Source organism: Pseudomonas entomophila (assembly GCF_029478665.1).
GTDB classification, from domain to species: Bacteria; Pseudomonadota; Gammaproteobacteria; order Pseudomonadales; family Pseudomonadaceae; genus Aquipseudomonas; species Aquipseudomonas entomophila_F.
Map to the genome: position 1 here is coordinate 1 of NZ_JARPQB010000058.1, position 57,671 is coordinate 57,671.

Consider the following 57,671-nt stretch of genomic DNA (forward strand, 5'->3'; position numbering starts at 1 on the left):
CGGTGGCTGGCACCCGCTTCGCGGGTGATCGCGGCTGAAGCCGCTCCTACAGGGGACGGCGGCGTGGCCTTCGCCAGCAAGGCTGGCTCCTACGGGGGCGGCGGCGCCTTTGGCAGGCTTCAGTTACCTGAATATTTCACGGCCGCCGCCGTACGGGTCGGCACGTTGAGGGTCTTGAGCAGCGACGACACATGGATGCGCACGGTAAACGGCGAGATATCCAGCTCGCGGGCGATTTCCTTGTTGGTCTTGCCCTGGGCGATCAGGCGCAGCACGTCCTGCTGGCGGTGGGTCAGCTGTTCCAGCTCGCTGTCGGCCCCCTCCTGGTGCAGCAGGCCCGACGGCGCATACCTGACCACCACTTCGCCCTCACGCACGGCAAGCAGGGCGGCGCCGATCTCCTCGGGGGTGAGGCTCTTGCCGATGAAGCCGTCGGCTCCGGCGGCCATGACGGCGTTGATGACCTCGGGGTCGTCGACCATGGAGAGCACCACCAGCGCGGTGCGCGGCAGCTGCTGGCGCAACTCGGCGAGGCGGGCGATGCAGGTCAGGCCGGGAAAGCGCAGGTCGAGGATCAGGGTGTCGGGCGCTTCGCCCTGGGCGATGAGCCGGAGCACGTCCTGGAGGGTGCCGGCCTGCTCGACTTCGGCTTCGGGCAACAGGCGCCGCACGGTGCTGGCCATGGCGTCCCTGAACAGCGGATGATCATCCGCCACGATGATGCGGCAACTCACGTCGTGAAACTCCCTGTCTTGCGACACATGTTAACTTAGCAGGGTTGGACCGCCGTTTCCCCAGGCTGTTCGCCAAGATGCCGACTGGCGCACAAGGACGTTTCCCATGAAGTTCGAGAAGAACAACGAACTGGACCAGGCCAACCTGCGCATCATCGTCGCCTCGTGCGCGATCAGCTACGTGGCCCTGCTGGGCTTCCTGCCGGGCCGCTCGCTCGCCACCTACCTGCCGGTGCTGCTCTACTACGCCGCCTTCGTGGTGGTCTCGGTCGCTATGCGCCAGGCCATCAAGCGCTGGCCCGGGCACTATCCGGCGCGGCGCATCTTCGGCATGCTGGGCGACTACACCGGCACCTGTTTCGGCCTGGTGGTCGGCGGCGAGACCGCGCTGCCGCTGTACGCGGTGATGGTCTGGATCAACCTGGGCAACGGCATGCGCTTCGGCTCGCGCTACCTGGCCATCGCCACGGTGCTGGCCCTGGGCGCGCTGGTGGCGGTGTGGTGGTTCACGCCCTACTGGCAGCAGCAGCCGTTCCTGCTACCAATGCTGCTGACCACCAGCACGCTGATCCCGTTCTACGCCCACCTGCTGCTGGAGCGCACGCGCAAGGCCACGGCCCTGGCCGAGGCCGCCACCCGCGAGAAATCCCGCTTCCTGGCCCAGGCCAGCCATGACCTGCGCCAGCCGATCCACTCCATCGGCCTGTTCACGGCCTGCCTGCGCGAGGCGCGCCTGGGCGACGAGGAGCGGCGCCTGGTGGACAGCATCGACCGCTCGCTGCTCAACGTCTCGCAACTGTTCCGCTCGATCCTCGACCTCTACACCCTGGACAACGGCCGAGTGCAACCGAAGTTCGAGACCTTCGCGGTGGATGGCTTCTTGCGCGAGCTGCTGCGCCAGAACGCCGAGGCGGCGCGCTGGGCGGGGGTGGAGATGCGCCAGGTGGCCAGCCGGCACTGGACCCGCGCCGACCCCGGGATGCTGGCGACCATGGTGCAGAACGTGCTGTCCAACAGCTTCAAGTACGCCGCCGGCCGGCCGTTGCTGGTGGGGGTGCGGCCCTGTGGCGAGGGGCTGGCCATCGTCATCTGCGACCAGGGCCGGGGGATCGCCGAGGAGCACCAGGGCAAGGTGTTCGAGGAGTTCTACCGGGTGCGCGAGGACCGCGACAAGGACGTCGAGGGCGTGGGCCTGGGGCTGTCCATCGTCCAGCGCCTGGGCCGCCTGATGGGGATGGCGGTGAGCTTGCGCTCACGGCCCGGCCATGGCACCACGGTGCGCCTCAGTGGTTTGCCCAGGGCTGTGGCGCAAATGCCGAAGCCGGCCATCGACCCGGCCTTGCAGGTGGGGCTGCTCACCGGCTTGCGCGTGTGCCTGGTGGAGGATGACCACAATGTCCTGCAGGCCACCTGCGCGCTGTTGCAGCGTTGGGGCTGCGAGGTGCAGGCCCACGATTCGGCCGAGGGCCTGGCCAGCGACTGTGACGTGATCGTCGCCGACTACGACCTGGGGCCGAAGGCCACCGGCATCGACTGCATCGATTACCTGCGCGCCCAGCGCGGTTGGGCGGTGCCGGCGCTGATCATGACCGGGCATGATATCGACCGGTTGCAGGCGGCGCTGCAGGCACGGGGGATCGCGGTGCTGGCCAAGCCGGTGCGCCCGGCCGAGCTGCGCGCGGCGCTGCGCGGGTTGCGAGGTGTGACGCCCGAGCTTAGCCGCGACGGCGCAGCAGCGCGATGAAGAACAGCCCGCCGATGGCCGCCGTGGCGATGCCGATCGGCAGGTCCTGAGGGGCGATCAAAGTGCGCGCGCCCATGTCGACCCAGACCATGAACAGCGCCCCCAGCAACGCGCAGGTCGGCAGCAGCCGGCGATGCTCGGCGCCGACCAGGCGCCGGGCCATGTGCGGCAGCATCAACCCGACGAAACCGATGGCGCCGGACAGCGACACCAGCACCCCGGTGAGCAGCGCCGTGCCGACGAACACCTGGGCGCGCACGCGGCGGGTGTCGAAGCCCAGGCTCACTGCGGTCTGCTCGCCGCTCATCAGGGCATTGAGCGCCCGGGCCAGGCTCATCAGCAGGATGAACCCGGCGAGCACGGCCAGGGCCGGCAGCCACAGCAGCGACCATTGCGCCAGGCCCAGGCCACCCAGCATCCAGAACATCACCGAGCTGGCGGCGTGGGGGTCGCCGGTGTAGAGCAACAGGTTGGCCAGCGCCATCACCACGAACGATACCGCCACGCCGGCCAGCAGCAGCCGTTCGCTGTCCAGGCGGCCGCGCCGGCTGGCCACGCCCAGCACCAGCAGCATGCAGCCCAGGGCGCCGAGGAACGCCGCCAGCGGCAGGCTCAGCACACCGGCGAAGGGGCCGAGGAACAACACCACCAGCACGGCGCCAAGCACGGCCCCGGAGCTGACCCCCAGCAAGTGCGGGTCGGCCAGCGGATTGCGCGTCACCGCCTGCAAGGCGGCGCCTACCATGGCCAGCCCGGCGCCCACCAGCGCGCCGAGCAGCACCCGTGGCGCGCGGATCTGCCAGACGATCTGCTCCTGGCCACGGCTGAAGTTGCCAGCCTCGGCGAGCCCCGCCTGTTTCAAGGCGATGTCCAGCACATTGGCCAGCGGCACCTGCGCCGCGCCGAAACCGAGCGAAACCAGGCAGGACAGCAGCAGGGCGGCCACCAGCCCGACGAGCAGCAGCCGGTAGGCCGAGGGGCTGCGCAGCGGGATCACGGCCGTGCCTGCGCGAACAGTTGCGGGTGCAGGGCAGCGGCCAGCTGTTCGATGGCATCGGCGTTGTCCACCGAGGGCGTCACCTGCAGGTAGGACAGCACCACGAAGCGGCGTTCGCGGATGGCTTTCACATCGGCCAGTGCCGGGAGCTGGAGCAGGAAATCGCGTTTCTGCTGCCAGCTGGTCGGCCCGTAGTCGACGATCGCGATCACTTCGGGGTCGCGCTCGACCACGCTTTCCCAACTGACCTCGGTCCAGCTGGCCTGCACGTCGGCCATCACGTTGTCGCCACCGGCCGCCGCGATCAGCGCCTGGGGCATGCCCAGGTTGCCGGAGGTGGTGGGGCGGTCCTCGCCGCTGTCGTAGAGGAACACCTTGGGGTGGTCGTGGACGTTGGCGAGGGTCTTGGCAACCCTGGCGACCCGCTGGCGCAGCTCGGCGATCAGCGTCTGGGCACGTGGGGTCACGTCGAAGATTCGCCCGAGGTTGTCGAGGTCGGTGTAAAGGTCGTCGAGGCTCGCCGGGCGGCGGGGCATGATCCGCGAGCAGGACTCGCTCAGTTCATACACCGGGATACCGAACGATGCCAGGCGCTGCGGCGTGAGCGTCCCGCCGACCTCCATGCCGTAGCCCCAGCCGGCGAACAGGAAATCGGCGTCCACGTCCAGCAGGTTCTCCACCGATGGGTAGCGTGGCGCCAGTTCCGGCAGGCCCGTTAACGCCTGGCTCAAGGAAGGGTCGAGGGTCTTCCAGCCGCTGATGCCGCTGTAGCCGATCATCCGCTCGCGCAGACCGAGGGCCAGGAGCATGCCGGTCAGGTTGATGTCGTGGCTGACCGCCCGTTGCGGTGCCTGCTGGAAGGTCACCGTGCGGTCGCAGCTGCGCACGTTCACAGGGTAGTCGCCGGCCGCCGCCATAAGGGGCAGGGCGGCGAGCAGGGGGAGTATCGATCGCTTCATGCGGGGCTGATCCAGGTGATGCGCGGGTGATGGGCCAAGGGGTGGCGGTCGACCAGGGCGCGGGTGCCGAAGACCTCGGCCAGGCACTGCTCGGTCAGCACCTCGGCGGGGGTGCCGCCCGCTTTGATGCGGCCTTGCTCGATGACGTACAGGCGGTCGCAGAAGGCCGCGGCCAGGTTCAGGTCGTGGAAGCTGGCCAACAGGCCCAGGCCGGTGCCGCGCAGATGCTGCAGCAGGGCCAGCTGGTAGCGCGGGTCGAGGTGGTTGGTGGGTTCGTCGAGCACCAGCAGGCGCGGTTGCTGGGCCAGGGCCCGGGCCAGCAGCACACGCTGCTTTTCGCCACCGGACAGGTGGGCGAAGCCTTGCTCGGCGCGGTCTTCCAGGCCCAGTTGGCGCAAGGCGGCCTCGATGGGCGCCGGGTCGCCGTCACCGTCGAGCCAGCCCAGGTGCGGCGTGCGGCCCATGGCGACGACGTCGCGCACACTGAGGCCGAAGTCCTCGGGGAACTCCTGCAGCATCACCGCGATACGCTGGGCCACCCAGCGCGGCGGGCATTGCCAGACATCCTCGCCATCGAGCAGCACGCGCCCGGCCTGGGGGCGGTTGAAGCGGTAGGCGCAGCGCAGCAGGCTGGTCTTGCCGCTGCCGTTGGGGCCGATCAGACCAACGAACTCGCCGGGGCGCACTTCGAGCGTGACATCGTCGAGCAGGCGCGGCTCGCCGGCAGCGGGTGACCAGTGCAGGCGCTCGATGCGCAGGAGGGGTGAAGACATGCGGACGCGCCCGTAGCGAGAAAGTGAAGCCCGGCGAGGTGGACGCATGAAGGCATTGCAGGCAGCGGGCCGCCCCAAGACCGGCACGCGCCCGCCCACCGCGGGAGTTGCCAAACAGAGGTTGCAGGCCGGTCTCCGGGCTTGCGAGAGGGGCGGGCATTCACCTTCCCATGCCGTTGGCACAGTGGTCTGTCGAATGCCTTGCTCGCTTACCGTTGCGGGGGCAGCGCCGGACTTCTCGCGTTGAACGAGGCACCGGCTTCCCGTTTAACCCCTGGCACGGCGGCCAGGGACACCTGAAACAAGGGGCGCATCTGAGCATTTATGCGCGGGCGAGTCAATCAACGTGGCGCGCAGCCTGGCGGTCGTAGTGCTGCTGGGCCAGCTGTATCGCGGGCATGTTCGCCTCCGCCCAATGTGCCAGGCGCTCGACCGTGTCGCCCAGGGTCGCGCCCAGTTCGGTCAGCGCGTACTCGACGGTGGGCGGCACGGTGGGATGCACTTCACGCTCGATCAGCCCGTCGCGCTCCAGGCGCTTCAGGGTTTGCGCCAGCATTTTCTGCGAGATCCCGGCCATGTCCCGGCGCAGTTGGTTGAAACGCACGCGTTCACCGGCGCTGAGGCGGTCGATCAGCAGCAGCGCCCATTTGTCCGCCAGGCGGTCGAGCACCATCCGCGCGGGGCAGGCGGGGGCGAATACGTCGTAGGCGGGGCATTCCCGGTAGTGGGCCATGCGGGGGTTACTCCAGGGTGACCAGGTGAGTGAAAAGTGCCTTCTTGAGGGCTTGGCGCCGACTGGATAGGCTTGTCTGCATGGTTTGCGGCCGCGCCATGCCTTCTCTGACGACACTTCAAGGAAATGAACATGAATACCGAATCCAAGGCTTCGGGGCTGCGTGCCGGCCGCTGGTTGACCCCTCTGCTGCTGGTGGCTGCCGCCAACCTGGCCAATGCCGGCGAACTGGTCACGCCAGCCGTGCTGGTGGTCGACCACAGCCTGCCCAAGGCCCAGCTCGAACAGCAGATCCTCGCCGCCCGGCGCTATGACACCTTCTGGAATACCGGCGACGAAGCCCTGGCCCGCGCTGCGCTGGCTGCGGACTTTCGCGACAACACCCTGCCTGCCGGGCGGCCGCAGGGGGTCGAAGGGCCGTTGAAAGCGTCGAAGGCCTTCCGCGCGGCGGTGCCGGACCTGCGCTGCGAAGTGCTGCAGATGATCGTCGCCGGTGACCGGGTCACCGCGGCCTTGCGCTTTACCGGGCATTTCACCGGCAAGCTGGGCGAACGCCAGGGGCAGGGCGAGGCTATCGACTTCATTGCAATGGACATCTATCGCATTGCCGATGGCCGCATTGCCGAGGACTGGCATCTGGAGGACAACCTGACCTTCCTGCAGCAAGCCGGGCTGGCCGCGCGCTGAACGCAATCAGTCGAAGACCCTGGCCGGGTTCAGTGGCGCATCGCCCTGGGCCAGGGTCCAGCGGGCGATCTCGTCCTTGCGCAGGAACGCCACGCCGGGGTGGGATTTGGCATAGGCGATGAACTGGTCGAGGGCGTGGGCCACGGTCGGCGTGCCGCCGATACGGTCGTGGGCCGACAGCGACATCAGCCGGCGCCGCTGGCGGCCTTCGGCATACAGCACGTCGAACTCGTCCTTGAGCTCTTGCAGCAGGGCGGCGCCGGTCATCGCGGTGGAGCCGGCGATGCGGCCGATATCGTTGTTGCGCAGGGTGTAGGGCACCACGACGAAGGGTTTGCCGCGTACCGGGGTGATCGACGGCTCGTCCCGCGACAGGTCGTCGATGTGGTAGAGGAAGCCCAGGTCCTGGAGGATGTTCAGGGTGTCCCGGGAATGGCGCATCCAGAAGGCATTGAAACCCACCGGGCGCTGGCCGGTCACCCGTTCGACGATGGCCGCCGCCTGCTCGTAGTGACGGCGTTCCTCGGCGGGGGTAAGGCTGTATTGCGGTGCCCAGTACAGGCCATGGGCCGCGGCTTCGTGGCCGCGGCGCACCACCTCGGCGGCAAGCTCCGGGTAGGCTTCGACGGCCTTGCCGACCATGTGCGAGGTGACCTTGATGGCATGCCGGTCGAACAGGTCGAGCAGGCGCGGCACACCTTCCAGTGGGCCGTAGCGGTACCAGCTGGGGGCGATGGTGTCCGGGTAGCGCGCATCCAGCGGCGGGAACGGGCTTTCGGCGTGGGCGGGCTGGCTGCCCGACTCGAACTGCAACGAGATCGAAATCACCAGTTGCGCGCCGTTGGGCCAGAACGGCCCGCCACCGCCCGCCGGGGTGGGGCTGTTGCGCGGTGGCGTGGTGGCGCCGCTGGTCAGCACCGTGCCGGTGGCCGCCGCGGCGATGCCGCCGACGAGGGTGCCTTTGACGAAGTCTCTTCTGCTGGTCATCGATGGTCTCTCGAGGGTTGAGTTTGGGGAGGCGCCAGTGTAATTAGCGGTGAAATCGCCAATAATCAGGCGCAAACCAAATTCATATTTCGGAAAGATCGAAAGCCATGCTGGATAACCTGGCGCTGTTCCTGGCCATCATCGAGAAAGGCAGCCTGTCGGCCGCAGGCCGTGAGCGGGGGCTGTCGCCGGCGACGGTGTCCGAACGCCTGTCGGCCCTGGAGGCCCATTACGGGGTGACGCTGCTCACGCGCACCACGCGTTCGCTCAACCTCACCGACGAAGGCCGCGTATTGGCCGATGGCGCGCGGCGCCTGCTGGCGGAGGCCGACGAGCTGGAAGGGCGCATCCGCCACGGCAGCGAGAATATCTCGGGGTTGATCCGCCTGAGCGCGCCGGTCGACCTGGGGCAGAACGTCATCGCGCCGATCCTCGACCGCTTCCTGGCGGACCATCCGCAGGTGACCATCGACCTCGACCTTACCGATGGCTACGTCGACCTGGTGGGGCAGGGCATCGATTTCGCCATTCGCTACGGCACCCTGGCCGACAGCTCGCTACGCGCGCGGGCGCTGGGGAACAACCGCAGGGTGGTGTGCGCCGCGCCGGAGTACCTGCAACGCCATGGCATCCCAGCCCATCCCGATGAACTGGCGGGCCACGACTGCATCGTCATGCGCTTTGGCATCCATGCCGAGCGCACTTGGCCGTTTCGCCTGGGGGGCAATGCGTACCCCGTGCGGGTCAGCGGGCGGCGGGTGGCCAACAATGGCGAGCAGGTGCGCCGCTGGGCGTTGGCCGGGCATGGCCTGTGCCTGAAATCGGTCCGCGATGTGCAGGCCGACCTGGACAGCGGCCGGTTGCTGGAAGTGCTGGCGGCCTATGGCGCGGGCGAGGTGGCGCTGCAGATCGTCTACCCGCCGACCCGGGTGCAGCCTCGGCGGGTGCGGGCGCTGGCCGAGGCGATCGTGGCACAGCTGGCCTGAGGCTCAGGCCGGCGTGCGCGCCCCGTTCAGGAACAGTTGCTCCAGCGCCTGGGCGGTGTTGGCGCTGGCCGCGCGCCCGCGGCGCTCGGCGTCGACCATGCCGTAGATCATGGTCATGAACATCTCGGTGAACACCGCCGCGCTGATGTCGATACGCAGCACGCCCATCTGCTGGGCGCGCAGGAAGAACGCATCCATGGCCTGGGTGTAGGCTTCCCAACGGCGGTCCTCAGCGTTGCCGAGCAGGGTGTCGGGGCGGTACTGGAACATCAGGAACACCAGCATTTCGCGGTGCTTGAGGTGTTCGGCGATCAGGTGGCGCAAGGCGTCCAGGGGTTCGGCTCGCTCCAGGTCGGCCTCCTGGATGACCAGGTTGAGCACCTGCTCGCCGTGGTCCTCGAGCAGGTTCACCAGGTTCTCCCGGGTGCCGCAGAAGCGGTGCAGGGTGGCCTTGCTGACGCCGGCGGTTTCCGCCAGCTCTTTCAGGGTGGCGCGCGGCTGGATCACGATGGCATGGGCCAGCGCCTTGAGCAGGCGTTCTTCTTGGAGGGATCTACGCATGAATGACCTCGAGTCGATGATCGCCCGCGGGTGCCGATGGCGGGCGAAGGCTGACGAAAGATCGTGGACTATAACATATGAGACGAAATTAGCTCATGTGAGCCATTTTTAATTCTATGAATCTGTAGGAGCCGGCCTTGCCGGCGAACCAGGCAACGCGGTGTCTGACACCGGCCGCGCCGGTGTTCGCCGGCAAGGCCGGCTCCTACATGCGCTTAGTGGGGCGCGCGGGGGATGGTCTTGAGCAGGTCTTCCGGGCTGATGTGCCCGACCACCTGCGCCACTGCGCTGCCTGGGGTCGGCAGGTCGATGATGTGGCTTTTCATCTTGCCGATCACATGCATCTCGCACGGCTTGCAGTCGAACTTCAGCGTGAGTACCTCGTCACCCTGGATCAGCTGCATCGGCGCGACCTTGGTGCGCACGCCGGTGACGCCCTTGGCCTGCTTGGGGCACAGGTTGAAGGAGAAGCGCAGGCAGTGCTTGGTGATCATCACCGGCACTTCGCCGTGCTCTTCGTGGGCCTCGTAGGCCGCGTCGATCAGTTGCACACCGTGGCGGTGGTAGAAGTCGCGGGCCTTCTGGTTGTAGACGTTGGCCAGGAACGACAGGTGCGACTCGGGGTACACCGGCGGCGGCGTGGTCTCGGCCTTGCGTGCGCCACGCGGGTGCGCCTTGACCCGCGCTTCGGTCAGCGCCTCGATGGCCTCGCGGCGCAGGGCCTTGAGCTGCGAGTTGGGGATGAAGTAGGCCTGCGGCGCATCGAGCTCGATGGCCGTGGCGTGGTACATCGTGGTGCCCAGCTGGCCGAGCAGGTCGTGCAGTTGATCCAGTGCCTGCTGCGGCTTGTTGGCGGCACCGAACGGCCCGTCGAGGGCCACTTGCACGCTGACCCCCTCTTCACTGCTGAGCGTGAGCATCAGGCGCTGCTCGCGCAGCACCGCATGCCACTCGACACCCACGCGGCGCTCGGCGGAGGTGCGCTGCAGGGCTTGCTGCCAGTTATGGTCGAGGTTGCGCGACAGCGGGTGGTTGGGGCGCAGCTTGTGCAGGCCCTCGGGCATCTCGTTGGGCTCGACGCGGTAGCGGTAGCGCTTCTGGCCGTCTTCCTCGGATTCGCTCTTGAGCTCGGCGATGTTGGCGCGGAAACCCACGACTTCACGCTTGACCAGCACATTGAGGCCGTCGCCGTTGGTCAGCGGCACGTCGGTGGCCACCAGCAGGTCGCGCTTGCCGACCTTCTCGACCACGCCCACCGGCAGGCCGGTGAAGGTGGGGGAGTCGAAGGCGCCGATGTCGATCTTGCGATCACTGACGAAGTAGTCGGTGCTGCCGCGGTGGAAGGTCTTGTCCGGGTCCGGCACGAAGAAGTGCTCGGTGCGCCCGCTGGAGGCACGGGCCAATTGCGGGCGGTCTTCGAGAATCGCGTCGAGTTCCTTGCGGTAGTGGGCGGTGATGTTCTTCACATAGCCCACATCCTTGTAGCGGCCCTCGATCTTGAACGAGCGCACGCCGGCATCGACCAGGTCGCGCAGGTTGGCGGTCTGGTTGTTGTCCTTCATCGACAGCAGGTGCTTCTCGAAGGCCACCACGCGGCCCTGGTCGTCCTTGAGCGTGTACGGCAGGCGGCAGGCCTGGGAGCAGTCGCCGCGGTTGGCGCTGCGCCCGGTCTGGGCGTGGGAGATGTTGCACTGGCCGGAGAAGGCCACGCACAGCGCGCCATGGATGAAGAACTCGATGGCCGCGTCGGTCTCGGCGGCGATGGCGCGGATCTGCTGCAGGTTCAGCTCGCGGGCCAGCACCAGCTGCGAGAAGCCGGCCTGGTCGAGGAACCTGGCCCGCTCCAGGGTGCGGATGTCGGTCTGGGTGCTGGCGTGCAGCTCGATGGGCGGGATGTCCAGCTCCATCACCCCCAGGTCCTGGACGATCAGCGCGTCGACCCCGGCGTCGTACAGCTGGTGGATCAGCTTGCGCGCGGGCTCCAGTTCGTTGTCGTGGAGGATGGTGTTGATGGTGGTGAAGACGCGCGCGTGGTAGCGGCGGGCGAACTCCACCAGCTCGGCGATATCGCTGACTTCGTTGCAGGCGTTGTGGCGTGCGCCGAAGCTCGGGCCGCCGATGTAGATGGCGTCAGCGCCGTGCAGGATCGCCTCGCGGGCGATGCTCACGTCACGGGCAGGGCTGAGCAGTTCCAGGTGGTTCTTTGGAAGGGACATGTCGTTATAGGTCGGGCTGTCACGGTAAGGCGGGCATTGTAGCGGTGATTTGCAGTGGGAGCATCCCCGGCCTGCTTTCTGCAGGAGCGGCTTCAGCCGCGATGAAGCCAACACGGTGCAGGGCACCCGCTTCGCGGGTGATCGCGGCTGAAGCCGCTCCTACAGCGCTCACGCCATGAACAGCGGTTTGCCGGCGAACGGGGCCGTCACCCCAGCAGCAGATACCCCGCACTGGCCACCAGCAGCGTCGCCAGCCCTCGATTGAACAGGCGCAGCCGCCGAGGCTCACCCAGATACTGGCGAATCACACTGCCAGCCCAGGCCCAGCTGGCGATCGAGACGAAGCAGATCGGCCCGTAGATCCAGGTGAACAGCCACAACAGCGGCTGTTCACCCGCGGTGTACGCGCCGACCCCGGCCACCGCCGCCAACCACGCCTTGGGGCTCAGCCACTGCATGGCCGCGCCATGCCAGGCCGTGGGTGGGCGATGCTCGCCGTCGGCCTGCAGGCGGCCATCATCGCTGGCCAGTTTCCACGCCATGTACAGCAGGAACAGCACACCACCCCCGTGCAGTAGCCGCCCCAGCAGCGGCCAGCGCACGAGCAGCTCGTGAACGCCGAGGCCGGTCAGCACCAGCAGCGCGCAGAAACCGAGGGTGGCGCCGGCGACATGCCCGAGGCTGGCGCGCAGGCCATGCCGAGCGCCGCTGCCCAGGGCAACTATATTGACCGGGCCGGGGGAGATGGAGGCCGCCAGGGCGAAGGCGGCCATGGACAATGACAAGCTCATGGGCTGTGAACCTTGCTGTGATAAGGACGCCGGTATACTCGACGGTGCCAGCCGGCAGCGTATTGAACAAAAATGCCCTGGCTCATCTGTTACAGCTTTTGTAATAGTTTCGCGCTATCAGAAAAATCTGCTTCGATTGTAGGATCTACGTCCCATTTTTCGAACAAGGCTTATATGAGCACCTTCGCGGAGCCTCCCAGTCCCCGGCCGTCCCGGCCAACCTTCCCCCGTCCTTGTGACGCCTTCCCCGTGAGTACCCGCTGATGGAATGGCTAGCCGACCCCACGGCCTGGCTGGGCCTGTTGACGCTGATCGTCCTCGAGCTGGTGCTGGGTATCGACAACCTGGTGTTCATTGCCATCCTGGCGGACAAGCTGCCGCCGCATCAGCGCGACCGCGCGCGGGTGATCGGCCTGTCGCTGGCGCTGATCATGCGCCTGGGCCTGCTGGCCAGTATCTCGTGGATGGTGACCCTGACCGCACCGTTGATCGAAATCTTCGGCAAGACCTTCTCCGGCCGTGACCTGATCATGCTGTTCGGTGGTGTGTTCCTGTTGTTCAAGGCCACCATGGAGCTGCACGAGCGCCTGGAAGGGCATGTCGCCCAGTCCGGTGGCGTGACGCGCCATGCCGCGTTCTGGCCGATCGTGGCGCAGATCGTGGTGCTCGATGCGGTGTTCTCGCTGGACGCGGTGATCACCGCGGTGGGCATGGTCGAACAGCTGTCGGTGATGATGATCGCGGTGATCTTCTCCATCGGCATCATGATCGTCGCCAGCAAGCCGCTGACCCGCTTCGTCAACGCCCACCCGACGGTGATCATGCTGTGCCTGGGCTTCCTGATGATGATCGGCTTCAGCCTGACCGCCGAGGGCCTGGGCTTCCATATCCCGAAAGGCTACCTGTACGCGGCCATTGGTTTCTCGCTGCTGATCGAGCTGTTCAACCAGCTGGCCCGTGCCGGTCGCAAGCGCAGCCTGCAGCAGCATCGGCCGTTGCGTGAGCGCACCGCCCATGCCGTGTTGCGGCTGATGGGCGGGCGGCGGGTGGCGGCCGACGAACTGGGCGAGGAGATTGCCGACCTGGTCGAGGGTGGCGACGAGCAGGTGGTCTTCGACCGCCGCGAGCGAGTAATGATCAGCGGTGTGCTGAACCTGGCCGAGCGGCCGATCCGCACGCTGATGACCGTGCGCGCCAAGGTCGACGTGATCGACCTGTCGCAGTCCGCCGAGGCTATTACCCAGGTACTGGTCAGTTCGTCATACTCGCGCCTGCCGCTGATTCGCGATGGCCGGATCGAGGAACCGCTGGGCTTCGTGCACAAGAAGGAGCTGCTCAGGGAACTGCTGGCCGGCAATCAGCCGGACCTGGAAAGCCTGGCACGGACGCCGCTCAACCTGCTGGAGAGCTTCAGCATCCTCAACGCCCTGGAGCAGATGCGCGGGCAGTCCACGCACATTGCGTTCGTGGTCAATGAGTTCGGTGACTTCACCGGTGTGCTGACCATGACCGACATCCTCGAGTCGATTGCCGGCGAACTGCCGGACGCCAGCGAGGTCGAGGGGCCGGGCGTGGTCGAGGAGGAGGGCGGCTTCGTGGTCAGTGGCGCCCTCAACCTGGCCCAGATCCAGGCGCGCACCGGCTTCGCCGCCCGCGCCACCGAGGACTACCAGACCCTCGCGGGCCTGGTGATGAGCTTGCTGGATCGACTGCCGGTGGTCGGCGACCGGCTGGCCTGGAACGGCTGGACCCTGACCGTGGTCGCGGTGGAGGAGCGCCGGGTACGCCAGGTGCGCCTTACACCGAGCGCCGACGCTGGCGCAGCAGGTGCTTGAAACCTTCGAGCACCAGCACCAGCACGGCGGCCCAGATCGGCAGGTAGGTGAGCCACTGGTCCGGGCCGATGGTCTCGCCCAGCAGCAGGGCGACACCCACCAGCAGCACCGGCTCGACGTAGCTGAGCAGGCCGAACAGGCTGAACGGCAACAGACGGCTGGCCAGCACGTAGGCGATCAGGGCGCAGGCGCTGATCGCCCCGAGCAGCGGAATCAGCCCGTACAGGCCGGGGTGTTCGGCGAGGTCGGCCGCCGACAGCGGGCCCTGGATCACGAAGTACAGGGCCCAGGGCAGCAGCAGGCACATGTCGCACCACAGGCCACCGAGGTGGTCGGTGCGGCAGCGGCGGCGCAGGACGAAGTAGATCGGGTAGCCGATCATCACCAGCAGCGTCTCCCAGGCGAAGCTGCCGTGCTGGTACAGCTCGTGGCCCACGCCCAGGGCCGCGCAGCTTACCGCCACCTTCTGCAGGCGTGACAGGCGCTCGCCATACACCAGCCGCCCGGTCAGGACCATGGCCAGCGGCAGCAGGAAATAGCCCATCGAGACTTCCAGGCTGCGCCCGTGCAGCGGTGCCCAGAGGAACAGCCACAGCTGCACGCCCATCAGCCAGGAGGTGCCGACCATGCCGAGCAGCAGGAGCGGCGTGCGCCGGACGCGCCCGAGCAGCTCGCCGACGCGCTTCCAGTCTTTGGAAACGAGCATGAACAGGGTGAGGCAGGGCAGGGTCAGCAGGGTTCGCCAGCCGAAGATTTCCTCGCCGTCCAGCGGCTTGAGGAAGGAGGTATAGAAGTACATCACGGCGAACAGGCAGGATGCCATGACCGACGAAACAATGCCTTTTGACACGAATGCCTCGAAAACGGGAAGTGAGCGGTGGGGTCAGCCGCGCATGATCTCAGGGGCCGCGCCTTGCGGCAACCGCGGGCTGCCGGGGCGCGCGGCCAGGGCCAGGAGCAGCTCGGCGATCGGCATCGGCCGGGCGAACAGGTAGCCCTGCTGGAAGTCCACGCCATGGTGGGCCAGGTAGTCGCGCTGGACGTCGGTCTCGACCCCTTCGGCGACGATGCCCAGCCCCAGCTTGGCGGACAGTTCGATGATGGTGTCGAGAATGTGCTGGGAGAGCGCATCGCCACCGATCATGGCGACGAAACCCTGGTCGATCTTCAAGTAGTCGACCTTGAACTGGCGCAGGTAGTTGAGGCTGGACTGGCCGGTGCCGAAGTCGTCCAGGGCGATCATCACCCCCATCGCGTGAAGCTTTTCGAACAATGCCAGGGTGACCGGTGTCGGCTCGATGAGCTTGCGCTCGGTCAGTTCCAGGGTCAGCACCACGCGCCCGGGCGGGAAATGCTGGAGGAAGGTCCGGCAGTCGTCGAGCAGGCCCAGGTCGCGGCAGTGGTCGGCGGTGATGTTGATGCCGATGTGGAAGCCGTCCTCCAGCAGCGCGGCATGCGGGGCGAGCATCTGCGCGGTGTTGAGCATCAGGCTGCGGGTCATGGCGACGATCTGTCCGCTGTGCTCGGCATAGGGGATGAACAGGTCGGGGCGCACCAGGCCTTCGCGCGGATGCTGCCAGCGTATCAGCACTTCGACGCCAGCCCAGTGGTAGTCGCCCTTGCGCACCACCGGCTGGAAGTAGGGGAGGAACTCGCCGGCCTCCAGCGCCCGGTGCAGTTCGGCGCGGGGCGAGGACGCGCGGCGGATCTGCCAGCGGCAGGTGGCGCCGGCCAGTGTCCCCAGCACCAGCAACAGGCTGAGCAGGGCCGGATAGCGCGAGCGCATCACTTCGCCCGGCTTGTTCGCGCCATAGCCACCGTGCACGCTGATCGGGTAGCGGGTCGAGGAGAAGGTGGCCGCCGCACTGGCCGCGACGGGCGGGGTACCGTTGCGTACCAAACCGTCCCGGCCCATCCAGTGGTTGCCCACCTGCACCTGCAGTTCTTCATCCTCGCCGATCAGGCGCAAGGCGGTGAGCAGATGATTGCCATCCACCGTGGCGATGGCGCCTCGGTCACCCTCGTTGATGCGGTAGGCCAGCAGCGGCTGGCCAGGTGTGACCGAGTTGCCGTCCATCAGCCACAGTTGCCCACCGGTGTAGTTACTGGCGTCCACTGGCTCGTCGAAATCGCCAAACAGCGAGGAGCAATACAGTGTGTCGCGCTCGAACAGGTTGGTGGAGCGCACGAAGGCGTTGCGCGTCACCTCGATGCGTAGCGCCAGTTGCACGTCCTGGCAGGGTTGGCCGGCCTTTGGTAGCAGGTGACGGGCGGCGATGGAGAGGCTGTCGAGCACGGTCTCGAGGTGTTTCACTACTTCGTGGGTGGTTGCCGCACTGTTGGCCTGAAGCTCACGCTCGGTCTGCCAGCGCATCACCGCCAGCCCGCACAGCAGCGGCAATACGCCCACGCACCAGGGGAGCAACATGCGCCAGCTCCAGCGGGCAGGGCGTTTGGGTGTCAGGGGCATGCGCGGCGGACCTTCGGACGGACGGACGTGAATATGCAGAGGATAGCCGTTTGTCGAGCGGCCCTGCGAACTAAAGCGCGACAAACCGATTTACGCACTATAGAATCCGGTTACGAATACAAGAATAAGGTTCTCCGCTCCCCGGGGAATCAAACCCGCCGAGAATGGGTCCATATGACATACCATGGGTTCAAGCTGATCATTGGTGACTTCCTTGCCCGCAGCGTGCGCGGGATACCCTGCTCACCACCACGCCAGTTCTACATCGAAAGCAACTGATCAATCGTTTTTCGCTGCAGATGAGGACATAGAAATGGCAGATATCTTCGACAACCCGATGGGCCTGGAAGGCTTCGAATTCATCGAGCTCGCCTCGCCGACCCCTGGCGTGCTGGAACCTGTGTTCCAGATGCTCGGGTTCACCAAGGTGGCGACCCACCGCTCCAAGGATGTGCACCTGTATCGCCAAGGTGGCATCAACCTGATTCTGAACAATGAACCGGGCATCGCCTCGTACTTCGCCGCCGAGCACGGTCCGTCGGTGTGTGGCATGGCCTTCCGCGTGCGTAACGCCCATGAAGCCTACGCCCGCGCGCTCGAACTGGGCGCCCAGCCGGTGGAAATCGAAACCGGCCCGATGGAACTGCGCCTGCCGGCGATCAAGGGTATCGGTGGCGCGCCGCTGTACCTGATCGACCGCTATGAGGAAGGCAGCTCGATCTACGACATCGACTTCAAGTTCATCGAAGGTGTCGACCGCAACCCGGTCGGTGCCGGCCTGAAGATCATCGACCACCTCACCCACAACGTTTATCGCGGGCGCATGTCGTACTGGGCGGGCTTCTACGAGAAGCTGTTCAACTTCCGCGAGATCCGTTACTTCGACATCAAGGGCGAATACACCGGCCTGACCTCCCGCGCCATGACCGCGCCGGACGGCATGATCCGCATCCCGCTCAACGAGGAGTCGTCGAAGGGTTCGGGGCAGATCGAAGAGTTCCTGATGCAGTTCAATGGCGAAGGCATCCAGCACGTGGCCTTCCTCACCGACGACCTGCTCAAGACATGGGACGCGCTCAAGGGCTTCGGCATGCGTTTCATGACCCCGCCGCCGCAAACCTACTACGAGATGCTCGAGGAACGCCTGCCTGGTCATGGCGAGCCGGTTGACCAGCTCAAGGCCCGTGGCATTTTGCTGGATGGTGCCTCAGACGCCAGCGACAAGCGCCTGCTGTTGCAGATCTTCTCGGAAACCCTGCTGGGCCCGGTATTCTTCGAGTTCATCCAGCGCAAGGGCGACGATGGCTTCGGCGAGGGCAACTTCAAGGCGCTGTTCGAGTCGATCGAGCGTGACCAGGTGCGCCGTGGCGTGCTGAACGTCGAGTAACACGCTTCGCCTGCAACTCCCATCGCGGGGCAAGCTCGCTCCCACGCCAGTCAAGGTGTGGGAGCGGGCTTGCCCCGCGCTGTTTCTGGCTACTTCCTGGCGCCCAGGTAGCGCAGGACCGCCTCGGCCACTTTAGAAGTAGATGCTGGGTTCTGCCCGGTGATCAGGCTGCCGTCCTCGACCACGAAAGGCATCCATGGATCTTCCGCCTTGCGGTATTTGCCGCCGCGCGCGCCCAGTTCGTTCTCTGTCAGGAACGGCACTATGCTATCCAGCTCGGCGAGTTTCTCCTCAGTGTTGGAGAAGCCCGTCACCTCCCGCTCCCTGAGCAGCAGGGTGTTATCGCTGAGCTTGATGTTCAACAGCCCCACCGCACCATGGCATACCGAGGCGACCACGCCGCCGCGCTCGTGAATGTGCCGCGCCAGCTCCTGCAATGGCTGGTTGCCGGGAAAATCCCAGATCACGCCATGGCCGCCGGTGTAATAGATCGCACTGTAGTGTTCGGCCTTGACCTGGGTCGGGTTCAGGGTGGCACCCAGGCGGTTCATGAAAGCCTTGTCGTTGTACCACTGCCAGTCCAGCTCCGGTGCCATCTGCAGGCTGTGCGGGTCGATGGGCACGTAGCCACCCGCCGGGCTGACATAGTCGACCGTGTAGCCGGCCTGTTGCACCTTGTCGACGAAGTGCACGGCCTCACCCAGCCACAACCCTGTGGCCCGCTTGAGATCGGGGTACTTGGCGGTATTGGTCAGCACGATCAGGATCTTCTTGTTCATGTTCGCATGCCCATTGAAACCAGTGAGAATCATTAACCGGCAGGGGAAAGCCTATTGAGCATAGCCGTCGATTGCCAAGGTGCCATGGCATTCCGACGCTGTGCTAGGCTGCTGCACATCAACCGCATTACGGGGCGACACCATGGAACAGGACACCTCCGCATTCATGCAGGCGGCCATCGACGAAGCCCGCAAGGGGCTGGCAGAAGGGGGGATCCCCATCGGCTCGGTGCTGGTGCACGACGGCAAGATCATCGGCAGGGGGCATAACCGTCGGGTGCAGAAGGGCAGCACCATCCTTCACGGCGAGATGGACGCCCTGGAAAACGCCGGGCGTCAGCCGGCCAGTGTCTACCAGGAGGCGACCCTCTACACCACCTTGTCGCCCTGCGCCATGTGCAGTGGCGCGATTCTTCTTTACGGCATCAAGCGCGTGGTCATCGGCGAGAACGAAACATTCCTGGGCGAAGAGCAACTGCTCAAGAGCCGAGGCGTGGCGCTCGACGTTCGCCACGACCACACCTGCCGAACCTTGATGCAGCAGTTCATCGAGGCAAAGCCGCAACTGTGGAATGAAGATATTGGCCGCTGACGCATCGCCTCTGCCCGGAGGCATCCAGGTGATACATCTGGCGCCCGCGTCCCCGGTTGCGGCGCGGATGAGCGAAGCGATTACCCGTTTCGACTGGGGACGCACGCCGCTGGGGCCTGTGACGCAGTGGCCACCGACCTTGCGTATCGCCGTCGACATGTTGTTGCTGGCACCTTTCCCCAAGGCATTGGTGTGGGGGGCGGATCTGACGGTGATTCACAACGATGCCTACCTGGCGTTGTTGGGGCGCAAAAGCGCCGCTCAGGGCGACAGCTTCGACCAGCTTTGGCACAACGCCTGGGACCACATGGGGGGCGTCGTGTTCAAAGCCCTGGAAGGGCAAGGCAGTCTGGTGGAGAACACAGAGCTGACAGTATCGCGTGGCGGCAGGGAAACACAGGCGTGGTTCACTTGCTGCTATTCGCCGATCCGCGATGATCAAGGGGCTGTCGCCGGATTTCTGCACGCGTTGCTCGACACTACGGCGAGCGTGCAGAGCACGCGAGAGTGGCGCGATCTGGCGCAGTCCTTCGAGGGGCAACTGGCGCATTACCTGGCCGATACTGAACATACCTGGCAATTGTCTCCGGATGTGATGCTGATACTCGACGGCGAGCTGCGCTTGCGCACGGCCAACCCTGCCTGGTCCAGGTTGCTGGGCTGGGAGCAGGCAGCGCAGGTCGAGGGGCCCTTGCTGGAGCTGTTCCACCCTGCTGATCGCAGCGAGGTGCAGCTGGCACTCATGGCACTTGAGCAGGGGATTGTCACGAACGCCTTCGAAGCACGGATGCGCCACTTTGAAGGCCATTACTGCTGGTTCCGGTGGGGTGCGACACCTGGTCAGGAGTTCCCAATTCTCGTGGGGCGGGATATCACCCATGAGCGGCAGGCCGTCCAACGCCTTGCCGAGGCGGCCTTGCGTGATAGCCAACGCATGGAGTCGGTGGTCAGCGTGGCCGGAGGCCTGGCGCATGAGATGAACAACGTGCTGTCCGGGGTCGGCAGCAGCCTGGAGCTGTTGGAACGACGTATCGCCCAAGGGCGCCTGGAGCGGTTGGACAGCTACGTGCGGATGGCCCGTGAATGTGCCCAGCGGGCCATCGGCCTGACCCTCAACCTGCTGGCATTTGCCCGCAGCCAGCCACTCTCGCCAGTGGCGATGGATGTCAATCGTGTGCTGCGCGAGGCGCAACCCGTCCTGCAACAGGCCCTGGGCGGTCAGATGAACCTGGACTGGCAGCTCGACGTAGCCCCCTGGCCCGTCCAGCTCGACCCTGACCAACTGCGCAATGCGCTACTGCATCTATGCGCCAATGCGCGTGATGCCTGCCTGGGCCGTGGCAACGTAGCGATTCGTACCGTCAATGAAAGACTTGCCGTCGCCACGGAAGGGCTGGCCGGGGTCCCGGCTGGTGACTATGTGCTGATTCAGGTAGAAGATGATGGCCATGGCATGTCGCAAGAGGACTTGGAGCACGCCTTCGAACCGTTTTTCACGACCAAACCACTGGGCCAGGGTGCCGGGCTCGGTTTGCCCATGGTCCATGGTTTCGTCCGCCAGTCGGGGGGGCAGGCCTGGATCGAGTCGATCGAGGACAAAGGCATGCGGGTAGTGCTGATGTTCCCCAGGTTCCAGGGCACGCTGCCCGAGCCGCTGCCACAGGAGACTGGGCAAGGGCTGGGCGAGCGTGTGCTGTTGGTCGATGATGAAGTCAATCTGCGTAACTTGATGAAGGAAGTGCTGGTAGAGCGTGGCTTCGAGGTGTGCGATGTGACTGACGCCAACGCGGCATTGGGGCAATTCCGTCATGCCGGGCCGTTCGATCTGGTGATCACCGATATTGGTTTGCCAGGCGGCTTCAGTGGCAGCCAGGTCGCCAGGGCGTTGCGCCTGATCAAGCCGGAGCAGAAGATCCTGTTCATCACAGGTTTCACTGATCACCCCGTGGAGCAGACCCTGCTCGACGAGCCGGGTATCGCCTTGCTGATCAAGCCGTTTTCGCTGGAGACCCTGGTCGGGCAGGTTCACCGCATCCTGCAGGAGTGAACTTGGTTCTGCCCATTCGTCTTCAGAGGCCCTGCTGCAGGTAAGGGTCGTCCGGGTTCTGCCGCTCCAGTTCGGCGAGCAGCACCTGGACGTTCTGCAACTGGCCGGTCTCTTTCCAGTACTGGATCAGCAGGATCCGCGCTCGACGATTGGCCGGTTCGTGGTTGAGGACGGCCTCCAGCTGCTTCTGTGCGGCATCCACTTGCTCGAGCTGGTGCAGGGTGACGGCGAGGGTATAGCGGTAGTCGCTGTTGTCCGGTTCCAGCTCTACGGCCCTGGCGAGCGCGAGCAGGGCATATTCCTGCTGTTCGTGGCGCGTGAGCCACAGCCCCAGTTCGTACTGCAGGAACGCCGAGTCCGGGCGCAATGCCAGGGCCTTGGCCAGCACCTGGCGCGAGGCATCGTGCTGGCCCTGCCGTTCAAGCAGGCGCACCTGGGTAGCCAGGGCATCCAACCCCTCGGGTGCCAGGCTGAGACTGCGCTGCAGGGCTCGGGTCGCGGGTTCGAACGCTTGCTCATGCATGTACAGCCTGGCCAGGTGAACCTGCGCGCCAGCATCGTCGGGCTGCTGCTCAAGTGTCTGTTCGTACTGTTCCAGCGCGTCCTGCAGGGTGCCGAAATACAGGCCGATGGCATCCGGGTCGAGGCCGAGCAGGGCATCGACCGCGGCGAAGCGCACACTTTGCTCGTCATCCTCCAGCAGCGGCCCGAGCACCAGGCTGCGCTGGGCCGCCGGCAGCAATCGACGAATGCTGGCGATAGCTGCTCGGCGGACCATGGGGTCGGCGTGTTCAAGATCCTGCTGGGCCAGCTTCAGCGCCTGGGGAGAAGGGTAGTTGGGCAGTTCGGCGTACAGTGCGGCACGGCGGATCGGCGCCAGATCGTCACGTTGCAACTGCTGGTACAGCACGCGCGCGGCGCCGGGCTGGCCGTCATGGGCCTGGCGCAGGGCCTTGGCGTAGCTGTGCGGGGGCACGCTGGCCGGCGTGGGTTGCGGTGCATGCCACCAATAGACGAGCACGCCTGGTACCAGGATCAGGAGCAGCAGGGCGATCAGGATGAGCTGGCGTCTGGGCATCGGACGTTCTGCGGCATAGGGGAGGCCAGAGCTTGGGACAGCCTGGCGTGAATTGCAACCGCGCGGGTTTGCACGACCGATGCGGTCACGCGCAGGGGGCTGAGCGTCGGAAGCCGTTGGGGGTCTGCCCACTCAGGCGCTTGAAGAAACGGGCGAAGTAGGTCGGGTCGCTGAAGCCCAGATTGTCCGACAGCTGCCCGATGCTCATGCGGGTATACACCAGGTTGCGCCGGGCTTCGAGCAGCAGGCGCTGGTGGATGACCTGCAACGCGCTCTGGCCCGTCAGCTCCCGGCACAGTTGGTTGAGTTGTGCACTGGTGATTCCCAGGCGGGCGGCGAAGGTATCGACAGACAGGTGCTCGCGGTAGTGCGCTTCGACCTGGCGCTGGTACAGGCCAAGCAGTCGGCGGTCACGCTCGCCTCGATTGCGCGGCGGCTGGTCGTGTTGCTGGCGGCTGATCCAGACCATCAGTGTGGTGACCAACGCCTGCAGCATCGCAGCCCGTGCCGGGGCATTGCCCTGGTATTCCTGTTGCAGGGCGTCGATCAGGGTGTGCAGGCGCCGATGCGCCTGGCCCAGCGGATAACAGCCCGGCGCGGCCAGCACGCTGAGTGGGGCACCGAGACGCTGCTCAAGCTCGGCCACCAGGGTTGTACCAAACGTCAGTACATGGCCCTGGATGTCCTCGTTGAAGCGAAAGCCATGGACGGTCAGGGGGGGAACCACCTGGATGGCCGGTTGGCAAATGACGCTGCGCGAACCCTCGATTTCCACTTGCGCCTCGCCCCGATGCACATAAAGAAGCTGCAGCAGCTCGGCGTGGCGGTGCGGCTTGATTTCCCAGTGGTGCAGACGGCTGCGCGCGGAGATCGACTCGCAGTGCAGCAGGTCGGTGTCGGGTCGCGTGTGGCTCTCGCCATACAGTTGGAATAGCGGGATGCCAGGAAGGGCTGTCAGCATGGGAGGCCTGTTCGTTAATCGAACGTTTTTCGTAAAAGTGCAGTTTTCAAACTGAAAATCACACTTTGTGCGCGTGTTTTGCCATTAAAAATGCGGAGGCAAACCTTAACAGCAGATGCCCGGTCGCTGCCAGTCGTGGGCCGGCATCGCCAGGAAGAGACAACAACAATGAAAACTCAGGTTGCAATCATCGGTGCGGGTCCTTCCGGCCTGCTGCTCGGTCAACTGTTGCACAGGGCCGGTATCGACACGCTGATCGTCGAGCGTCAGGCGCCGGACTACGTGCTTGGACGCATTCGCGCCGGGGTGCTGGAGCAGGGTACCGTCGACCTGCTGCGCGAGGCGGGAGTGGCGGCGCGCATGGACCGCGAAGGCCTGGTCCACGAGGGTGTCGAACTGGTGGTCGGCGGTCGCCGCCAGCGCCTGGACCTCAAGGCCCTGACGGGCGGCAAGACGGTCATGGTGTACGGCCAGACCGAGGTAACCCGCGACCTGATGCAGGCCCGCGAACAGGGCGGCGCGCCGATCATCTATTCAGCCGGCGCGGTGCAGCCCCATGACATCGACACGACACGACCGTACCTGACATTCGAGAAGGATGGCCGTTTGCAGCGGGTCGACTGTGACTACATCGCCGGTTGCGACGGTTTTCACGGCGTCTCCCGGCAGAGCATTCCGGCAGGGGTGCTCAAGGCGTACGAGCGGGTCTACCCGTTCGGTTGGCTGGGGTTGTTGGCCGACACGCCGCCCGTCAGTCACGAACTGATCTACGCCCACCATGACCGTGGCTTCGTGTTGTGCAGCCAACGGTCCCAGACCCGCAGCCGCTACTACCTGCAGGTGCCGCTCGAGGAGCGGGTGGAAGACTGGCCGGATTCGCGTTTCTGGGGTGAGCTCAAGGCACGCCTGCCGCAAGAAGTCGCGGCGCGCCTGGTGACCGGCCCCGCGCTGGAGAAAAGCATCGCGCCGCTGCGCAGTCATGTGGTCGAACCCATGCAGCATGGCCGGCTGTTCCTGGTCGGCGATGCTGCCCACATCGTCCCGCCCACAGGCGCCAAGGGGCTGAACCTGGCGGCCTCGGATGTCAATTACCTGTACCGGATCCTGGTCAAGGTGTACCGCGAAGGGCGCACCGACCTGCTGGCCCACTATTCACCCCTGGCCTTGCGCCGGGTATGGAAGGGGGAGCGTTTCAGTTGGTTCATGACCCAGCTGTTGCATGACTTCGGCGACCAGCAGGATGACTGGGACCGCAAGATGCAGGAGGCTGACCGCGAATACTTCCTGAGTTCGCCGGCGGGGTTGGCGAACATTGCCGAGAACTACGTGGGGTTGCCGTTCGAGGCGGTGGAGTGAACCCTCTCCCACGGGGTATTTGTGCGACAGGTAGGAGCCGGCCTTGCCGGCGAACACCGGCGCAGCCGGTGCCAGCCAACCTGTTGCCCGCTTCGCCAGCAAGCTGGCTCCTACGGTTGTCGGGCGCCAAGGGGCATGGTAGAACTCCGCTTTGCCATTCACAAACCGAATACTTGAATGTCCATCAGCGCAAAACCGAATAGGGCCCTGTTCGACCTCGATCTGCTCCGCGCCATCGTCGTGGTCGCCGATTGCGGCAGCTTCACCACCGCGGCGGCGCGCCTGCACTCTACCCAGTCCACCATCAGCCAGAAAGTCCGGCGCCTGGAAGACATGGTCGGGCATCGCCTGCTGGTACGTGGCAATCGCGATGTGCTGCCCACCGATGCCGGTCAGACGTTGCTGGGTTACGCCCGCCATATGCTGGCCTTGAACGACCAGATGCTCGAGGCCCTGGCCGGGGCGATGGTCGGCGTCACCGTGCGCCTCGGCGTGCCCGAGGATTTCGTGGGGGGGCGTACCACCAATGCCTTGGCGGCGTTCAGCCGGCGCCACCCGCAAGTCAAGCTGGAAGTCACCAGCGGCCTGTGCCGCGACCTGAGCCAGGCCTATGACAATGGCGAGCTGGACCTGGTGCTGCTCAAGCAGCGACGCAACAGCCGGGAAGGCGTGGCCTGCTGGCCTGAGCGGTTGCAGTGGATCGACAGTGAGCGCGCGCCATCCTTCGACCTCGACCCCATACCCCTGGTGACTTTCCCGCCACGCGGCTTGTACCGTGACGACATGATCAGCGCGATCGAAGGCATGGGGCGACGCTGGCGCATCAGTTTCACCAGTTCGAGCCTGAGCGGTATCCAGGCCGCGGTGGCCGATGGCATGGGCATCAGTTTGCTGCCGCCACGGGCGGCGACCGCCGACCACCGGGTGCTGGGCAGCGCGCAGGGGCTGCCGGAGGTCGACAGCTACGAGATCGTGATCGTGCATCGGCCGACGGCGGATGTGATGGTCAAGGCGCTGGCCGATGTGCTGACGCAGTTGCTGGCGGTCAACGCGCTCTGAGCGACAGGCCTTTGCAGGTGTTCGTCGAGGTTGTTGCGGCGCCGATGAGATCGAGCGCCGCCCGCGCGCCGCATCGCGGATGAATCCGCTCCTACCGTCGTAGGCACAGAGCTTACGACCATGGTCTGCGAGGTATGTGCAGGAGCGGATTCATCCGCGATGCGCCGCAAGGCGCCCAGGCAGGCCAGGCCTTTGTCCCCCCTTCCCATGTCATCCCCCCCACCCCCGATCCATTAGCGTTCCGAGCATTTCCGACTGGCAAAGCAGGATGCTTACCGATGCTCTTCAGCGAACTCATGGCAACGCTCTCTACCCGTGCGATCAGGCTTCAGCGCGAGGAGGCCGACCTGATCGTCGACGGCGATGACGATGCCCTCGACGACGCCCTGTGGGATGCCCTGGCGGCGCACAAGCAGGCTTTGCTGGAGATGCTCGCCGATCAGGGCAACGATTGGCTGAGCCCGGCGCTGCGCATCACCCCGGCCATGTTGCCGCTGGTCGACCTCGACCAGGCCGCCATCGACCGCATCGTCGCCACGGTGCCTGGCGGGGCGGCCAACGTGCAGGACATCTATCCCCTGGCCCCCTTGCAGGAGGGCATGCTGTACCACCATCTGGCCAGCCACGACGGCGACCCGTACATCCTGCAGGCGCAGTTGCGCCTGGCCAGCGAAGCACATCTGGAGGCGTTCGCCGAGGCGCTGGACTGGGTGATCCAGCGGCATGACATCCTGCGCACGGCATTGGTCTGGGAACGCCTGGACGAGCCGTTGCAGGTGGTCTGGCGCCGGGCGCCGCTCAGTAGCGAACGGATCGGCTTCGAGGCGCAGGGGGACGCACTGGCCCAACTGCGTGCACGTCATGACGCCCGCCACTACCGCATGAACTTGGGCCAGGCGCCGCTATTGCGGCTGGTGCACGCGGTCGAGCAGGGCGGGCAGGTGGTGGCGCTGTTGCTGTTCCACCACACGGTGATGGACCACACCGGGCTGGATATCGTGCGCCGGGAGATCCAGGCCTGCCTGGCCGGCGGAGGCGAGCAGTTGCCGGCCCCCGTGCCGTTCCGCGACCTGCTGGCCCGGACCCGCCTGGCCCGTGATGAACAGGCCCATGAAGCGTTCTTCCGGACGATGCTGGCGGACATCGATGAGCCGACCCTGGCTTTCGCTGCACACGAAGTGGGCAACCAGCCGGTGGAAGAGGCACGGCTGACCTTGGCGCCCGCGCTCTGCCTCCGTCTGCGTACCCAAGCACGTCTTCTGGGGGTGAGCCCGGCCAGTGTCATGCACCTTGGCCTGGCACGTCTGCTTGGGGCACTGTCCGGGCGTGAGTCGGTGGTGTTCGGCAGCGTGCTGCTCGGGCGCATGGCGGCCGGCGAGGGCAGCGAGCAGGCGCTGGGGATGTTCATCAATACCTTGCCGTTGCGCGTCGACCTGGGCGGGCAGGGCGTGCGCGAGGGGTTGCTGGCCACCCATCGCGTGCTCACCGCCCTGCTGGGCCACGAGCAGGCGCCGCTGGCCTTGGCGCAGCGTTGCAGCGGCGTGGTCGCGCCGACGCCGTTGTTCAATAGCATGGTCAACTACCGGCACAGCGCCGCGGGCGATGCCGCCGAGGTGATCGCGGTGGCGCCGGGGATCGATGTGGTCGGTGCCGAGGAGCGGACCAACTACCCGTTGAGCCTGGCGGTCGATGATCTTGGGGAGGACTTGCGCCTGACCGTCCAGGCGCTTGCCGCCTGGGGCGCCGAGCGCCTGTGCGAGCAGCTGGAGCAGGTCTTCGAAAGCCTGGTCGAGGCGCTCGAAGGCGAGCCGGACTTGCCCTTGCTGCGCTTGCCGGTGCTGACACCGGGGGAGCGCCAGCACCTGGTGGCGGACTGCAACGCCACGGCGGTGGCCCATGACCTGGACCTGCCGCTGCACGCGTTGTTCGAGCACCGGGCGCAGGCGCAGCCGCAGGCCATCGCGGTCCAGGCCGAAGACGGGCAACTGACCTATGGCCAGCTCAACGAGCAGGCCAACCGCCTGGCCCACCACCTGATCGGGCTGGGCGTGAAGGTGGACGACCGCGTGGCGATCTGCGTCGAGCGCGGGCCGTCCTTGCTTGTCGGTTTGCTGGCCATCCTCAAGGCCGGTGGCGCCTATGTGCCGGTCGACCCGGCCTATCCGGGCGAACGCATCCGCCACATGCTGGGCGACAGCGCGCCGGTCGCGGTGCTGGTGCACACTGCCACGCGTGCTGTTCCAGGGACCGCCGAGGTACCAAGGGTCGACCTCGACCAGCCGACCTGGGGCGCATTGCCTGGGCGCAATCCCCTGGTGCCTGAACTGACACCGCGCCACCTGGCCTATGTGATCTACACCTCTGGTTCCACCGGCGTGCCCAAGGGCGTGATGGTGGAGCACCGCAACGTGGCCAACCTGGTGCACTGGAGCGCCGGGTTGTTCCCGGCCGCAGGCACGGTACTGCACAAGACCCCGGTGAGCTTCGACGCTTCGGTGTGGGAGTTGTTCTGGCCGCTGTGCAGTGGGCTGCGCCTGGTGCTGGCGCGCCCGGAGGGGCAGCGCGATCCGCAGTACCTGGTCGAGTTGATCGAACAGCAGCAGGTCAGCGTGGTGCAGTTCGTGCCGGCGCTGCTGCAGCAATTCCTCGAACAGGCGGGCAGTGAGCGTTGCGCTTCCCTCACCGATATCGTCTGTGGTGGTGGCGAGCTGACCGAGGCGCTGGCCCGCCTGGTGCGCGAGCGTCTGCCGCAGGCGCGCTTGCACAACGTCTACGGGCCGACCGAAACCACGGTGGATTGCAGCGTGTGGACCTTGGAACCACGGGATCCGCTGCCACCAGGCCCGCTGCCGATCGGTCGGCCGATCGACAACACCCGGCTGTACGTGCTGGACAGTGCCGACCAGCCATTGCCCTGGGGCGTCGCCGGGCACCTGCATATTGGGGGGGGCGGGGTGACGCGCGGTTACCTTGGTTTGCCGGAGCAGCAGGCCGAGCGCTTCATCGCCAGCCCGTTCGTCAAGGGCGAACGCCTGTACCGCAGTGGCGACCTGGTGCGCCAGCGCGAGGACGGTGTCCTCGAGTTCCTTGGCCGCACCGACCAGCAGATCAAACTGCACGGCCTGCGTATCGAACCTGGCGAGATCGAGATGGCCCTGAATGCTGTCGCGGGTGTGCGCGAAGCGCTGGTGCTGGTGCACGAGCATCCGTACAGCGGCCCGCGCCTGGTGGCCTACTACTGTGGTGTGGAGCACCCCGCCGAACACCTGCGTGACGCACTGCTGGAGCACGTGCCGGAGTACATGGTGCCCGCGCTGTACATGCATCTCGACGCCATGCCGCTGTCCCCCAACGGCAAGCTCGATCGCAAGGCATTGCCGGCACCGGAGGCGCAAACGCGACAGTACGAAGCGCCCGTGGGCGAGGCCGAACAACGGCTGGCGGCCATCTGGTCGGACCTGCTGGGTGTGGAGCGCATAGGGCGGCATGACAATTTCTTCGAGCTGGGTGGGCATTCGCTGCTGGCGGTGCGGCTGGTGGAGCGCATGCGCCAGCAGGCGTTGAATGCCGATGTGCGCGTCCTGTTCGGCCGGCCCACCGTGGCAACGCTGGCCGCCGCCGTGGGCGGGCAGGCGCCGGTCACGGTGCCGGACAACCTCATCCCCGCGAACTGCGCACGCATCACCCCGGCCATGCTGCCCCTGGCCAGCCTCGACCAGAACGCCATCGATACGCTGCTGATGCGCATCCCTGGTGGTGTGGCCAATGTCCAGGACATCTACGGCCTGGCCCCGCTGCAACAGGGCATCCTCTACCACCACCTGGCCAGCGAAGGCGCCGACCCCTACGTGGTGCAGGCGCGCCTGGCCTTCGCCGGGCAGGCCGCGCTGGATGCATTTGTGGTGGCGTTGAACCGGGTCATCGCCCGCCATGACATCCTGCGCACCAGCGTGCACTGGCAGGGCCTGGAGGAAGCCGTGCAGGTGGTCTGGCGCGAGGCGCCGCTGCAGCTGACGGCTGCGCTGGAGGTGCCACGCCTGGATCTGGGGCGCGCGCCATTGATGCGCTTGAGCAGTCGTGTCGAGGGCGGCTGGTTGGAGGCTACCTTGCTGCTGCACCACATCCTGCTCGACCACACGGCCGTGGAGCAGCTGGTGGCCGAGGTCGGGGCCCTGCTGCAGGGCCGGGACGACTTGCCACCGAGCATTGCCTACCGCAACTACGTGGCCCAGGCGCGACTGGGCGCGGACCGTGAGGGTGATGAAGCCCTGTTTGGCGAGCTGCTGGGGGATATCGACGAACCGACCGAAGTGTATGGCCTGCGTGAGGCCACGGTCGGCAACCAGCCGGTGAGCGACAGCCGCCTGCCTGTGGCATCGACGCTGGCCGCCCGCCTGCGCGAGCAGGCCAGGGCGCTGGGTGTCAGTGTCGCCAGCCTGGCGCACCAGGCCTGGGGCCAGGTGCTGGCGCAACTGTCCGGCCGCGAAGAGGTGGTGTTCGGCACCGTGTTGCTCGGTCGCCTGCAAGGCGGCGAGGGCGCCGACCGGGCGCTGGGCATGTTCATCAACACCTTGCCGCTGCGGGTCAGTGTCGGTGCCGGCGGCGTGGCCGATGGCGTGCGCCTGACCCATGAACGGCTGGCGCACCTGCTGGCCCATGAGCAGGCGTCGTTGGCGTTGGCCCAGCGCTGCAGTGGCGTGCCGGCTTCGCAAGCGCTGTTCACCAGCCTGCTGAACTATCGCCACAGCGCGGGGCAGTCGACCCAGGGGCCGGTATGGCAAGGCATCGAGTTGCTGGAGGCGCAGGAGCGCAGCAACTACCCCTTGGTGGTCAGCGTCGATGACTTCGGCAGTGATTTGCGCTTGACGGTTCAGGCGGTGGCGCCGGTGGCGGGTGACCAAGTCTGCCAGTTGCTGCACCTGGCCCTCGAACAGGTGGTCACGGCGCTTGAACAGGCGCCTTCGAGCGCCTTGCACAGCCTGCATGGCGTACCGGCAGCCGAACGTGATCGCCTGCTGCATCAGTTCAATGCCACGGTACGTGACTATCCTCGTGGCCAACCGCTGCACCGGTTGTTCGAAGACCATGCCCTGCGCACGCCGCAGGCGTTGGCGGCAGTGCATGGGCAGCAGCGCTGGAGCTATGCCCAGCTTGACGTCCAGGCCAATCGCCTGGCCCGTTCTCTGGTCGAAGGTGGCGTGCAACCCGGCGACCGGGTGGCCTTGCTGCTGCCGCGGTCTTTCGACCTGCTGGCGGCCCAGCTGGCCGTGAGCAAATGCGCGGCGGTGTTCGTGCCGCTGGACGGCAACGCCCCGGTTGAACGCCAGGCGTTCATGGTCGCGGACAGCCAGGCGGTGGTGTTGCTGACCCACGCCGACCAGCCTTTGGTGGAGGGCGCACGTCGGGTAGAACTGGATGGTCTCGATCTGGATCGTTATGCGAGCGAACCCCTGAACCTGGCGGTGGACGCCGGCAGCGCCGCGTACATCATGTACACCTCCGGCTCCACCGGCACACCGAAGGGCGTGCAGGTGCCGCACCGGGCCATCGTGCGGTTGGCCATCAACAACGGTTTTGCCGATTTCAACAGTCAGGACCGGGTGGCGTTTGCTTCCAACCCGGCGTTCGACGCCAGCACCCTGGAAGTCTGGGCACCGCTGCTCAACGGCAGCGCGGTGGTGGTGATCGACCAGGACCAGGTGCTGTCGCGCCAGGCCCTCGGCGACGCACTGTTGGCCCAAGGCGTGACCGTGCTGTGGATGACCGCCGGACTGTTCCACCAGTTCGCCGACGACCTGCTGCCGGCATTCCGTACGCTGCGTTACCTGATGGTCGGCGGCGATGTATTGGACCCGGCAGTGATTGCCCGCGTGCTGCGTGATGGCGCGCCGCAACACCTGCTCAACGGCTACGGCCCGACCGAGGCCACCACCTTCAGCACCACCCACGAGATCGTCAGCGTGGGCGAGGGCAGCATCCCCATCGGCAAGCCGATCGGCAACGCCCGCTGCTATGTGCTCGATGCCCGTCGGCAATTGCTGCCGGTAGGCGCGGTGGGCGAGTTGTACATCGCCGGCGACGGCGTGGCCCTGGGCTACCTGGGCCAGCCCGAGCTGACCGCCGAGCGCTTCCTGGCCGACCCGTTCCACGGCGGGACCATGTACCGCAGTGGCGACCTGGCCTGCTGGCAGGCCGACGGCACCTTGCGCTATCTGGGGCGCGCCGACCAGCAGGTCAAGCTGCGTGGCTTCCGGATCGAACTGGGCGAGATCGAGGCGCGCCTGGCGGCGTGCGCGGGTGTGCGCGACGTGGCCGTGGTGCTGCGCGAGGACAGCCCGGGCGACAAGCGCCTGGTGGCTTATTTCACCGGCCATGAAGCAATCGCCGAGCTGCACCAGCAGCTGCAAGGCCAGCTGCCGGACTACATGCTGCCGTCGGCCTATGTACAACTGGAGGCGCTGCCACTGACCGCCAACGGCAAGCTCGACCGCCGCGCCTTGCCGCAACCCGATAGCGCGTCCGTGGTCAGCCGCGCCTTCGAGGCACCACAGGGCGAGGTGGAAACCACCCTGGCGGCGATCTGGGCCGAGCTGCTCAAGGTCGAGCGGGTCGGGCGCCGCGATCACTTCTTCGAGCTGGGCGGCCATTCGCTGCTGGCGGTGAGCCTGATCGAGCGTATGCGCAAAGCCGGGCTCACGGCCGACGTGCGCGTGCTGTTTGCCCAGCCGACCCTGGCCGCGCTGGCTGCCGCCGTGGGCAGTGGTCGGGAGGTCGAGGTGCCGGCCAACCGCGTGCCAGTGGGCGCGACCCACATCACCCCGGACATGCTCAGCCTGATCGACCTCGACCAGGCCAGTATCGACCGCATTGTCGCCACGGTGCCTGGCGGCGCCGCCAACGTGCAAGAAATCTACCCACTGGCGCCGTTGCAGGAAGGGATTCTCTACCACCACCTGAGCGCCGAGCAGGGCGACCCGTACCTGCTCCAGTCACGGCTGGCCTTCGACAGCCTGGCGCGTCTGCAAACCTGGGCGCAGGCTTTGCAACAGGTGGTCGCGCGGCATGACATCCTGCGCACGTCGGTGGTCTGGGAGGGGCTGGCGCAGCCAGTGCAGGTGGTCTGGCGCGAGGCCCGGCTGGAGACTGTCGCGGTCAGCGGGTTGGGTGAGGAAGCAGTGATCGAGCAGCTGCAAGCGCGCTTCGATGCCCGCCAGCAGCGCCTGGACCTGTCGCAGGCACCGCTGTTGCGGCTGGTCTATGCCGAGGATCCACGCCACGGCGAATGGGTGGCGATCCTGCAGTTCCACCACCTGACCCTGGACCACGCGGCCATGGCCGTGGTCGGTGAGGAAATGCAGGCACTGCTCGATGGCCGGGGCGCGACCTTGCCGGCCGCGGTGCCGTATCGCAACTACGTCGCCCAGGTGTGCCTCGCTGATGACGCGGCCAGCCATGAGGCGTTCTTCCGTGAGCAGCTTGGCGATATCGACGAGCCGACCCTGCCGTTCGGCCTGGCCGATGTGCAGGGCGACGGCGGTCGCATCGAACACGCCGGCTTGACCCTGGAGCCCAAGTTGGCCATGGCGCTGCGCGCGCAAGCCCGGGCACGTGGGGTCAGCGCCGCCAGCCTGGTGCACCTGGCCTGGGCCCGCGTGGTGGGCGTGTTGGCCGGTCGCCATGACGTGGTGTTCGGCACCGTGCTGATGGGCCGCCTGCAGGGCGGCGAAGGCGCCGACCGGGCGCTGGGCATGTTCATCAATACCTTGCCGTTGCGGGTGGAGACCTCGCAACCGCTGGAGCAGGCCTTGCAGGCCACTCACCAGCGCCTGTCGGCGCTGCTCGGCCATGAACACGCACCGTTGGCGCTGGCCCAGCGTTGCAGCGGCGTGGCGGCCTCGGCGCCGCTGTTCAGCGCCTTGCTCAACTATCGCCACAGCGCAGGGGACGTCGCCCGCGACGGCGAGGGTATCTGGCAGGGCGTGCGTCTGCTGGGCGGCGAGGAGCGCAGCAACTACCCGCTGACCTTGAGCGTGGACGACCTGGGCGAAGGCTTCGGCCTGAGCGTGCTGGCCGTCGAAGGCATCGATGCCGCCCTGGTCGCGAACGGGATGGTCAATGTGCTGGCCCAGCTGTTACAGGCACTGGAGTATGCCCCAGGGCAGGCGCTCGACCGGGTGCCGATGCTCGATGACCAGGCATTGCGCCAGGTACTGGTGGACTTCAACGCCACCGCCAAGGCCTATCCCCAGGGGCAGACCGTGCACGCGCTGGTCGAGGCATGTGCCACGTCGGCGCCCGAGGCGCTGGCGGTGGTGCAGGGCGAGCGGCGGCTGAGCTACGGCGAGCTGAACCTGCGCGCCAACCGCCTGGCCCATTATCTGATCGAGCACGGCGTCGCCTGTGGCGACCGGGTGGCGCTATGCCTTGAACGGGGTCCGCAACGACTTGTGGCCATGCTCGCCGCGCTCAAGGCCGGAGCCGCCTATGTGCCGGTCGATCCGGGGTATCCGGCCGAGCGTATCGCCTACCTGCTGAGCGATAGCAGGCCGGCGCTGGTATTGGTCGAGTCGCCCACCGCAGCGTTGGTCGGCGAGGTCCCGGCCGTCAACCTGGATGACGGCGCCTGGCTCGATGAGCGCGACAGCAACCCCGTCGTGGCGGGGCTGGACGACCATCAGTTGGCCTATGTGATCTACACCTCGGGCTCCACCGGCCAGCCCAAGGGCGTGATGGTCGAGCACCACACCCTCGCCAACCTGTTGCACTGGCACCGCGAAGCCTTTGCCTTGCAGGCGGGCAGCCATACCTCCAGCGTCGCCGGTTTCGGCTTCGACGCCATGGCTTTCGAAGCCTGGCCGGCACTGTGCGGCGGAGCAGTGCTGCACCTGCCACCGGCTCATATTGCCGGTGAGCACGTGGACGAGTTGCTCGACTGGTGGCTGGCGCAACCCCTGCAGGTCAGTTTCCTGCCGACGCCGGTGGCCGAGCAGGCGCTGCGCCGCGAGCGCCAGCACCCGACCTTGCAAACACTGCTGGTGGGTGGCGACCGCCTGCGCCAGTTTGACCGTGACCCGGGCTTTGCCCTGGTCAACAACTATGGCCCGACCGAGACCACGGTGGTGGCGACAGCCGGTACGTTGCTTCCAGGCGGCGCGCTGCATATCGGCAACCCCATCGCCAACCTGCGGGCCTATGTGCTGGATGCGCATCGCCAGCCGGTGCCGGTGGGGGTGATCGGCGAACTGTACATTGGGGGCGCCCAGGTTGCCCGAGGCTACTTCAACCGTCCCGACCTGACCGAGGAGCGCTTCCTCGCCGACCCGTTCAGTGGTGAACCGGGGGCGCGGATGTACCGCAGCGGCGACCTGGTGCGCTGGAATGCCGATGGCACCCTGGATTACCAAGGGCGCAACGACGACCAGGTGAAGGTTCGCGGTGTGCGGGTGGAATTGGGTGAGATCGAAGCGGCGCTGAAGGCCCAAGCGGGCGTTGTCGACGCCGTGGTGCTGGTACGCGATGAGCGCCTGCTGGCCTGGTTCACCGAGGCGGCAACGGTCGATGTCGACGCCTTGCGCCAGGGCCTGCAATCCTGCCTGCCGGCGCACCTGGTGCCTCAGGCTTTCACGCGCCTGGAGGCCATGCCGTTGACGCCTCACGGCAAGCTCGACCGCAAGGCACTGCCACAGCCGTTGCTCCAGGCGCCACAAGCCTATGTCGCGCCACAGGGCGAGACCGAGGTGGCGATGGCGGCGATCTGGGCCGAAGTGCTGGGTGTCGAACACGTCGGCCGTCACGACAACTTCTTCGAACTGGGCGGCCATTCGCTGTTGGCCGTGAGCCTCACCGCGCGCTTGCGTCAGGCAGGCGTGGACGCCGATGTGCGCACCTTGTTCGGCCAGCCGACCGTGGCCGCACTGGCCGCCACGTTGGGTCAAAGCCGTCAGGTGCAGGTCCCGGCCAACCTGATCCCGGCCGGCTGCACGCATATCACGCCAGACCTGCTGCCCTTGGTGACGCTGGAGCAATCCGATATCGAGCGGATCGTTGCCACGGTGCCGGGCGGCGCGGCCAACGTGCAGGACATCTACCCACTGGCGCCGTTGCAGGAGGGGATTCTCTACCACCACCTCAGTTCGCCGGAACACGACCCCTACGTGCTGCAATCGCGCATTGCCTTCGACAGCCCGGCGCGCCTGCATGTATTTGCCGATGCGCTGCGCCAAGCCATCGCCCGCCATGACGTGCTACGCACCTCGGTGCTGTGGGATGGCTTGCCGCAGCCGGTACAGGTGGTCTGGCGCGAGGCCGCGTTGCAGGTCGCGCCGCTCGACGCGCAGAGCGCGCAGTCCCTCGACATCGGGCAGGCACCGCTGATTCGCCTGCTCCATGGCCCGGCGACGGGCAATCAGCGCATCGAAGCGCTGTTGCAGTTCCACCATATCGTCCTCGACCACACCGCATTGGAGGTGATCGGCCAGGAGCTGCTGGGCTACTTGCAAGGGGCTGGCACACCGCTCCAGGCGCCCGTGCCGTATCGCAACTACGTGGCCCAGGCGCGCCTGGGCGTCAGCCAGGCCGAGCACGAGGCGTTCTTCCGCGCGCAACTGGGCGATATCGACGAGCCGACCCTGCCGTTCGGCCTGGGTGACGTGCAAGGTGACGGCCTGGGTATCGAGGAGGCGCAGCTGTGGCTGGATGACGCCCTGGCCGCGCAACTGCGGCACCAGGCGCGGCGCCTGGGCATCAGCGTCGCCAGCCTGTTCCACCTGGCCTATGCACGCTTGCTGGCCGCGGTCAGCGGCACCGACCGCGTGGTGTTCGGCACCGTGCTGCTGGGGCGCCTGGAAGCGGGCGAGGGCGCCGAGCGCGCCCTGGGCATGTTCATCAACACCTTGCCGCTGCGCCTGGACCTGGCAGGGCTGACGCTCGAAGAGGCCGTGCGCCAGACCCAGCAACGCCTCAGTGCGCTGCTGGTGCACGAGCACGCCTCGCTGGCCCTGGCCCAGCGCTGCAGTGGCGTGGCCGCGCCGGCACCGTTGTTCAGCGCCATGCTCAACTACCGCCACGGCAGTGAAGTGGACGAGGCGCGGCGCCTGGAATGGGAGGGGGTCGAGTTCCTCGATGGCCAGGAGCGCAGCAACTACCCGCTGAGCCTGAGCGTGGACGACATGGGTGAAAGGCTGCGCCTGGTGGCCATGGCCCCGGCGTCGGTGGGCGCCGCGCGGATCTGCGCGCAACTGCGGCAGGTGCTGCTGGCCTTGGCCGAAGGCCTGGATGTGCAACCCCGGCAAGCGCTGCTGCAAGTGCCGGTGCTGTTGCCCGAGGAGCGTGAGCATCTGCTTCAGGCGTGCAACGCGACCGAGCGTGACCACGATTTGACGCAGCCCCTGCATGTGCTGTTTGAACGGCAGGCCGAGCGCCAGCCTGAAGCGATTGCCGTGCAGGCGGATGGTGCGCAACTGAGCTATCGCCAGCTCAGCGAACAGGCCAACCGCCTTGCCCATCACCTGATCGCACTCGGGGTCAAACCCGATGATCGCGTGGCAATCTGTGTCGAGCGTGGCCTGTCGCTGGTGGTTGGGCTGCTGGCCATTCTCAAGGCGGGTGGCGCCTATGTGCCGGTCGATCCGGACTACCCGGCCGAGCGCATCAGCCACATGCTCGGCGACAGCCAGCCACGGGCGGTGCTGGTACAAGGCGCTACCCGTACCCTGGTGGGTTCGCCGACGACGCTGGTGGACCTTGATCAACCGACCTGGGCGGCGCTGCCGGCCAGCAACCCGCAGGTACCAGGCCTGACTTCGGATCACCTGGCCTACGTGATCTACACCTCTGGCTCCACCGGCGTGCCCAAGGGCGTGATGGTCGAGCACCGCAACGTGGTCAACCTGGTGCACTGGAGCGCTGGGCTGTTCCCGGTCCAAGGGGCAGTACTGCACAAGACCCCGGTGAGCTTCGACGCCTCGGTGTGGGAGTTGTTCTGGCCGCTGTGCAGCGGGCTGCGCCTGGTGCTGGCACGCCCGGATGGCCAGCGCGATCCGCAGTACCTGGTCGAGCTGATCGAGCAGCAGCGGATCAGTGTGGTGCAGTTCGTGCCGGCGTTGTTGCAACAGTTCCTCGAGCAGGCGGGCAGCGCGCGTTGTGCTTCCCTCACCGATATCGTCTGCGGTGGCGGCGAACTGACCGAGGCACTGGCCCGTCAGGTGCGTGAGCGCCTGCCGCAGGCGCGCTTGCACAACGTCTACGGCCCGACCGAAGCCACGGTGGATTGCAGTGCCTGGACCCTGGAACCACAGGATCCGCTGCCGCGCGGTGCGCTGCCGATTGGTCGTCCGATCGACAATACGCGGCTGTACGTGCTGGATGCCCATGACCAACCGGTGCCATTCGGTGTGGCCGGTCAGTTGCACATCGGCGGTACCGGGGTGACACGTGGTTACCTCGGCTTGGCGGAGCAACAGGCCGAGCGCTTCATCGCCAGCCCGTTCCTGGCAGGTGATCGCCTGTACCGCAGCGGCGACCTGGTGCGCCAGCGCCACGACGGTGTGCTGGAGTTCCTCGGCCGCACCGACCACCAGATCAAGCTACGCGGCCTGCGCATCGAGCCGGGCGAGATCGAGACCTGCCTGAACCGGATCGTGGGTGTGCGTGAGGCGCTGGTGCTGGTGCACGAGCATCCGCACAGCGGCCCGCGCCTGGTGGCGTACCACACCGGTGAGCCACAAGCCGCCGATCACCTGCGTACGTTGTTGCTGGCGCAGTTGCCGGAATACATGGTGCCGGCGCTGTTCATTCACCTCGATGCGATGCCGTTGACCCCCAACGGCAAGCCCGATCGCAAGGCGTTGCCGGTGCCGGACGTGCAGGGGCGCGAGTACGCAGCGCCGCAGGGTGAGACCGAGCGGCTGCTGGCCGATATCTGGGCGCAATTGCTGGGTGTCGAGCAAGTCGGTCGGCACGACAACTTCTTCGAGCTGGGCGGCCATTCGCTGCTGGCCGTGAGCCTGACCGCACGCCTGCGCCAGGCCGGCCTGCAAGCCGACGTGCGCACGCTGTTCGGCCAGCCGACGGTGGCAGCATTGGCGGCTACCCTGGGCCACAGCCGCCAGGTGCAGGTGCCAGCGAATCTGATCCCGACCGATTGCACCTACATCACGCCGGACATGCTGCCTTTGGTAGCGCTGGAGCAGACCGCCATCGACCGCATCGTCGCCACGGTACCGGGCGGCGCGTCCAACGTGCAGGACATCTACCCGCTGGCGCCGTTGCAGGAAGGCATCCTCTACCACCACCTCAGCGCGCCGGAGCACGACCCCTATGTGCTCGGCTCGCGCATGGCCTTTGCCAGCCGCGAGCGGCTGGAGGCCTTCGTCGATGCCCTGAACAAGGTCATTGGCCGGCACGATGTGCTGCGTACCTCGGTACTCTGGGAGGGCCTGCCCCAGGCCGTGCAGGTAGTCTGGCGGCGCACCGCGCTGGCGGTGTTCGAGGTGGCCGACGAGGCTGCGGTGGCGCATGGCTTGCCGCTGGCGCAGGCACCGCTGGTGCGCCTGTACCACTGGCAGGACCCGAACGGGCCAGGCCTGCTGGCGGCAATAAGGCTCCACCATATCGTCCTCGACCATGTGGCGATGGAGGTGATCGGGCGCGAACTGACAGGCTACCTGCAAGGGGCGCCGGTACCGGCCGAACCGGGCGTGCCGTACCGCAACTACGTGGCCCAGGCCTGCCTGGGCGCCGATATTCCAGCGCAGGAAACGCTGTTCCGGACACTGCTGGGCGATATCGACGAGCCGACGCAGGTGTTCGGCCTGCGCGATGTGCGTGGCGATGGCGGCCAGGTGCACGACCATCACCACGTGCTCGATATCACCCTGGCACAACGCTTGCGCACCCAGGCCAGGGTACTGGGGATCAGCGTCGCCAGCCTGGTGCACCAGGCCTGGGGCCAGGTGCTGGCGCAGTTGTCCGGCCGCGAAGAGGTGGTGTTCGGCACCGTGCTGCTGGGCCGTCTTGAAGGCGGCGAAGGGGCCGAGCAGGCCCTGGGCATGTTCATCAACACCTTGCCGCTGCGGGTCAGCGTCAATGCCGCCAGCGTGGCCGACGGCGTGCGCCTGACCCACCAGCGCCTGGCGCAGTTGCTGACCCATGAGCAGGCGTCGCTGGCATTGGCCCAGCGCTGCAGCGGTGTGCCGGCCTCGCAGGCGCTGTTCACCAGCCTGTTGAACTATCGCCACAGCAGCGCTGCCACCAGTACCGAGCAGCATGACGCCTGGGTGGGCATCGAACTGCTGACCGCCCATGAGCGCACCAACTACCCACTGGTGGTCAGTGTCGACGACCTGGGCAGCGGCTTCTCCCTGACTGTGCAGGCCGTGGCGCAAGTGGATGGCACGTTGGTCTGCCAATTGCTGCTGGCCGCCCTGGCACAGTTGGCCCAGGCATTGGAAGACGCGCCGGTGACGCCTCTGCACAACCTGGTCGCGTTGCCTGCGGCCGAGCGCGAGCGGGTGTTGCGCCAGTTCAACCACACCCGACGCGACTACCCGCGCGACAGGGCTGTGCATGCGTTGTTCGAGGCGCACGCCGAATTGAGCCCCGAGGCGCTGGCCGTCATCCATGGTGAGTGCCACTGGAACTATCGTGCGCTTGACCAGCACGCCAATCGACTGGCGGGCTATCTGCTGGAGCTGGGCGTGCAGGCGGGTGACCGGGTGGCCTTGCTGCTGCCACGGTCTTTCGACCTGCTGGCGGCCCAGCTGGCCGTGAGCAAATGCGCGGCGGTGTTCGTGCCGCTGGACGGTAATGCACCGGTCGAACGCCAGGCGTTCATGGTCGCGGACAGCCAGGCCGTGGTGTTGCTGACCCATAACGATCAGCCGCAAATCGAGGGCGCACGCCGGGTCGAGCTGGACCGGCTCGACCTGGGCCGCTACGCCAGCGAGCCCCTGAACCTGGCGGTGGACGCCGGCAGCGCCGCGTACATCATGTACACCTCCGGTTCCACTGGCACGCCGAAAGGGGTGCAGGTGCCACACCGGGCCATCGTGCGCCTGGCCATCAACAACGGTTTTGCCGATTTCAACAGTCAGGACCGGGTGGCGTTTGCTTCCAACCCGGCGTTCGACGCCAGCACCCTGGAAGTCTGGGCGCCGCTGCTCAACGGCGGCGCGGTGGTGGTGATCGACCAGGACCAGGTGTTGTCGCGCCAGGCCCTCGGCGACGAACTGTTGGCCCAGGGCGTGACCGTGCTGTGGCTGACCGCCGGGCTGTTCCACCAGTTCGCCGACGACCTGCTGCCGGCATTCCGTACGCTGCGTTACCTGATGGTCGGCGGCGATGTATTGGACCCGGCAGTGATTGCCCGCGTGCTGCGTGACGGCGCGCCGCAACACCTGCTCAACGGCTACGGCCCGACCGAGGCCACCACCTTCAGCACCACCCACGAGATCGTCAGCGTGGGCGAGGGCAGCATTCCCATCGGCAAACCAATCGGCAACGCCCGCTGCTATGTGCTCGATGCCCGTCGGCAATTGCTACCGGTGGGCGCGGTGGGCGAGCTGTACATTGCCGGCGACGGCGTGGCCCTGGGCTACCTGGGCCAGCCCGAGCTGACCGCCGAGCGCTTCCTGGCCGACCCGTTCCACGGCGGGACCATGTACCGCAGCGGCGACCTGGCCTGCTGGCAGGCCGACGGCACCCTGCGCTATCTGGGGCGCGCCGACCAGCAGGTCAAGCTGCGTGGCTTCCGGATCGAACTGGGCGAGATCGAGGCGCGCCTGGCGGCGTGCGCGGGTGTGCGTGACGTGGCCGTGGTGCTGCGCGAGGACAGCCCGGGCGACAAGCGCCTGGTGGCCTATTTCACCGGCCAGCAGGCGATCGCCGAGCTGCACCAGCAACTGCAAGGCCAGCTGCCGGACTACATGCTGCCGTCGGCCTATGTGCAACTGGAGGCACTGCCACTGACCGCCAACGGCAAGCTCGACCGCCGCGCCTTGCCGCAACCCGATAGCGCGTCCGTGGTCAGTCGCGCCTTCGAGGCACCACAGGGCGAGGTGGAAACCACCCTGGCGGCGATCTGGGCCGAGCTGCTCAAGGTCGAGCGGGTCGGGCGCCACGATCACTTCTTCGAGCTGGGCGGCCATTCGCTGCTGGCGGTGAGCCTGATCGAGCGCATGCGCAAGGCCGGGCTCACGGCCGACGTGCGCGTGCTGTTCGCCCAACCGACCCTGGCCGCGTTGGCCGCCGCCGTGGGCAGTGGTCGCGAGGTCGAGGTGCCGGCCAACCGGGTACCTGAAGGGGCCACCCATATCACGCCGGACATGCTCAGCCTGATCGACCTCGACCAGAGGGCCATCGATCGCATTGTCGCCACGGTGCAGGGCGGCGCCGCCAACGTGCAGGAAATCTACCCGCTGGCGCCGCTGCAGGAGGGGATTCTCTACCACCACTTGAGCGCCGAGCAGGGCGACCCCTACCTGTTGCAATCGCGGCTGGCCTTCGACGACCTGGCACGCCTGCAGGCGTGTGCCGGCGTCCTGCAACAGGTGATCGACCGCCACGATATCCTGCGCACTTCGGTGGTGTGGGACGGGTTGGACGAGCCGGTGCAGGTGGTCTGGCGCCAGGCCAGGCTCGAGGTGAACGAGGTGACCGGGCTGGGCGAGACCGCCGTGGTCGAGCGCCTGCAGGCGCACTTCGATGCCCGCCGCCAGCGCCTGGACCTGACCCGCGCGCCGTTGCTGCGCCTGACCTATGCCGCGGACCCGGCCCAGCGCCGGGTGGTGGCGATCCTGCATTTCCACCACCTGGCCCTGGACCACACGGCGATGGAGGTGATCGTCCACGAAATGCAGACGCTGCTGGCCGGCCGTGGGCACCTGCTGACGGCGCCGGTACCTTACCGCAACTATGTGGCCCAGGTGCGCCTGGGCGCCGCCGAAGCGGGGCACGAGGCATTCTTCCGCGACTTGCTGGGTGATGTCGACGCACCGACCCTGCCCATGGGCCTGGCCGATGTGCAGGGCGACGGGGGCGATATCGAAGAGGCGCGGCACCTGCTCGACCCAGCGCTGGCGCGCCGGGTGCGCGAGCAGGCGCGTCAGCGCGGTGTCAGTGCCGCGAGCCTGATGCACCTGGCCTGGGCACGGGTGGTGGGCGTGCTGGCCGGGCGCCATGACGTGGTGTTCGGCACCGTGCTGATGGGGCGCCTGCAAGGCGGCGAGGGCGCCGACCGGGCGCTTGGGGTGTTCATCAACACCTTGCCGCTGCGCATCGAGACGGCGGTGGGCGCCAGCGAGGCAGTCGCTGTCACCCATCAGCGGCTATCGGCCTTGCTCGGCCACGAGCATGCGTCGCTGGCTCTGGCCCAGCGTTGCAGCGGCGTGGCGGCGTCGGCGCCGTTGTTCAGCGCCTTGCTCAACTACCGCCACACGGCGGCAGGCGCGGCGACCGATGTCGACAGTTTCCACGGCATCTACCAGCTCGGTGGTGAAGAGCGCAGCAACTACCCGCTGACCTTGAGCGTGGACGACCTGGGCGAGGGCTTCAGCCTGAGCGTGCTGGCCCAGCACGGTATCGGTGCCGAGCGGGTCGCGGGCTGGATGACCGGCGCGGTGACGCAACTGGTCCAGGCCCTGGAGCAAGGCGGTGGCGCCCGGGTCGATGCATTGCCGATCCTTGACGCCGCCGAGCAGCGCCGGGTGCTGGAGGACTTCAATGCCACCGGCAAGGCCTACCCGCAGGGGCAGACCGTGCATGCGCTGGTCGAGGCCTTCGCCAGCGCGGCGCCGCAAGCGCTGGCGGTGGTGCAGGGTGAGCAGCGGCTGAGCTACGGCGAGCTGAACCAGCGCGCCAACCGCCTGGCCCATCATCTGATCAAGCGCGGTGTCCTGCGTGGCGACCGGGTGGCGCTGTGCCTTGAACGGGGGCCGCAACGCTTGGTGGCCATGCTCGCCGCGCTCAAGGCCGGCGCCGCCTATGTGCCGGTCGATCCGGGGTATCCGGCGGAGCGTATCGCCTACCTGCTGAGCGATAGCAGGCCGGCGCTGGTGCTGGTCGAGTCATCGACCACAGCGTTGGTGGGCGAGGTGGCGGCCGTGGCGCTGGACGGCAAGGCCTGGCGCGGTGAAGCGGACAGCAACCCCATGGTGGCGGGGCTGGACGACCGTCAGCTGGCCTATGTGATCTACACGTCGGGTTCCACCGGCCAGCCCAAGGGCGTGATGGTCGAGCACCGCACGCTGGCCAACCTGGTGCATTGGCACTGCGAAACCTTTGAACTGGGGGCGGGCAACCCTACCTCCAGCGTCGCCGGTTTCGGCTTCGACGCCATGGCCTGGGAGGCCTGGCCGGCACTGTGCGGCGGGGCAGTGTTGCACCTGCCACCGGCTCATATTGGTGGCGAGCATGTGGACGAGTTGATCGACTGGTGGCTGGAACAACCCCTGCAAGTCAGCTTCCTGCCCACGCCGGTGGCCGAGCAGGCGCTGCGTCGCGAGCGCCGGCACCCGACCCTGCGCACGCTGCTGGTGGGCGGTGACCGCCTGCGCCAGTTCGACCGCGACCCGGGCTTTGTCCTGGTCAACAACTATGGCCCGACCGAAACCACGGTGGTGGCGACTTCCGGGCCACTGCAACCGGGCACTGCGCTGCATATCGGCAAGCCAACCGCCAACACCCGTGCCTATGTGCTGGACGAATACCGCCAGCCGGTGCCGGTTGGGGTTATCGGCGAGCTGTATATCGGTGGCGCCCAGGTTGCCCGGGGCTACCTCAACCGTCCCGACCTGACCGAGGAGCGCTTCCTCGCCGACCCGTTCAACACTGAGCCGGGTGCGCGGATGTACCGCAGTGGCGACCTGGTGCGCTGGAATGCCGACGGCACCCTGGATTACCAGGGGCGCAACGACGATCAGGTGAAAATTCGCGGCGTGCGGGTCGAACTGGGCGAGATCGAGGCGGTGTTGAAGGCCCAGCCGGGTGTTGCAGACGCGGTGGTGCTGGTGCGCAACGAACGCCTGCTGGCCTGGTTCACCGAGGCGGCGCCGGTCGATGTCGACGCGCTGCGCCAAGGCTTGCAATCCAGCCTGCCGGCGCACCTGATACCCCAGGCCTTCACGCAGTTGCAGGCGCTGCCGCTGACACCTCACGGCAAGCTCGACCGCAAGGCACTGCCGGATCCATCGCTCCAGGCCGCGCAGGCCTATGTCGCACCACAGGGTGAAACCGAGCGTGCAATGGCGGCGATCTGGGCCGAAGTGCTGGGTGTCGAACACGTCGGGCGTCACGACAACTTCTTCGAACTGGGCGGCCATTCGCTGCTGGCCGTGAGCCTCACCGCGCGCTTGCGCCAGGCGGGCCTGGTGGCCGACGTGCGCACATTGTTCGGCCAGCCGACCGTGGCGGCGCTGGCGGCCACGCTGGGCCAGAACCGTCGGGTGCAGGTGCCGGCCAACGCCATTGCGCTCGACTGCATGCATATCACGCCGCCGATGCTGCCCTTGGTGGCGCTGGAGCAGCCTGACATCGACCGGATCGTCGCCACGGTACCGGGTGGCGCGGCCAACGTGCAGGACATCTACCCACTGGCACCGTTGCAGGAGGGGATCCTCTATCACCACCTCAGTTCGCCGGAGCACGACCCCTATGTGCTGGTCTCGCAAATGGCCTTTGCCAGCCGTGAGCGGCTGAATGCCTTTGCCGAGGCGCTGGACAAGGTCATCGCCCGCCATGACGCACTGCGCACCTCGGTGCTGTGGGACGGCCTGCCGCAGCCGGTGCAGGTGGTCTGGCGCGAGGCCCGGCTGGCGCTGTTCGCGGTGGCCGACGCGCAGGCGGTGCCCCATGCCCTGGGGCTGGCGCAGGCGCCGCTGGTGCGCCTGTACCACTGGCCGGACCCGCAGGGGGCAGGCCTGCTGGCGACCTTGCAGTTCCACCATATCGTCCTCGACCACACCGCCCTGGAGGTGATCGGCCAGGAACTGGTGAACAACCTGCAAGGCCTGCCGGCGCCGACCGAACCCGGCGCGCCGTACCGCAACTATGTGGCCCAGGCGCGCCTGGGCATCAGCCAGGCCGAGCACGAGGCGTTCTTCCGCGCGCAACTGGGCGATATCGACGAGCCGACCTTGCCGTTCGGCCTGGGCGATGTGCAGATCGACGGCCAGGCCATCGAGGAGGCGCAGCTGTGGCTGGATGACGCCCTGGCCGCGCGCCTGCGGCGCCAGGCCCGGCAGCTGGGCATCAGCGTCGCCAGCCTGTTCCACCTGGCTTACGCACGGCTGCTGGCCGCCGCCAGTGGCCGCGACAGCGTGGTGTTCGGCACTGTGTTGCTGGGGCGCCTGGAAGGCGGCGAGGGTGCCGAACAAGCGCTGGGCATGTTCATCAATACCCTGCCGTTGCGCCTGGACCTGGCGGGCCTGAGCCTGCACGAAGCGGCCCAGGCCGCCCAGCAGCGCCTGAGCGGCTTGCTGGTGCACGAGCACGCCTCGCTGGCCCTGGCCCAGCGTTGCAGTGGCGTGGCCGCGCCGGCGCCATTGTTCAGCGCCATGCTCAACTACCGCCACGGCAGCCAGGCGAGCGAGACCAAGCGCCTGGCCCTGCAGGGCATCGAGACGCTGGAGAGCAGCGAGCGCAGCAACTACCCGCTGAGCCTGAGCGTGGACGATATCGGCGGTCGCTTCCGCCTGGTCGCCATGACCCCGGCCGACGTAGGGGCGGCGCGGGTCTGCGGGCAGATGGGGCAGGTGCTGCTGGGCATGGCCGAGGCGCTGGACCAGCCGCAGCGGCTGCCGGTGCTGCAATTGCCGGTGTTGCAGGACGAGGAGCGCCGTCGGCTGCTGCTCGATTGCAACCGCACCGAGGTATCCCGTGACGTTGCGCAGACGCTCCATGGCCTGATCGAGGCCCAGGCGCCTGAAGCGATAGCGGTCACGGCCGAGCAAGGTGAGCTCAGCTATGGCCAGCTCAATGAACAGGCCAATCGCCTGGCCCATCACCTGATTGCGCTCGGGGTAAAACCCGATGATCGCGTGGCGATCTGTGTCGAGCGCGGCTTGTCGCTGGTGGTTGGCCTGCTGGCCATTCTCAAGGCGGGTGGCGCCTATGTGCCGGTCGATCCGGACTACCCGGCCGAGCGCATCAGCCACATGCTCGGCGACAGCCAGCCTCGGGCGGTGCTGGTGCAGGGCAAGACGCGTGATCTGGTGAGCTTGCCGGTGACCTTGGTCGACGTTGATCAACCGACCTGGGCGGCGCTGCCGGCCAGCAATCCTCAGGTGCCTGGCCTAACTTCGGATCACCTGGCCTACGTGATCTACACCTCCGGCTCCACCGGCGTGCCCAAGGGCGTGATGGTCGAGCACCGCAACGTGGTCAATTTGGTGCACTGGAGCGCCGGGTTGTTCCCGGCCGAGGGTGCTGTACTGCACAAGACCCCGGTGAGCTTCGACGCCTCGGTGTGGGAGCTGTTCTGGCCGCTGTGCAGCGGGTTGCGCCTGGTGCTGGCGCGCCCGGATGGCCAGCGCGATCCGCAGTACCTGGTCGAGCTGATCGAGCAGCAAGGGGTTGGCGTGGTGCAGTTCGTGCCGGCGCTGTTGCAGCAGTTCCTTGAACAGGTCGGTAACCGCTGCAGCAGCCTAACCGATATCGTCTGTGGTGGCGGCGAACTGACCGAGGCGTTGGCTCGCCAGGTACGTGAGCGCCTGCCGCAGGTGCGGCTGCACAACGTCTACGGCCCGACCGAAGCCACGGTGGATTGCAGTGCCTGGACCCTGGAACCGCAGGATCCATTGCCGCATGGCGCGCTGCCGATTGGTCGCCCGATCGACAATACGCGGCTGTACGTGCTGGATGCCCATGACCAACCGGTGCCATTCGGTGTGGCCGGTCAGTTGCACATCGGCGGTGCCGGGGTGACACGCGGTTACCTCGGCTTGGCGGAGCAACAGGCCGAGCGCTTCATCGCCAGCCCGTTCGTGGCAGGTGATCGCCTGTACCGCAGCGGCGACCTGGTGCGCCAGCGCCACGACGGCGTGCTGGAGTTCCTCGGCCGCACCGACCACCAGATCAAGCTGCGCGGCCTGCGCATCGAACCGGGCGAGATTGAGACCTGCCTGAACCGGATCGCGGGTGTGCGTGAGGCGCTGGTACTGGTACACGAGCATCCACACAGCGGCCCGCGCCTGGTGGCGTACCACACCGGTGAGCCGCAGGCCGCCGATCACCTGCGCACCGCGTTGCTGGCCCAGTTGCCGGAATACATGGTGCCGGTGCTGTTCATCCACCTCGATGCGATGCCGTTGACGCCGAATGGCAAGCCTGACCGCAAGGCGCTGCCGGTGCCGGACGTGCAGGGGCGCGAGTATGCAGCACCACAGGGCGAGACCGAGCGACTGCTGGCCGATATCTGGGCGCAATTGCTGGGCGTCGAGCAAGTCGGGCGGCACGACAACTTCTTCGAGCTGGGCGGCCATTCGCTGCTGGCCGTGAGCCTGACCGCACGCCTGCGCCAGGCCGGCCTGCAAGCCGATGTGCGCACGCTGTTCGGCCAGCCGACGGTGGCGGCGCTGGCGGCCACCCTGGGCCACAGCCGCCAGGTGCAGGTGCCAGCGAATCTGATCCCGGCCGATTGCACCTACATCACACCGGACATGCTGCCCCTGGTGGCGCTGGAGCAGGCCGCCATCGAGCGCATCGTCGCGACGGTTCCGGGCGGTGCGGCCAACGTGCAGGACATCTACCCGCTGGCGCCGTTGCAGGAAGGCATCCTCTACCACCACCTCAGTGCACCGGAGCACGACCCCTATGTGCTGGGCTCACGCATGGCCTTCGCCAGTCGTGAACGGTTGGAAGCCTTCGTCGATGCCCTGAACAAAGTCATCGGCCGGCACGACGTGCTGCGTACCTCGGTGCTCTGGGAGGGGCTGCCGCAGGCGGTGCAGGTGGTCTGGCGGCGGACGTCGCTAGCGGTGTTCGAAGTGGCTGACGAGGCGCAAGTCGCCCATGGGCTACCGCTGGAGCAAGCACCGCTGATGCGCCTGTATCACTGGCAGGACCCGAATGGGCCTGGCCTGCTGGCGGCACTGCGGCTTCACCATATCGTCCTCGACCATGTCGCAATGGAAGTGATCGGCCGCGAACTGGCGGGCTACCTGCAAGGGGCACCGGTACCGGCCGAGCCGGGTGTGCCGTACCGCAACTATGTAGCCCAGGCCCGTCTGGGCGTCAGCCAGGCCGAGCACGAGGCGTTCTTCCGCGCGCAACTGGGCGATATCGACGAGCCGACCTTGCCCTACGGCCTGGTTGACGTGCAGGTGGATGTGCAAAGCATCGAGGAGGCGCAGTTGTGGCTCGACGACGCCTTGGCCGCGCGCCTGCATCAGCAGGCCCGACGCCTGGGCATCAGCGTCGCCAGCCTGTTCCACCTGGCCTATGCACGCCTGCTGGCCGCGGCCAGTGGCCGCGACAGCGTGGTGTTCGGCACCGTGCTGCTGGGCCGTCTTGAGGGCGGCGAGGGTGCGGAACAGGCCTTGGGCATGTTCATCAACACCTTGCCCCTGCGCCTGGACCTGGCCGGCCTGAGCCTGCGCGAGGCGGCGCAGGCCACCCAGCAACGCCTGAGCGGGTTGCTGGCCCACGAGCACGCCTCGCTGGCATTGGCCCAGCGTTGCAGTGGCGTGGCCGCGCCGACGCCGCTGTTCAGCGCCATGCTCAACTACCGCCACGGCAGCCAGGCCAGCGATGCCCAGCGCGAGGCCGCGCAGGGCATCGAGACGCTGGAGAGCAAGGAGCGCAGCAACTACCCGCTGGGGGTGAACGTGGACAGCATCGGCGAGCGTTTCCGCCTGGTGGCCATGACCCCGGTCGAGGTCGGCGCGGCGCGGATCTGCGAGCAGTTGAGCCAGGTGCTGCAGCGTATGGCCCAGGCGTTGGACGAGCAGCCGGAGCAACCCTTGCTGCAACTGCCGGTGCTGGCTGCGGCCGAGCGCTTGCAAGTGCTGCGGGGCTTCAACGACACGCGGGTGGACTACGACCTCGAACAGACCCTGCACGGGCTGATCGAGGCCCAGGTGCGACGGACCCCGGACGCCGTAGCTGTGAAGGCCGAAGAGGGCGAGCTGACTTACCGCCAGCTCGACGAACAGGCCAACCGCCTGGCCCATCACCTGATCGCCCTGGGCGTGAAGCCCGATGATCGCGTGGCGATCTGTGTGGAACGTGGCCTGTCGATGGTGGTCGGCCTGCTGGCCATCCTCAAGGCCGGTGGCGCCTATGTGCCGGTGGACCCGGAGTACCCGGCCGAGCGCATCCGCCACATGCTCAGTGACAGCGCCCCGCTGGCGGTGCTGGTGCACGCCGCCACGCGCAGCGTGCCCGAGGCCGCCACGGTGCCGCTGATCGACCTCGACCGCCCAAGCTGGCTGGAGCAACCGGCGCAGGCACCGGTGGTGAAGGGGCTGACCCCGCGCCACCTGGCCTACGTGATCTACACCTCCGGCTCCACCGGCCTGCCCAAGGGCGTGATGAACGAGCACGCCGGGGTGGTCAACCGCTTGCTGTGGATGCAGGACGCCTATGACCTGGGCGCGGACGACGTGGTGCTGCAGAAGACCCCGTTCAGCTTCGACGTGTCGGTGTGGGAATTCCTCTGGCCGCTGCAGACCGGCGCCCGCCTGGTCATGGCGCGGCCCGGTGGCCATCGCGATCCGGAATACCTGCGTGAGGTGATTCGCGCCGAGCAGGTCAGCACCTTGCACTTCGTGCCGTCGATGCTGGATGTGTTCCTCGCCCATGGCGAAGTCCAGCCCGAAGGGCTCAAGCGCGTGCTGTGCAGCGGCGAAGCCTTGCCCGGCGCGCTGGTGCGGCGCTTCCAGGCGCAACTGCCGACGGTCGAGCTGCACAACCTGTACGGCCCGACCGAGGCGGCGGTGGACGTCAGTGCCTGGCACTGCGTGACGGCGCCGGACAACACGCCGATCGGCAAACCGATCGCCAACACCACGCTGTACGTGCTGGACGGCCACGGCCAGCCGGTGCCGCAGGGGGTGGCGGGCGAGCTGTACATCGGTGGCGTGCAGGTGGCCCGTGGTTACCTGAACCGTGCCGAACTGAGCGCCGAGCGCTTCCTCGACGACCCGTTCGGCACCCGTCCGGGCGGGCGGCTGTACCGCACCGGCGACCTGGCGCGGCACCTGGCCGACGGCAACCTGGAGTACCTGGGGCGCAACGATGACCAGGTGAAACTGCGCGGCCTGCGCATCGAGCTGGGCGAGATCCAGGCTTGCCTGACTGGCATCGAGGGGGTCAAGGAAGCGGTGGTGCTGGCCCGCGAGCAGCGCCTGGTGGCGTACTGCACCGGCACCCCGCAACCCACAGAGGTGCTGCGCGCGGCGCTGCTGGCGCGGCTGCCGGAGTTCATGGTGCCGGCGCAGTTCATCCACCTGGAGGCGCTGCCGCTGAGCCCCAACGGCAAGCTCGACCGCAAGGCGCTGCCGGTGCCGGAGGCGATGCAGAGCCGGGACTACGAGGCGCCCGAAGGCGCGACCGAGGCGCTGCTGGCCAAGCTCTGGGCCGAGCTGCTGGGCGTGGAGCGGGTAGGGCGGCATGACAACTTCTTCGAACTGGGTGGCCACTCGCTGCTGGCCGTGACCTTGATCTCGCGGCTGCGCGAAGCCGGCTTGGAAGCCGATGTGCGCACCCTGTTCGAGCAACCGACGCTGGCAGGCTATGCCGCCATCACAGACAGAATGGAGATCGTCCTGTGAGCATCAACGAACTACTGGCAACACTGGCAGCCAACAACGTGCAACTGGCGCTCAAGGATGGCCAGCTGGTGGTCCAGGGCAACCGCCAGGCCCTGACCGACGCGGCCTTGGTGGCGCAACTGCGCGAGCACAAGCCGGCGCTGCTGGCGATGCTCGAGCGTGGCGAATACGTGGCCACCCGCCAGGGCGCGGTCGAGGTGCCGGAGAATCGAATCCCGCCCGGCTGCACGCGGATCACCCCGGCCATGCTCAGCCTGGTCGAGCTCGATCAGGCGAGCATCGATCGCCTGGTGGCCGCCATCCCTGGTGGCGCCGCCAACGTGCAGGACCTCTACCCCCTGGCGCCCCTGCAACAAGGCATGCTGTTTCACCACGCCAGTGCCGGCGAGCATGACCCCTATGTGATGCAGGCGCCCTTCGTGTTTGCCAACAGCGAGCGCGTGACAGCTTTTACCCAGGCCTTGCAAGGGGTGATCGACCGTCACGACATACTGCGCACCTCGGTGCACTGGAAGGACTTCGACCAGCCGTTGCAGGTGGTGTGGCGCAAGGCCGAGTTGCGGGTGACGCAACTGGCCGAAGGCGAGGCGCCCGAAACCGGCTTCGATCTCACCCAGGCGCCGCTGATCCGCCTGCAATGCCAGCCTGAGGCGGCGGATGGTCGGGTGCGGGCGACCTTGCAGTTCCACCATGTCGCCCTGGACCACAGCGCCCTGGATGTGGTGCGCCATGAAATGCTCGCCTTCCTGCTGGGCCAGCCGCAGCAGCTGGGCCGCCCGGTGCCGTTTCGCAACCATGTGGCCCAGGCGCTGCTGGGCGTGAGCGAAGCCGAGCACGAAGCCTTCTTCCGCGACATGCTCGGCGCCATCGACGAGGCGACCCTGGCCTACGGCCTGGGCGACGTGCAGGGCGATGGCGCGGCGCTGGACGAACAGCGCCTGGCCCTCGACCCGGCCCTGTGCCAAGGCCTGCGCCACCAGGCGCGGGCCCAGGGGGTGAGTGTCGCCAGCCTGTTCCACCTGGCCTGGGCGCGGGTGCTGGGCATGCTGACCGGGCGTGACCAGGTGGTGTTCGGCACGGTGCTGATGGGCCGCCTGGTCGGTGCCGAAGCCGCCGACCGGGCCCTGGGTATCTTCATCAATACCTTGCCGTTCAGCGTGGAGCTGGCGGGCAGCGACCTGCCCACGGCGGTCAAGGCCACCCACCAGCGCCTGAGCACCCTGATGCGCCACGAGCACGCGCCGCTGGCCCTGGCCCAGCGCTGCAGTGGCGTGGCGGCGCCGACGCCGTTGTTCAACACCTTGCTCAACTACCGCCACAGCGTGCACGCGGGCAGCGAGGAGGTCTTGCGCAGCGGTTGGGCGGGGATCGAGATCGTGCACTCCGCCGAGGCCACCAACTACCCGCTGGTGGTCAGCATCGATGACCTGGGCAGCGGCTTCTCCCTGACCGTGCAGGCGGTGCCGGGTGTGGACGGGCGGCTGGTCTGCCAGCTGTTGCAGGTTGTCCTGGCGCAACTGGCCGAGGCGTTGGAGCACGCGCCAGCGACACCGCTGCACAGCTTGGTCGCGTTGCCGGCGAACGAGCGCGAGCGAGTGCTGCAGCGGTTCAACGACACCCAGCGCGATTACCCACGCGACAGGGCCGTACATGCCGTATTCGAGACGCACGCCAGCCTGAACCCTGAGGCGCTGGCGGTGGTGCATGGGCAGCAGCGCTGGAGCTATGCCCAGCTCGAGGCCCAGGCCAATCGCCTGGCCCGTTGCCTGGTCGAGCATGGCGTGCAACCCGGCGACCGGGTGGCCTTGCTGCTGCCACGCTCCTTCGACCTGCTGGCAGCCCAGCTGGCCGTGAGCAAATGCGCGGCGGTGTTCGTGCCGCTGGACGGCAATGCGCCGGTCGAACGCCAGGCGTTCATGGTCGCGGACAGCCAGGCGGTGCTGTTGCTGACCCACGCCGACCAGCCTTTGGTGGAGGGCGCACGTCGGGTAGAACTGGATGGTCTCGATCTGGATCGTTATGCGAGCGAGCCCCTGAACCTGGCGGTGGACGCCGGCAGCGCCGCGTACATCATGTACACCTCCGGCTCCACCGGCACACCGAAGGGGGTGCAGGTGCCGCACCGGGCGATCGTGCGCCTGGCCATCAACAACGGCTTCGCTGATTTCAATAATCAGGACCGGGTGGCGTTCGCCTCCAACCCGGCATTCGACGCCAGCACCCTGGAAGTCTGGGCGCCGCTGCTCAACGGCGGCGCGGTGGTGGTGATCGACCAGGACCAGGTGCTGTCGCGCCAGGCCCTCGGCGACGCACTGTTGGCCCAGGGCGTGACCGTGCTGTGGCTGACCGCCGGGCTGTTCCACCAGTTCGCCGACGACCTGCTGCCGGCATTCCGTACGCTGCGTTACCTGATGGTCGGCGGCGATGTATTGGACCCGGCAGTGATTGCCCGCGTGCTGCGTGATGGCGCGCCGCAACACCTGCTCAACGGCTACGGCCCGACCGAGGCCACCACCTTCAGCACCACCCACGAGATCGTCAGCGTGGGCGAGGGCAGCATCCCCATCGGCAAGCCGATCGGCAACGCCCGCTGCTATGTGCTCGATGCCCGTCGGCAATTGCTGCCGGTGGGCGCGGTGGGCGAGTTGTACATCGCCGGCGACGGCGTGGCCCTGGGCTACCTGGGCCAGCCCGAGCTGACCGCCGAGCGCTTCCTGGCCGACCCGTTCCACGGCGGGACCATGTACCGCAGTGGCGACCTGGCCTGCTGGCAGGCCGACGGCACCTTGCGCTATCTGGGGCGCGCCGACCAGCAGGTCAAGCTGCGTGGCTTCCGGATCGAACTGGGCGAGATCGAGGCGCGCCTGGCGGCGTGCGCGGGTGTGCGTGACGTGGCCGTGGTGCTGCGCGAAGACAGCCCGGGCGATAAGCGCCTGGTGGCTTATTTCACCGGCCATGAAGCAATCGCCGAACTGCACCAGCAGCTGCAAGGCCAACTGCCGGACTACATGCTGCCGTCAGCCTATGTACAACTGGACGCACTGCCGCTGACCGCCAACGGCAAGCTCGACCGCCGTGCACTGCCGCAGCCGGGCAGCGACGATGTGATCCGTCGAGGCTTCGAGGCGCCACAAGGCGAAGTGGAAACCGCCCTGGCGGCGATCTGGGCCGAGTTGCTCAAGGTCGAGCAGGTCGGCCGTCACGATCACTTCTTCGAGATGGGCGGCCATTCATTGCTGGCCATGCGCCTGGTGTCCCAGGTGCGCCAGCGCCTGGGGGTGGAATTGGCCCTGGCCGACCTGTTCGCCAATGCCGAGCTGGCGGCGCTGGCCCAGGTGCTGGCCAACGCCAGTGCCAGCGACCTCCCGGCGATCGTGGCGATCGATCGCGAGCAGGCCCTGCCGTTGTCGTTCGCCCAGCAGCGCCTGTGGTTCCTGGCCCAGCTGGAAGGCGGCAACCAGGCCTACAACATGCCGCTGGCCCTGGGGCTGCGGGGCGCGCTGGACGCCACAGCGCTGGAGCGTGCCTTGCTGCGTATCGTCGAGCGCCACGAAACCCTGCGCAGCCGCTTCGTGCCTTGTGGCGACAGTGCAGAAGTGCGGGTCGATGCGACCCCGCAACCGGGCTGGTTGCGCCGCGAGACACTGGCACAGAAAGACCTGCCCGCGCGCCTGCGCAACGAGGCCGTCGCGCCCTTCGACCTGGTCGCCGGGCCATTGCTGCGCGCCAGCTTGCTGCGCCTGGGCGAGCAGCACCATGTGCTGGCCCTGACCGTGCACCACGCCGTTGCGGATGGCTGGTCCCTGGGTGTGCTGACCCGCGAGCTCGGCGTGCTGTACCCGGCCCTGTGCCAGGGCCAGGGAGATCCGCTGCCGCCCTTGGCGATTCAGTACGGCGACTATGCCGTGTGGCAACGCCGCTGGCTGGCGGGCGAGCAACTGCAGCGCCAGGCCGATTACTGGCGTGAAACCCTGGACGGCGCGCCGTCCCTGCTCAGCCTGCCCAGTGATCGGCCGCGCCCGGCGCGCCAGGACTTCAGCGGCGCCAGTGTGGTGCTGCGCCTGGACGAGCCGTTGGCGGTGGGCCTGCGAGCCCTGGCCCAACGTCACCAGGTGACCCTGTACACGGTGCTGATGAGTGCCTGGGCCACGACCCTGTCCCGCCTGGCCGGCCAAACCGAAGTGGTGGTGGGCTGCCCGGTGGCCGGGCGTGGCCGCGCCGAGCTGGAGCCCTTGGTGGGGCTGTTCGTCAACACCCTGGCGATACGCATCGACCTGGCAGGCGCGCCGTCCGCCGCAGCCTTGCTGGCCCAGGTACAGCAGCGCCTGCTCCAGGCCCAGGCGCACCAGGACCTGCCGTTCGAGCAGGTGGTGGAGATCGTGCGCCCGGCACGCAGCCTCAGCCACACGCCGCTGTTCCAGACCACCCTCAACTGGCTGGCCGCCGATGACGCCGTCCTGCAGTTGGCAGGGCTGCAGCTGGAGGCGGTGGCGCAGGGCATCCAGGTGGCCAAGTTCGACCTGTCGCTGAACATGGGCGAGCAGGGCGAGGCGCTGGTCGGCAGCCTGGAGTACGCCACCGCGCTGTTCGACCAGGCCAGCGTGCAGCGCTTTGCCGGCTACTTCGAAACGCTGCTGCAGGCCATGGTGGACAATGACCGACAAGCGCTGGCCGCAGTCGCGCTGGTCGGTGACACGGAGCGTAAGCGCCTGCTGCACGGCTTCAACAACACGACACGAGCTTTCCCCCGCGGCCAGACCCTGCCGGCGCTGATCGAAGCCCAGGTGGCCCAGGCCCCGCAAGCCCTGGCGGCCAGGGCCGGTGAGCAAACCCTGAGTTATGGCGAACTGAACCGCCAGGCCAATGCCCTGGCCCATCGCCTGATCGACCTGGGCGTACGCCCCGACGACCGCGTGGCGGTGGTGGCGCGGCGCGGGCTGGACACCTTGGTTGCCTTGCTGGCGGTGCTCAAGGCCGGGGCCGGCTACGTGCCGGTGGATCCCGCCCATCCCGATTCGCGCCTGCGCTACCTGTTGAGTGACAGCGCGCCGGCGGTAGTGCTTGCCCAGCGGGTTTTGTTCGAGCGTCTTGCAGGCCTGGAGGTGCCTTTGCTGGCGCTCGACCAGCCTGATTGGCCGGCGCGTCACGACAACCCCATGGTCGCGGGCCTGACCCCCGACCACCTGGCTTATGTGATCTACACCTCCGGCTCCACTGGCGAGCCCAAGGGGGTGATGGTCGAACACCGGGCCCTGGCCAACCTCGTCCACTGGCACCGCAAGGCCTTCGAGCTGAGGGCCGGGGACCACACGGCAAGCGTCGCTGGCTTCGGTTTCGACGCCATGGCCTGGGAGGTCTGGCCGGCCCTGTGCGCCGGCGCGGTGCTGCACTTGCCACCTGAACCGCTGGGCAACGAACAGCTCGACGCGTTGCTGGCCTGGTGGCTTGAGCAACCATTGAAGGTGGCCTTCCTGCCCACTCCGGTGGCCGAGTACGCCTTCAACCAAGGGCTGCGGCACCCGACCTTGCGCACCTTGCTGATCGGCGGCGATCGCCTGCGCCAGTTCAACAGCGATCCGGGCTTCGTGGTGGTCAACAACTACGGCCCCACCGAAGCCACCGTGGTTGCCACCTCCGGGCTGGTGGTGCCGGGCGGCGCGCTGGATATCGGCCGGCCGATCGCCAATGCCCGCGCCTATCTGCTGGACGAGGCCCTGCAACTGGTGCCATCCGGTGCAGCGGGCGAGCTTTATGTGGGGGGGGCGGGCGTGGCGCGGGGTTACCTCAACCGCCCTGACCTGACCGAGGCCCGGTTCCTCTCGGACCCGTACAGCGAAACACCGGGGGCACGGATGTACCGCACCGGTGACCTGGCGCGCTGGAACGCCGACGGTACCTTGGAGTACCTGGGGCGTAACGATGACCAGGTGAAGGTGCGTGGCCTGCGCATCGAACTCGGTGAGATCGAGGCCCAATTGCTGCAAGTGCCGGGTATCGAAGAGGCGCTGGTACTGGCCCATGAAGAGCTAGCGGGCCAGCCACGGCTGGTGGCCTGGTTCATCGCCGGGGCTGAGGCGCCGACGCCCACCGAGTTGCGGGCGCTGTTGCTGCAGCGCCTGCCGGCCTACATGGTGCCGGTGGCGCTGGTGCGGCTGGCGGCGTGGCCATTGACC

The 57,671-nt window shown here is 67.3% G+C and carries 25 protein-coding genes and 1 riboswitch (1 of these 26 running past the window's edge); of the genes, 11 read left to right on the plus strand and 14 right to left on the minus strand.

Going from position 1 to position 57,671, the window contains the following annotated elements:
* Positions 1-119 precede the first annotated feature (119 nt).
* On the minus strand, positions 120-734 hold the full coding sequence (locus P5705_RS22950; protein ID WP_277463152.1) for a LuxR C-terminal-related transcriptional regulator: 615 nt from the start codon (positions 732-734) through the stop codon (positions 120-122).
* A 106-nt stretch (positions 735-840) separates the two neighbouring features.
* Between P5705_RS22950 and P5705_RS22955 the strand changes: the two genes are divergently transcribed.
* A complete protein-coding gene (locus P5705_RS22955) occupies positions 841-2,478 on the plus strand; it encodes an ATP-binding response regulator (RefSeq protein ID WP_277463153.1) in 1,638 nt (545 codons plus the stop codon).
* Here the strand turns inward: P5705_RS22955 and P5705_RS22960 are convergent.
* The 4 genes from P5705_RS22960 to P5705_RS22975 form a co-directional block, all read right to left on the minus strand.
* The gene (locus tag P5705_RS22960; RefSeq protein WP_277463155.1) at positions 2,450-3,475 is read right to left on the minus strand and encodes a FecCD family ABC transporter permease; all 1,026 of its coding nucleotides are present in this window, start codon (positions 3,473-3,475) and stop codon (positions 2,450-2,452) included. The genes P5705_RS22955 and P5705_RS22960 overlap by 29 nt on opposite strands.
* Positions 3,472-4,434 (minus strand): ABC transporter substrate-binding protein, encoded by a 963-nt coding sequence (locus tag P5705_RS22965; RefSeq protein WP_277463157.1) that lies wholly within the window; start codon positions 4,432-4,434, stop codon positions 3,472-3,474. The genes P5705_RS22960 and P5705_RS22965 overlap by 4 nt, the downstream gene beginning before the upstream one ends.
* Positions 4,431-5,207 carry an ABC transporter ATP-binding protein gene (locus P5705_RS22970; RefSeq protein ID WP_277463158.1) on the minus strand — a complete coding sequence of 259 codons (777 nt, stop codon included), beginning with the start codon at positions 5,205-5,207 and terminating at the stop codon, positions 4,431-4,433. The genes P5705_RS22965 and P5705_RS22970 overlap by 4 nt, the downstream gene beginning before the upstream one ends.
* 109 nt (positions 5,208-5,316) lie before the next feature.
* A riboswitch (cobalamin riboswitch) is annotated at positions 5,317-5,522 on the minus strand.
* A gap of 22 nt (positions 5,523-5,544) precedes the next feature.
* A complete protein-coding gene (locus P5705_RS22975; protein WP_277463159.1) occupies positions 5,545-5,940 on the minus strand; it encodes a winged helix-turn-helix transcriptional regulator in 396 nt (131 codons plus the stop codon).
* A gap of 132 nt (positions 5,941-6,072) precedes the next feature.
* Between P5705_RS22975 and P5705_RS22980 the strand changes: the two genes are divergently transcribed.
* Complete coding sequence (locus tag P5705_RS22980) at positions 6,073-6,627, plus strand: ester cyclase (RefSeq protein ID WP_277463160.1); 555 nt, start codon at positions 6,073-6,075, stop codon at positions 6,625-6,627.
* A 6-nt stretch (positions 6,628-6,633) separates the two neighbouring features.
* On the opposite strand, the gene P5705_RS22985 is transcribed toward P5705_RS22980, so the two are convergent.
* A complete protein-coding gene (locus P5705_RS22985; protein ID WP_277463161.1) occupies positions 6,634-7,614 on the minus strand; it encodes a polysaccharide deacetylase family protein in 981 nt (326 codons plus the stop codon).
* A gap of 107 nt (positions 7,615-7,721) precedes the next feature.
* Between P5705_RS22985 and P5705_RS22990 the strand changes: the two genes are divergently transcribed.
* Complete coding sequence (locus tag P5705_RS22990; protein WP_277463163.1) at positions 7,722-8,600, plus strand: LysR family transcriptional regulator; 879 nt, start codon at positions 7,722-7,724, stop codon at positions 8,598-8,600.
* A 3-nt stretch (positions 8,601-8,603) separates the two neighbouring features.
* Here the strand turns inward: P5705_RS22990 and P5705_RS22995 are convergent, their stop codons facing one another.
* The 3 genes from P5705_RS22995 to P5705_RS23005 form a co-directional block, all read right to left on the minus strand.
* Positions 8,604-9,161, minus strand: a complete 558-nt coding sequence (locus tag P5705_RS22995) for a TetR/AcrR family transcriptional regulator (RefSeq protein ID WP_213657140.1) — start codon at positions 9,159-9,161, stop codon at positions 8,604-8,606.
* Between the two features lie 215 nt (positions 9,162-9,376).
* Positions 9,377-11,377 (minus strand): peptidase U32 family protein, encoded by a 2,001-nt coding sequence (locus P5705_RS23000; protein WP_277463164.1) that lies wholly within the window; start codon positions 11,375-11,377, stop codon positions 9,377-9,379.
* Positions 11,378-11,583: 206 nt separating this feature from the next.
* Entirely contained in the window at positions 11,584-12,168 is a 585-nt protein-coding gene (locus P5705_RS23005; RefSeq protein ID WP_277463166.1) for a LysE family translocator, read from the minus strand.
* A gap of 263 nt (positions 12,169-12,431) precedes the next feature.
* Between P5705_RS23005 and P5705_RS23010 the strand changes: the two genes are divergently transcribed.
* On the plus strand, positions 12,432-14,003 hold the full coding sequence (locus tag P5705_RS23010; RefSeq protein WP_277463167.1) for a TerC family protein: 1,572 nt from the start codon (positions 12,432-12,434) through the stop codon (positions 14,001-14,003).
* Here P5705_RS23010 and rarD read toward each other — a convergent pair.
* On the minus strand, positions 13,966-14,853 hold the full coding sequence (rarD, locus tag P5705_RS23015; RefSeq protein WP_277463168.1) for an EamA family transporter RarD: 888 nt from the start codon (positions 14,851-14,853) through the stop codon (positions 13,966-13,968). The two genes, P5705_RS23010 and rarD, sit on opposite strands and share 38 nt — an antisense overlap.
* A 33-nt stretch (positions 14,854-14,886) precedes the next feature.
* On the minus strand, positions 14,887-16,473 hold the full coding sequence (locus P5705_RS23020; RefSeq protein WP_277463169.1) for a cyclic diguanylate phosphodiesterase: 1,587 nt from the start codon (positions 16,471-16,473) through the stop codon (positions 14,887-14,889).
* A gap of 313 nt (positions 16,474-16,786) precedes the next feature.
* On the opposite strand from P5705_RS23020, the gene hppD reads away from it, so the two are divergent.
* Positions 16,787-17,860, plus strand: a complete 1,074-nt coding sequence (gene hppD / locus P5705_RS23025; protein ID WP_277463170.1) for a 4-hydroxyphenylpyruvate dioxygenase — start codon at positions 16,787-16,789, stop codon at positions 17,858-17,860.
* An 89-nt stretch (positions 17,861-17,949) separates the two neighbouring features.
* Here the strand turns inward: hppD and P5705_RS23030 are convergent, their stop codons facing one another.
* Complete coding sequence (locus P5705_RS23030; protein WP_277463171.1) at positions 17,950-18,639, minus strand: type 1 glutamine amidotransferase domain-containing protein; 690 nt, start codon at positions 18,637-18,639, stop codon at positions 17,950-17,952.
* Between the two features lie 142 nt (positions 18,640-18,781).
* Here P5705_RS23030 and P5705_RS23035 point away from each other — a divergent pair, with 142 nt between their 5' ends.
* Both P5705_RS23035 and P5705_RS23040 read left to right on the plus strand, forming a co-directional pair.
* Entirely contained in the window at positions 18,782-19,231 is a 450-nt protein-coding gene (locus tag P5705_RS23035) for a nucleoside deaminase (RefSeq protein WP_277463172.1), read from the plus strand.
* 67 nt (positions 19,232-19,298) lie between these two features.
* Complete coding sequence (locus P5705_RS23040; protein WP_277463173.1) at positions 19,299-21,278, plus strand: hybrid sensor histidine kinase/response regulator; 1,980 nt, start codon at positions 19,299-19,301, stop codon at positions 21,276-21,278.
* Between the two features lie 22 nt (positions 21,279-21,300).
* On the opposite strand, the gene P5705_RS23045 is transcribed toward P5705_RS23040, so the two are convergent.
* Positions 21,301-22,356: a tetratricopeptide repeat protein gene (locus P5705_RS23045; RefSeq protein WP_277463174.1), complete on the minus strand. Its 1,056-nt coding sequence runs from the start codon at positions 22,354-22,356 to the stop codon at positions 21,301-21,303.
* 85 nt (positions 22,357-22,441) lie between these two features.
* Positions 22,442-23,317, minus strand: a complete 876-nt coding sequence (locus P5705_RS23050; protein WP_277463175.1) for a helix-turn-helix domain-containing protein — start codon at positions 23,315-23,317, stop codon at positions 22,442-22,444.
* 168 nt (positions 23,318-23,485) lie between these two features.
* Between P5705_RS23050 and pobA the strand changes: the two genes are divergently transcribed.
* From pobA to P5705_RS23070, 4 genes are all read left to right on the plus strand, one after another.
* The gene (pobA, locus tag P5705_RS23055; RefSeq protein ID WP_277463177.1) at positions 23,486-24,673 is read left to right on the plus strand and encodes a 4-hydroxybenzoate 3-monooxygenase; all 1,188 of its coding nucleotides are present in this window, start codon (positions 23,486-23,488) and stop codon (positions 24,671-24,673) included.
* Positions 24,674-24,850: 177 nt separating this feature from the next.
* On the plus strand, positions 24,851-25,732 hold the full coding sequence (locus P5705_RS23060) for a LysR substrate-binding domain-containing protein (RefSeq protein WP_277463178.1): 882 nt from the start codon (positions 24,851-24,853) through the stop codon (positions 25,730-25,732).
* Between the two features lie 278 nt (positions 25,733-26,010).
* Entirely contained in the window at positions 26,011-51,498 is a 25,488-nt protein-coding gene (locus tag P5705_RS23065) for a non-ribosomal peptide synthase/polyketide synthase (protein ID WP_277463180.1), read from the plus strand.
* Positions 51,495-57,671: the 5' end (the start) of a non-ribosomal peptide synthetase gene (locus P5705_RS23070; RefSeq protein WP_277463182.1), read on the plus strand. Its footprint extends 8,334 nt past the window's final position; the window shows 6,177 of its 14,511 coding nt (coding positions 1-6,177); its start codon is at positions 51,495-51,497; its stop codon lies beyond the right edge, outside the window. The genes P5705_RS23065 and P5705_RS23070 overlap by 4 nt, the downstream gene beginning before the upstream one ends.

Bases quoted from the DNA above. Each gene is read 5' to 3' on its own strand.
- P5705_RS22990 (WP_277463163.1), top strand. From the start codon at position 7,722: ATGCTGGATAACCTGGCGCTGTTCCTGGCCATCATCGAGAAAGGCAGC.
- P5705_RS22985 (WP_277463161.1), bottom strand. From the start codon at position 7,614: ATGACCAGCAGAAGAGACTTCGTCAAAGGCACCCTCGTCGGCGGCATC.
- P5705_RS22995 (WP_213657140.1), bottom strand. From the start codon at position 9,161: ATGCGTAGATCCCTCCAAGAAGAACGCCTGCTCAAGGCGCTGGCCCAT.
- P5705_RS23035 (WP_277463172.1), top strand. From the start codon at position 18,782: ATGGAACAGGACACCTCCGCATTCATGCAGGCGGCCATCGACGAAGCC.
- P5705_RS23050 (WP_277463175.1), bottom strand. From the start codon at position 23,317: ATGCTGACAGCCCTTCCTGGCATCCCGCTATTCCAACTGTATGGCGAG.
- hppD (WP_277463170.1), top strand. From the start codon at position 16,787: ATGGCAGATATCTTCGACAACCCGATGGGCCTGGAAGGCTTCGAATTC.
- P5705_RS23060 (WP_277463178.1), top strand. From the start codon at position 24,851: ATGTCCATCAGCGCAAAACCGAATAGGGCCCTGTTCGACCTCGATCTG.
- P5705_RS22980 (WP_277463160.1), top strand. From the start codon at position 6,073: ATGAATACCGAATCCAAGGCTTCGGGGCTGCGTGCCGGCCGCTGGTTG.
- P5705_RS23005 (WP_277463166.1), bottom strand. From the start codon at position 12,168: ATGAGCTTGTCATTGTCCATGGCCGCCTTCGCCCTGGCGGCCTCCATC.
- P5705_RS22970 (WP_277463158.1), bottom strand. From the start codon at position 5,207: ATGTCTTCACCCCTCCTGCGCATCGAGCGCCTGCACTGGTCACCCGCT.
- P5705_RS22975 (WP_277463159.1), bottom strand. From the start codon at position 5,940: ATGGCCCACTACCGGGAATGCCCCGCCTACGACGTATTCGCCCCCGCC.
- P5705_RS23010 (WP_277463167.1), top strand. From the start codon at position 12,432: ATGGAATGGCTAGCCGACCCCACGGCCTGGCTGGGCCTGTTGACGCTG.
- P5705_RS23045 (WP_277463174.1), bottom strand. From the start codon at position 22,356: ATGCCCAGACGCCAGCTCATCCTGATCGCCCTGCTGCTCCTGATCCTG.
- P5705_RS23000 (WP_277463164.1), bottom strand. From the start codon at position 11,377: ATGTCCCTTCCAAAGAACCACCTGGAACTGCTCAGCCCTGCCCGTGAC.
- P5705_RS22965 (WP_277463157.1), bottom strand. From the start codon at position 4,434: ATGAAGCGATCGATACTCCCCCTGCTCGCCGCCCTGCCCCTTATGGCG.
- P5705_RS23065 (WP_277463180.1), top strand. From the start codon at position 26,011: ATGCTCTTCAGCGAACTCATGGCAACGCTCTCTACCCGTGCGATCAGG.
- P5705_RS22955 (WP_277463153.1), top strand. From the start codon at position 841: ATGAAGTTCGAGAAGAACAACGAACTGGACCAGGCCAACCTGCGCATC.
- P5705_RS23020 (WP_277463169.1), bottom strand. From the start codon at position 16,473: ATGCCCCTGACACCCAAACGCCCTGCCCGCTGGAGCTGGCGCATGTTG.
- pobA (WP_277463177.1), top strand. From the start codon at position 23,486: ATGAAAACTCAGGTTGCAATCATCGGTGCGGGTCCTTCCGGCCTGCTG.
- P5705_RS23030 (WP_277463171.1), bottom strand. From the start codon at position 18,639: ATGAACAAGAAGATCCTGATCGTGCTGACCAATACCGCCAAGTACCCC.
- P5705_RS23040 (WP_277463173.1), top strand. From the start codon at position 19,299: ATGAGCGAAGCGATTACCCGTTTCGACTGGGGACGCACGCCGCTGGGG.